The 57,671-nt window shown below is 46.3% G+C and carries 46 protein-coding genes and 4 pseudogenes (1 of these 50 only partly in view); 23 read left to right on the forward strand and 27 right to left on the reverse strand.

The genetic code is table 11. The annotated features are described in order from the left end of the window. Positions 1 to 331: 331 nt before the first annotated feature. Positions 332 to 742, reverse strand: a complete 411-nt coding sequence (locus D0A34_02955; GenBank protein UNU17958.1) for a hypothetical protein — start codon at positions 740 to 742, stop codon at positions 332 to 334. Between the two features lie 87 nt (positions 743 to 829). Between D0A34_02955 and D0A34_02960 the strand changes: the two genes are divergently transcribed. Both D0A34_02960 and D0A34_02965 read left to right on the forward strand, forming a co-directional pair. Then, positions 830 to 1,051, forward strand: coding sequence for a CHAT domain-containing protein (locus tag D0A34_02960; GenBank protein UNU17959.1), 222 nt, complete (start codon positions 830 to 832; stop codon positions 1,049 to 1,051). A gap of 164 nt (positions 1,052 to 1,215) precedes the next feature. Further along, positions 1,216 to 2,223, forward strand: coding sequence for a hypothetical protein (locus tag D0A34_02965; protein UNU17960.1), 1,008 nt, complete (start codon positions 1,216 to 1,218; stop codon positions 2,221 to 2,223). 340 nt (positions 2,224 to 2,563) lie between these two features. Here D0A34_02965 and D0A34_02970 read toward each other — a convergent pair whose 3' ends face one another. Both D0A34_02970 and D0A34_02975 read right to left on the reverse strand, forming a co-directional pair. Next, the gene (locus D0A34_02970; protein UNU17961.1) at positions 2,564 to 3,133 is read right to left on the reverse strand and encodes an RNA-binding protein; all 570 of its coding nucleotides are present in this window, start codon (positions 3,131 to 3,133) and stop codon (positions 2,564 to 2,566) included. A gap of 969 nt (positions 3,134 to 4,102) precedes the next feature. Then, positions 4,103 to 6,595 carry a hypothetical protein gene (locus D0A34_02975; protein UNU22143.1) on the reverse strand — a complete coding sequence of 831 codons (2,493 nt, stop codon included), beginning with the start codon at positions 6,593 to 6,595 and terminating at the stop codon, positions 4,103 to 4,105. Between the two features lie 364 nt (positions 6,596 to 6,959). On the opposite strand from D0A34_02975, the gene D0A34_02980 reads away from it, so the two are divergent. Continuing rightward, positions 6,960 to 9,896 carry a hypothetical protein gene (locus tag D0A34_02980; protein UNU17962.1) on the forward strand — a complete coding sequence of 979 codons (2,937 nt, stop codon included), beginning with the start codon at positions 6,960 to 6,962 and terminating at the stop codon, positions 9,894 to 9,896. Positions 9,897 to 10,139: 243 nt separating this feature from the next. Here the strand turns inward: D0A34_02980 and D0A34_02985 are convergent, their stop codons facing one another. Next, positions 10,140 to 10,409 carry a hypothetical protein gene (locus D0A34_02985; protein UNU17963.1) on the reverse strand — a complete coding sequence of 90 codons (270 nt, stop codon included), beginning with the start codon at positions 10,407 to 10,409 and terminating at the stop codon, positions 10,140 to 10,142. A gap of 536 nt (positions 10,410 to 10,945) precedes the next feature. After that, complete coding sequence (prfC, locus tag D0A34_02990) at positions 10,946 to 12,574, reverse strand: peptide chain release factor 3 (GenBank protein ID UNU17964.1); 1,629 nt, start codon at positions 12,572 to 12,574, stop codon at positions 10,946 to 10,948. 102 nt (positions 12,575 to 12,676) lie between these two features. Here prfC and D0A34_02995 point away from each other — a divergent pair, with 102 nt between their 5' ends. Next, positions 12,677 to 13,021, forward strand: a complete 345-nt coding sequence (locus D0A34_02995; protein UNU17965.1) for a DUF4870 domain-containing protein — start codon at positions 12,677 to 12,679, stop codon at positions 13,019 to 13,021. Between the two features lie 1,133 nt (positions 13,022 to 14,154). Here the strand turns inward: D0A34_02995 and D0A34_03000 are convergent. Together D0A34_03000 and D0A34_03005 are read right to left on the reverse strand one after the other, a co-directional pair. Beyond that, positions 14,155 to 14,310: pseudogene (locus D0A34_03000) on the reverse strand (DUF2127 domain-containing protein). Positions 14,311 to 14,808: 498 nt separating this feature from the next. After that, entirely contained in the window at positions 14,809 to 17,706 is a 2,898-nt protein-coding gene (locus tag D0A34_03005) for a CBS domain-containing protein (protein UNU17966.1), read from the reverse strand. A 316-nt stretch (positions 17,707 to 18,022) separates the two neighbouring features. Here D0A34_03005 and psbZ point away from each other — a divergent pair, with 316 nt between their 5' ends. From psbZ to D0A34_03030, 5 genes and pseudogenes are all read left to right on the forward strand, one after another. Next, positions 18,023 to 18,214 (forward strand): photosystem II reaction center protein PsbZ, encoded by a 192-nt coding sequence (gene psbZ, locus D0A34_03010; protein UNU22144.1) that lies wholly within the window; start codon positions 18,023 to 18,025, stop codon positions 18,212 to 18,214. A 220-nt stretch (positions 18,215 to 18,434) separates the two neighbouring features. Then, positions 18,435 to 19,028, forward strand: a complete 594-nt coding sequence (locus D0A34_03015) for a 6,7-dimethyl-8-ribityllumazine synthase (protein ID UNU17967.1) — start codon at positions 18,435 to 18,437, stop codon at positions 19,026 to 19,028. 214 nt (positions 19,029 to 19,242) lie between these two features. Beyond that, positions 19,243 to 20,553, forward strand: a complete 1,311-nt coding sequence (gene rimO, locus D0A34_03020; GenBank protein UNU17968.1) for a 30S ribosomal protein S12 methylthiotransferase RimO — start codon at positions 19,243 to 19,245, stop codon at positions 20,551 to 20,553. Between the two features lie 775 nt (positions 20,554 to 21,328). Continuing rightward, a complete protein-coding gene (locus D0A34_03025) occupies positions 21,329 to 22,816 on the forward strand; it encodes a DEAD/DEAH box helicase (protein ID UNU17969.1) in 1,488 nt (495 codons plus the stop codon). A gap of 169 nt (positions 22,817 to 22,985) precedes the next feature. Next, a pseudogene (locus D0A34_03030) lies at positions 22,986 to 23,243 on the forward strand (hypothetical protein). Positions 23,244 to 23,381: 138 nt separating this feature from the next. On the opposite strand, the gene D0A34_03035 reads toward D0A34_03030, so the two are convergent. After that, entirely contained in the window at positions 23,382 to 23,900 is a 519-nt protein-coding gene (locus D0A34_03035; GenBank protein ID UNU17970.1) for a hypothetical protein, read from the reverse strand. 1 nt (position 23,901) lies between these two features. Between D0A34_03035 and D0A34_03040 the strand changes: the two genes are divergently transcribed. The 4 genes from D0A34_03040 (at position 23,902) to D0A34_03055 (ending at position 28,332) form a co-directional block, all read left to right on the forward strand. Next, a complete protein-coding gene (locus tag D0A34_03040; GenBank protein UNU17971.1) occupies positions 23,902 to 24,102 on the forward strand; it encodes a hypothetical protein in 201 nt (66 codons plus the stop codon). A 238-nt stretch (positions 24,103 to 24,340) separates the two neighbouring features. Continuing rightward, positions 24,341 to 25,543 carry a hypothetical protein gene (locus tag D0A34_03045; GenBank protein UNU17972.1) on the forward strand — a complete coding sequence of 401 codons (1,203 nt, stop codon included), beginning with the start codon at positions 24,341 to 24,343 and terminating at the stop codon, positions 25,541 to 25,543. Between the two features lie 98 nt (positions 25,544 to 25,641). Continuing rightward, complete coding sequence (locus D0A34_03050) at positions 25,642 to 26,676, forward strand: aminopeptidase (GenBank protein UNU17973.1); 1,035 nt, start codon at positions 25,642 to 25,644, stop codon at positions 26,674 to 26,676. Between the two features lie 213 nt (positions 26,677 to 26,889). Further along, entirely contained in the window at positions 26,890 to 28,332 is a 1,443-nt protein-coding gene (locus D0A34_03055) for a leucine-rich repeat domain-containing protein (protein ID UNU17974.1), read from the forward strand. Between the two features lie 153 nt (positions 28,333 to 28,485). Here D0A34_03055 and D0A34_03060 read toward each other — a convergent pair whose 3' ends face one another. From D0A34_03060 to D0A34_03075, 4 genes and pseudogenes are all read right to left on the reverse strand, one after another. After that, positions 28,486 to 30,678, reverse strand: a complete 2,193-nt coding sequence (locus D0A34_03060) for a phosphodiesterase (protein ID UNU17975.1) — start codon at positions 30,676 to 30,678, stop codon at positions 28,486 to 28,488. A 390-nt stretch (positions 30,679 to 31,068) separates the two neighbouring features. Continuing rightward, a pseudogene (locus D0A34_03065) lies at positions 31,069 to 31,317 on the reverse strand (ABC transporter ATP-binding protein). Between the two features lie 112 nt (positions 31,318 to 31,429). Next, positions 31,430 to 31,801 carry a DUF2237 domain-containing protein gene (locus tag D0A34_03070; GenBank protein UNU17976.1) on the reverse strand — a complete coding sequence of 124 codons (372 nt, stop codon included), beginning with the start codon at positions 31,799 to 31,801 and terminating at the stop codon, positions 31,430 to 31,432. Between the two features lie 49 nt (positions 31,802 to 31,850). After that, positions 31,851 to 32,312 carry a GNAT family N-acetyltransferase gene (locus D0A34_03075; GenBank protein UNU17977.1) on the reverse strand — a complete coding sequence of 154 codons (462 nt, stop codon included), beginning with the start codon at positions 32,310 to 32,312 and terminating at the stop codon, positions 31,851 to 31,853. Positions 32,313 to 32,548: 236 nt separating this feature from the next. Here D0A34_03075 and vat point away from each other — a divergent pair, with 236 nt between their 5' ends. Both vat and D0A34_03085 read left to right on the forward strand, forming a co-directional pair. Beyond that, the gene (gene vat, locus D0A34_03080) at positions 32,549 to 33,181 is read left to right on the forward strand and encodes a Vat family streptogramin A O-acetyltransferase (protein ID UNU17978.1); all 633 of its coding nucleotides are present in this window, start codon (positions 32,549 to 32,551) and stop codon (positions 33,179 to 33,181) included. A 46-nt stretch (positions 33,182 to 33,227) separates the two neighbouring features. Next, positions 33,228 to 33,548 (forward strand): annotated as a pseudogene (locus tag D0A34_03085) (DUF2834 domain-containing protein). A gap of 190 nt (positions 33,549 to 33,738) precedes the next feature. Here the strand turns inward: D0A34_03085 and D0A34_03090 are convergent. Continuing rightward, on the reverse strand, positions 33,739 to 34,971 hold the full coding sequence (locus D0A34_03090; GenBank protein ID UNU17979.1) for an aminotransferase class I/II-fold pyridoxal phosphate-dependent enzyme: 1,233 nt from the start codon (positions 34,969 to 34,971) through the stop codon (positions 33,739 to 33,741). Between the two features lie 80 nt (positions 34,972 to 35,051). On the opposite strand from D0A34_03090, the gene D0A34_03095 reads away from it, so the two are divergent. Further along, a complete protein-coding gene (locus D0A34_03095; protein ID UNU17980.1) occupies positions 35,052 to 35,864 on the forward strand; it encodes an acyl-CoA desaturase in 813 nt (270 codons plus the stop codon). 31 nt (positions 35,865 to 35,895) lie between these two features. Here D0A34_03095 and D0A34_03100 read toward each other — a convergent pair whose 3' ends face one another. Then, positions 35,896 to 36,120: a hypothetical protein gene (locus tag D0A34_03100; GenBank protein UNU17981.1), complete on the reverse strand. Its 225-nt coding sequence runs from the start codon at positions 36,118 to 36,120 to the stop codon at positions 35,896 to 35,898. A 103-nt stretch (positions 36,121 to 36,223) separates the two neighbouring features. Here D0A34_03100 and D0A34_03105 point away from each other — a divergent pair, with 103 nt between their 5' ends. Beyond that, on the forward strand, positions 36,224 to 37,042 hold the full coding sequence (locus D0A34_03105) for an acyl-CoA desaturase (protein ID UNU17982.1): 819 nt from the start codon (positions 36,224 to 36,226) through the stop codon (positions 37,040 to 37,042). A gap of 128 nt (positions 37,043 to 37,170) precedes the next feature. On the opposite strand, the gene D0A34_03110 is transcribed toward D0A34_03105, so the two are convergent. The 11 genes from D0A34_03110 to D0A34_03160 all read right to left on the reverse strand — a co-directional run bounded on the left by D0A34_03110 (position 37,171) and on the right by D0A34_03160 (position 52,527). Beyond that, positions 37,171 to 38,016 (reverse strand): ABC transporter permease, encoded by an 846-nt coding sequence (locus D0A34_03110; GenBank protein UNU17983.1) that lies wholly within the window; start codon positions 38,014 to 38,016, stop codon positions 37,171 to 37,173. A 97-nt stretch (positions 38,017 to 38,113) separates the two neighbouring features. Next, the gene (locus D0A34_03115) at positions 38,114 to 39,025 is read right to left on the reverse strand and encodes an ABC transporter permease (GenBank protein UNU17984.1); all 912 of its coding nucleotides are present in this window, start codon (positions 39,023 to 39,025) and stop codon (positions 38,114 to 38,116) included. A 144-nt stretch (positions 39,026 to 39,169) separates the two neighbouring features. Beyond that, positions 39,170 to 40,300: a spermidine/putrescine ABC transporter substrate-binding protein gene (locus tag D0A34_03120; protein ID UNU17985.1), complete on the reverse strand. Its 1,131-nt coding sequence runs from the start codon at positions 40,298 to 40,300 to the stop codon at positions 39,170 to 39,172. A 281-nt stretch (positions 40,301 to 40,581) separates the two neighbouring features. Further along, entirely contained in the window at positions 40,582 to 41,712 is a 1,131-nt protein-coding gene (locus D0A34_03125; GenBank protein UNU17986.1) for an ABC transporter ATP-binding protein, read from the reverse strand. A gap of 186 nt (positions 41,713 to 41,898) precedes the next feature. Next, positions 41,899 to 42,537: a DUF4340 domain-containing protein gene (locus D0A34_03130; protein ID UNU17987.1), complete on the reverse strand. Its 639-nt coding sequence runs from the start codon at positions 42,535 to 42,537 to the stop codon at positions 41,899 to 41,901. Between the two features lie 176 nt (positions 42,538 to 42,713). Beyond that, positions 42,714 to 44,858, reverse strand: a complete 2,145-nt coding sequence (locus D0A34_03135; protein UNU17988.1) for a hypothetical protein — start codon at positions 44,856 to 44,858, stop codon at positions 42,714 to 42,716. Positions 44,859 to 44,902: 44 nt separating this feature from the next. After that, positions 44,903 to 45,805 (reverse strand): Rpn family recombination-promoting nuclease/putative transposase, encoded by a 903-nt coding sequence (locus tag D0A34_03140; GenBank protein UNU17989.1) that lies wholly within the window; start codon positions 45,803 to 45,805, stop codon positions 44,903 to 44,905. Positions 45,806 to 45,961: 156 nt separating this feature from the next. Continuing rightward, the gene (locus tag D0A34_03145) at positions 45,962 to 46,753 is read right to left on the reverse strand and encodes an ABC transporter permease (GenBank protein UNU17990.1); all 792 of its coding nucleotides are present in this window, start codon (positions 46,751 to 46,753) and stop codon (positions 45,962 to 45,964) included. Between the two features lie 49 nt (positions 46,754 to 46,802). Further along, on the reverse strand, positions 46,803 to 50,099 hold the full coding sequence (locus D0A34_03150) for an ATP-binding cassette domain-containing protein (protein UNU17991.1): 3,297 nt from the start codon (positions 50,097 to 50,099) through the stop codon (positions 46,803 to 46,805). Positions 50,100 to 50,512: 413 nt separating this feature from the next. Beyond that, positions 50,513 to 52,156 (reverse strand): hypothetical protein, encoded by a 1,644-nt coding sequence (locus D0A34_03155; GenBank protein ID UNU17992.1) that lies wholly within the window; start codon positions 52,154 to 52,156, stop codon positions 50,513 to 50,515. A 164-nt stretch (positions 52,157 to 52,320) separates the two neighbouring features. Next, positions 52,321 to 52,527, reverse strand: coding sequence for a hypothetical protein (locus D0A34_03160; GenBank protein UNU17993.1), 207 nt, complete (start codon positions 52,525 to 52,527; stop codon positions 52,321 to 52,323). Positions 52,528 to 52,716: 189 nt separating this feature from the next. On the opposite strand from D0A34_03160, the gene D0A34_03165 reads away from it, so the two are divergent. After that, positions 52,717 to 53,064 (forward strand): DUF2442 domain-containing protein, encoded by a 348-nt coding sequence (locus D0A34_03165; protein ID UNU17994.1) that lies wholly within the window; start codon positions 52,717 to 52,719, stop codon positions 53,062 to 53,064. 107 nt (positions 53,065 to 53,171) lie between these two features. On the opposite strand, the gene D0A34_03170 is transcribed toward D0A34_03165, so the two are convergent. After that, positions 53,172 to 53,870, reverse strand: coding sequence for a pirin family protein (locus tag D0A34_03170; protein UNU17995.1), 699 nt, complete (start codon positions 53,868 to 53,870; stop codon positions 53,172 to 53,174). Positions 53,871 to 53,986: 116 nt separating this feature from the next. On the opposite strand from D0A34_03170, the gene D0A34_03175 reads away from it, so the two are divergent. After that, a complete protein-coding gene (locus D0A34_03175) occupies positions 53,987 to 54,325 on the forward strand; it encodes a transcriptional regulator (GenBank protein ID UNU17996.1) in 339 nt (112 codons plus the stop codon). 70 nt (positions 54,326 to 54,395) lie between these two features. After that, positions 54,396 to 54,794, forward strand: coding sequence for a DUF4112 domain-containing protein (locus tag D0A34_03180; GenBank protein ID UNU17997.1), 399 nt, complete (start codon positions 54,396 to 54,398; stop codon positions 54,792 to 54,794). 84 nt (positions 54,795 to 54,878) lie between these two features. Here D0A34_03180 and D0A34_03185 read toward each other — a convergent pair whose 3' ends face one another. Next, positions 54,879 to 55,904, reverse strand: coding sequence for a low specificity L-threonine aldolase (locus tag D0A34_03185; GenBank protein ID UNU17998.1), 1,026 nt, complete (start codon positions 55,902 to 55,904; stop codon positions 54,879 to 54,881). 82 nt (positions 55,905 to 55,986) lie between these two features. Here D0A34_03185 and D0A34_03190 point away from each other — a divergent pair, with 82 nt between their 5' ends. The 3 genes in view from D0A34_03190 to D0A34_03200 are tightly spaced (at most 20 nt apart) and all read left to right on the forward strand, a layout consistent with a single transcriptional unit that may run on beyond the window. Next, positions 55,987 to 56,199, forward strand: coding sequence for a DUF2997 domain-containing protein (locus tag D0A34_03190; protein ID UNU17999.1), 213 nt, complete (start codon positions 55,987 to 55,989; stop codon positions 56,197 to 56,199). A gap of 11 nt (positions 56,200 to 56,210) precedes the next feature. Further along, positions 56,211 to 56,993 carry an XRE family transcriptional regulator gene (locus tag D0A34_03195; GenBank protein ID UNU18000.1) on the forward strand — a complete coding sequence of 261 codons (783 nt, stop codon included), beginning with the start codon at positions 56,211 to 56,213 and terminating at the stop codon, positions 56,991 to 56,993. 20 nt (positions 56,994 to 57,013) lie between these two features. Next, on the forward strand, positions 57,014 to 57,671 hold the start of the coding sequence (locus D0A34_03200) for an Hsp70 family protein (GenBank protein UNU18001.1). Its footprint extends 974 nt past the window's final position; only the first 658 of its 1,632 coding nucleotides appear in the window; it begins with the start codon at positions 57,014 to 57,016; its stop codon lies beyond the right edge, outside the window.

The following is a 57,671-nucleotide window of genomic DNA, read 5'->3' on the forward strand; positions in this document are numbered from 1 at the left end:
GGGGTTTTGCAAGGGTTTAAGATTCTTCGCAACACTTGCGAATGACAGAATTACGTTTTCCCAATTATAGTCATTGAATAAGAGATTTGATTGCTGGTGTCAAGTTACTTGTAACAAGATTTTACATTTGGGATTAATTCAGTTACCTAAAGTCAGGACACCGCAGTGCCCTTTCCCTACAATATTTTTTTGGGTAGGGAGACCGCAATACCGTCTCCGACCTATTCAAGCAACCGGAATTGATATTAAATAAAAATATCCACAAACAAAAACCCGGTTGCTTGAATAAACCGGGTTTTTATGTATTCGATCGATTTCAACCCCTCGGCGATTAATTCAAGCTCGGAATGCCACTGGAAGCACTAATTGTTAGTGGGTTCCTGGGACTTGCAGCCGGATTAATTAAGAGGCTGTTGTCCTTAGCAGAAGTATTAGCAATTGGGGAAATCGCACTATTAACAGTCGTGCCACTCAAAGGAATGATTGGCTGAGTTTGAGTGCTGGTGAGAGAAATCAACAAGCTGCTTTTGTCGTAGATGAGGATGTCATCCTCGGTTTCGCTAAAGGTCATCATGGTAGGGATTGAACGTCCATTTAGCAAGATATCGTCGGGGATAGTATTGGCAGTAGTTACTGTCAAACTATCTGGATTAGTCGCTGCTGTTGATGGTTGTAATCTGAGATTTGCGGGCGCGGGAGTCGTGTTATTTGGCTGACTAACAGCAAAAATGGCAAAAAACACGGTTTTTTTGGTTGGGATGCGTCCAGAACGATAGGATTTAAGGGCGATCGACCTTACAGCCTTAAGGATGTCGCCACTTTAGCGCTGATGACGCAGTTATATGGCAATTTGCGATCGCAGCCAATTAAAGCTGAAGCGCTCAGAAAAGCTCAACTGGCAATGATCCACAAACAAATTGTAGTAAAAAACGGTCAATTGCGGGGAACTCAAGGCGCGATCGACCTTACTCAATCGGCACAAGTACCAAGTGCAGATTTCTCACGCCCGAAGTTTTGGGCCGGATTCACAATAATTGGCAGTCCTTGGTAAATTAATTGGAGATTTGATATTCACGAGTAGTAAGGTGTAAGGCGAGACGCACCCTACATTGACTGGCGGGATTTTGCAAAAAGTAAATGTATCCCTGATGACTATCTTTTTGTGTCATAAATTTGCTATGAATAGCAAAACTAAACACTAGCGGGGCAAAACCTGTGGCCAAGTTTGATAAAATATTCAATTCAGAAGACCAATCCGAAGCAAGCTTGACTTTAGAAGAATCAGTAGCCGCCGTAGCATTTGTGGCAGCAGAGGCAAATTCCCCTGACACGGATGCTGATATCTTAGAAAGCATACTTTGGGAATCAGAAATATTTGCTGAATACTCGGAAGATGATATGTCAGCAATGTTTCAAAGACTCGCCGGTATTGTCGCCCAAGACGGTTTAGGAGCATTATTTAATACTGCTTGGGAATCCATGCCAGATGAGTTAGTTTTGGATACTTTTGCAATAACCGCAGCAATGTTTGTCGCAGATGGAGAAATATCCCAGAAGCACGAAGCTTTTCTCCAAGAATTCCAGCAAGCATTAGGTGTGGAAGACGAGGAAGCTGCGGAAATTATTGAGGATGTAATTGCTGCTTACTCGGAAGTAGAAGGCGGAGAGTCTGATTTCGATGCGGCATGGTACGTATCTCCTGAAGGCAATTTTAGCGTTCCCGTTCCAGTTGATGAGCAACGAGGCGGTAAAATTGATGAGCAAGAAGGCTGTGTCGCATTTTCAGACGACTTTGGCGTTTTGCTGAAAATTGATTATTTCCCTGTTCTTGGTGAAGTAGAAGAAACAATCGAGTCGGTTGGCGAGGAAGGTTATCTCAAGTCTTTTCTCGACAATTTTGTTTCTCAGGCAATTCTTGCTAATGTTCCCAATTCTAAGTTACTCCACGCAGAATATTTAGAAGATGAAGAAGCTTATTTCGTGGTTTTAGATTTGCCTGCAGGTGCAACTCTCAGCGTGCAGAAAAACGAGGGCCCTCTGACTCGGTTGGATGCTTATCGGGGACTTATGGCTTTTATTGCTGACGATTTTTGCTACACGGTAAGCTGTCAGCGAATTTATCAGGAGGGGGATGAATTGGGTTCCCTGGAGTCTGAAGTTGAGGGAATTATGAACAAGATTTTTGAGTTTATTGAGACAATCGAATTCGGGCCGATCGAATAAAGAGGACTTGTTTAGACGGGCTAAAAACCTGGTTTCTTTCTAGATGTCTCGCTGCTCAACCCTATATTTTCAGAGAAACCGGGTTTTTTTGGCCACCATTCTCAGGATATTATATCGTGTCCGGCCAATCGACCAAAGTCCAACTGGTTGGTAGTGAAGACTTGAGTTTTCATTACTTGCCCGAGCCTGGTTATTTTACCGCACTGCTAGATATTAGAGGTTTTTTACCATAAAAGAGTGCGATCGAGAACAGGGTTTTTTGACCCCTTCTCGATCGCACTTGCAGATACATTCAGTCAACCACAGTCGAGAGACAGCAGCAATTAGCCGCCATTTTCGACTAATTAGTAGTCTGAGCTTCCACCAATCTTTGCTTGAGTTCTTCCAGAGCACTCGCCCAGCGCGGATCTGGCTGCACCGAGCCGGAATCAGCGCTCGACACCGTTGTTGCTGACTGATTGCGGCGAGACTTGTTGTTGTCACCCCGACGGCGATTGCTTTTGCTGGAACCGCCTCCACCTTGGGTAGGAGGAGCGGAAGCCGAGCGCTGCTGTTGCTGCGGCGCAGGCACAGGCATAGGCACAGACGCCGATGCCGACACCAATTGCGGTGACTGCGGCGACTGCTGCTGATCGTCTTCGCCCTTCTCAGATTTACCCTTAGAGCGGGGCAATGCCTTCTCTATTTTCAGCGGGTTTTCTTTGAACATCAAGCCGTTGTATTTCTCAATAACTTGGTCGGCTTGTTCGTCGGTTAGCACCGTCACAAAACCGAATCCTCTGCATTTTCCAGTTTTGCGATCGGTAATTACCTTGGTGGTAACAGATTCGCCCTCCGGTGCAAAAACTTCTTGCAATTCTTGGCGATCGAGTTCCTTCGGTAGATTACCAACATAAAGACGAATAGACATGAAAAATTCCTCCCGACTTGGATTTTAATTAATTTGCTCGAACACAATTACCTGAAGTCAACTGAATATTGACTTCAGGCAAACACCACATAACCCGAGAATTGGCGCATTCCTCCCACCAACCTTGACAGCTCCCCCCACCTTTTAGAACAAAAAGATGATTTACTCTGATAAGGCCGGAACTTAACCGCCGATGCAGAGAGCTTTTAAATCTCAGGTTGTTGTGTAAACTTTTAGTCATCACTCAAATGTTTAGGCTATTGGCTATTCTGTATTACTTGCTTCCGGTTTTGATTCAGAATGTTTATAGCCAGCGCCGTCTAGAAATTTATGTCCAAGGATGTCAATTGCAAGCGATCGGAATGCCAGTATTCAGTTTAATACAGTGATGGATAAAATGGCTAACATTTTTTCAGCCAGTAATCTTACCTCGTTCCTAATCTCGCTCCTAATGCTGAGAACTACTCACTTACCTGGTATCCCTTAAATCGGGCCCGGCAGAGTCCGAGCATTCTTTAAAGGTATCACAGCCTTGGTAACAGAGCTAGTTATTTAGGAAGATTTCAGTCTGAATTTAACGCAAACCACATCTGAATCACTTTTGAGAATTCATCCCGCACAGCAAAAATAGCGGTCGAAAAAAAACAGCCGACAAGCGGCTGGCTGTACTTGCTGTGTTGGGATGTTGACAATTTTTACGCAATGCCTTATCGATTTTAGCCACCTTAAGTTATTGCGCTATTTGGTTCAATCCAATTGATGTAAATAAATGTAACATATTGCTGGCAAAAAAGCAACTTTTCTTTACAAATGAACAGGGAACAAGAGTGTAGGGTGTCCACCGCGCACCGAGAACATCGGGTAGACTGCCCCACCAGCACCGAGAACATCGCCCCTCCGCTGTTTAACTCAAAACTGATCCTGGCTGTGCGTTGAGAGCGATTCACGCCACAATCGGACAACTATTCCTCACCTTGGGCCCTGGATAATGATGTATGCGCCCCAAAAAGCCGCAGCAAAAGCCAAAATCGCAGACCAAATCGGATGTCCGCTGTCACTAACCCTCCCTCCTTGACTGCGGAGGCTTTCAAGGTCGATCGCCACAGTAGCACCCCGGCGCAGCCAACCAGTCGCCACAACAGATGTTCCGATCAAATCGCTGGGGCGAGTAGTTTCTTTGAACAAAAATGGCCACAAAGAGCCAATGTAGCCAAACCTCGAAACATGGTGCAACCTCACCAAACCCGTGGCCGTTTGCAAAATCAAATCTTGTCCCAGCCAATTATTCATACCCGATCGACCCAAAAGTTGTCCTTCCAGCCGCACCGGTTCAGCATCCAGCGGCAAACTCTCAGGATTTGACAAAATTTCCGGCAAACTCGGCGAAGCGGTTTCTCGCGGTATAATATCCGGGAAGAAATAATTGATCCGCATCAAAGTACCGATGCTAAATCCGATCGGCAAACAGCCCCAAATAATCGATCGATCGCCCCAAAGCCAATCTAACTGCCAGATACTCGTCCTCGAAAAAATCCAGCCAATCAGCCAAAGCACCCCGACTATCGCCAAACTCATCGGAATTCCAAAAAACGGCGCACCCTGTAAAAATAGTTTTGAATCTTTAAATTCCAGTATTGACTTAAACAGAGACAATTTTCCTTTCCTGGGTTGTTCTGGCACTCCCGCGTTTGCCAAATCTAATTCTGTCTCCAGTTGCCAAAATTGAGCATAAAGAGCCAACAGCTTCAAACGCTCTCCCAGCAAAGGATGCGCGCTGTTAACCGTCAACCAGTTGCGTTCCCGATTGCTGACATCCCACAGCAAAATCTGTTCCAGCGGCGCGTGTAATGCAGCAGAACCTAGGCTTACAGCTTGTCCAACGCCTACAGGTAACAATAGATCGAAACTTTCGAGGAAAAAGCTAGTTTGTTTTTGCTGTTCGATATTATCAGCAATGCCGATCGCCATTTTAGCCAGTGCCCGCGTCAAACCGTTAGGATTGCCCGTAATTTCAGCAGCAGTGCGATCGCTAAAATACACTCTGTGGCGCGACAGCCACAACATCGGCCACCTGAACAACTTATAAATCCCATAACTCGTAGCAGAAATTGCAGCGGCCACAAATTTGACAGCAGAACGCAAAAACTCGATCGTCATTAAATCACACAACCGCTCTTGCCAGTGCGCCACCTGCCAATAAATCAAGTAAGGAATCTGAATCACCAGCAGCGCCAGCGACATCGGCGCAAAATCCCAGTGAGAAATGTGCCCCAACTCCCGCACGAAAATAGTAGCAATTTCATCATCCGTCAACTGTTCCAACAGCCCGCGACTCACAGCAATCCGAGCAAAACGGGGCAAACCGCCGTAACTGAAAGCTACAGGAACATTCAGCGGCAAGAGTTTCAGCACCGGCACCGGCATATTTTGCTTGGTACAATAACTTCGCAGTACCCGACTAGCTTCCTTGCTGTGCTTCGATAAAACTGACCCGCGCAGAGTTTCGATGCCACAAAACAGTTTCAGCAGCGCGTCTATCAGCCAGGGAGACGAGGCCAAAAGCAATCCAAAAACCATCTGAACCAACGGAGTTGGATCGCGGTAAAAAAGCTGAATCGGGGCGAAAATAGGCAGCCTAGTGAATATGTAAAGCTGAACCAAAAGAGAATTAGTGTTTGTCAGCAGGAATTGCAGGACAAACCGGGCTAGGAAAAATAGGGCGATCGCACTTGCAAGGGCTTGCACCCGAAAATCCAGCAACTTCAGCGGTTTGAGGGGGCGCGGGCTTTTCGCGACGCGCCCTGCTTGGCGCCAAGTGAGTTGGTAAGTATCTGGGCTGGCGACGACTCCGGGGATATCTGGTGGGGAAGGGGAACTATTTTCGCCACTAATTTCTGCGGTATCGGGTGCGGTTTCGGTCGAGTTTTCGGGTTCAGAAGTCGGGCGTTTGGGGGGTGGAGGCAGCGGGGAAATCGGTTGCGATTTAGCGTTTTCTGGCTCTACAGCCTGCTCTAAAGGTAAAAATCCTGTTTTTTTATCTGCGGTCGGTCGCTCGCCCCCAATCGATTTTTTCGCCGATTTAGTTGCAGCATCAAAGGCGACAAAGCCTGTTTCGGGGGGAGTTTCTGCGGATTTTGGTTTATTTTCCGGTGGTTTTGGGGGGCGAGGGGGGGTTAATTCTTTTAAAGCGCGATCGGTCCAAGTTTTGACTTGAGAGTTGGGACTTTTGGCGAGGGAAGAGCACAGGGCGATCGCCTCTTTCACGTTACCGGTTGCTTTGTACGCAGCCACCAACCCCATCTGCGCGCGGATTCCCGACGGCCCATTAGCTGCGGTTTGGGTAACGGATTCTAAAAGGGCGATCGCGGTGGGGTAATCCTGCTGTTTCAAAGCTGCCAGCCCAGCCTCTAGAGACTTTTTTGCAGATGAATCCGCCGGATTTGGATTAGTGGGAGGTGCCATGACTGTGCTTTCGCTAGCGTCCTTTCTAAGATAGCTTGGCTGGTCGATCGATAGCTCTTCTAACACAGCTCTATTTCTCTGTCACCAGTTTTTGCAGTTTCTTCGGCGGTTGAAACCGCTTAATAGTCAAACTTTCGGCCACTCCCAGCGGGCGATCGTTGCGATCGGGCAGGAGTTTAAACCCCTCCCTCAAAGCTAAAGTCCTCGCTATGAAGACTGAAGATTTATGCTAAATGCGGGTTAAATACTTCCTCGATCTCTTAGTCTCAAGCGAGAGAAACTAAAGTTTGTGGAGACGAGATTTCAATCAGCGAGCCCATCTAATTTTTGCTTATAATTAAATTAACACCTCACCCCTACATTTATGCCAATTGACGACGAAGATTTTGAAAGCGAATCTATTAGCGACGATCGCAAGCTCCAACTATTCACAGACAGACACGAATTTACCCGCCGATTTGCCTTTTATTTAAACGAAGACCCGCCTCCGGAACAAATTTTGTATTTTTTCGGCGATGGAGGCAACGGCAAGTCATTGCTCCTAAAACACTTGCAGTATAACTGCTGCAAAAGATTTTCGTCGCAGGTTTGGCAACAATTGCGCGCACTCCCCGAATCAAAAACGGCCGAAGTTGCTGATTTCGTCCGCAATGCAGAAGCCAAAACCTACACTCCCATACCCGCAGTCAGACACGATTTCGGATTGATACCGATTAAAGAAGATAAACCGCAAGATAGATTTTACGGCTTGCTGATGCTGCGGCGAAATGTTGCAGCAGCCACTAAGAAATATAAATTTAAATTTCCCAATTATGACTTTGCTTGCTTTTGGTATTTGCTGAACAAAGGCGAATCACAGGCAACTCTCAACCAACTTTTCCCCGATGATGTGGCGGAATTGGTGGCGCCTGTAGTTGAAACTTTTGCAGATTTTCCGGTGGTGGCGCAAGCGGTGGCGGTACTCAAAGGGATAGATAAATTCGGCGGGATTAAGCGGGCGATGAAATTAATTCAAAATCGCTTGGGTGTCAGCGATGAAAAGGCGGATCAAATTCGCCGTCAAGATATCGATACTGAGTTAACCGACTGTTTGCCGAAATTGTTTGTTGGGGATTTGAATGCTGCAATGGCTGGTAGAAATAAACCCGATCGCCTCGTGATGCTGTTCGATACTCACGAGAAAATGTGGGATGAAAAACGCAATTCTCAAGGCGCAACTTTTTGGTATCAAGATGAGTGGTTTAGGCGGTTGTTGAGGGCATTGGATTACAAATTGGGGATTGTGGTTGCTGTGGCGGGGCGAGATTGTCCGGTGACGCAATTGCGGTGGCCGAATGCCTCGAAGTTTCCGATTCCCGCAGATTATATAGATGCACAATTGGTTTGGCATTTGTCGCCGGATGATGCGAGGGATTACTTGCACAAAGTGGAGATTGACAAGGCAGATTTGGCAGATGCTGTAATTAAATATGCCAGCGTCAATCCCGATGATAATTGGGAGAATTTGCAGGTACATCCGTTTTATTTAGGTTTGTGCGCGGATGTGGTGCTGGCAGAAAGAAGGCGGGGAATTGAGTTGCTGGCGTCGGATTTTTCGCGGATTCCGAAGTTGGAAAATAAGACGGCGGAGTTAACGGATCGGCTGCTTTTGTATGTGGATCGGGAAGTGCGATTGGCTGTGCATTCGCTGAGTGCTTGCCGCGCTTTTGATGAGGATTTGTATGTGAAATTGGGAGTGGGTTGTCACTTCCAGGCAAGTAGTGCAAATTTTGAGGTTTTGACGAGTTTTTCCTTTGTGTGGAAATCGGAAAAGCGGGGGGATAATTGGTATCGGATTCACGATTTATTGCGGCGCTTGGATGCCGATCGGGATCATCCGAAAACTCGCAGGGCGCATGAGGTTTTAGAGGGGCATTATCGGGAAGTGGGGGATGCGGCTGAGGCAATTTATCATGCTAATCGCTTGGATTGGGAGCGGGGTGTGAAGGAATGGGAAGAGGTGTTTGATGAAGCATTGCGGCTGAGTCGTTACGGGGAATGCGAGTTGCTGCTGGGAGTTAGAGATGAGTTGTGGATTAAAAGTGATTATTGGCTTGGTAGAGTTTCGCGCTCGGAGGGAGATTACTATGCTCGGTTGGCTCGATATGTAGAGGCAAGACAGGAACATTTAGAGGCAGTTGCAGCCTATAATTCTGCTTTACTTATTGCACCGGATGATATTGCTGCTCTCACCAACAAAGGGAATGCGTTGCAAAGTCTGGGTGAATTGCAAGCACAGCTAAGTGAATTTGAGGCGGCAAAACAGTCTTATTTAGAGGCAGTTGCAGCCTGTAATTCTGCTTTACTTATTGCACCGGATTATCTTTGCGCTCTCAACAACAAAGGGATTGCGCTACTCCGTCTGGGTAATTTGCAAGCAATTCTGAGTGAATTTGAGGCGGCAAAACAGTCTTACTTTGAGGCTAGCGCTGCCTGTAATTCTGCTTTACTTATTGCACCGGATTATATCAATGCTCTCAACAGCAAAGGGATTGCGCTACTACGTCTGGGTGAATTACAAGCAAAGCTAAGTGAATTTGAGGGGGCAAAACAGTCTTACTTAGAAGCGATCGCAGCCTATAATTCTGCTTTACTTATTGCACCGGATTATATCAATGCTCTCAACAACAAAGGGAATGCGCTGCGAAGTCTGGGTGAATTGCAAGCACAGCTAAGTGAATTTGAGGCGGCAAAACAGTCTTACTTTGAAGCGATCGCAGCCTATAATTCTGCTTTACTTATTGCACCGGATTATATCAATGCTCTCAACAACAAAGGGAATGCGCTGCGAAGTCTGGGTGAATTGCAAGCACAGCTAAGTGAATTTGAGACGGCAAAACAGTCTTACTTTGAGGCGAGCGCTGCCTGTAATTCTGCTTTACTTATTGCACCGGATTATATCTGTGCTCTCAACAAGAAAGGGAATGGGCTGTTAAGTCTGGGTGAATTGCAAGCACAGCTAAGTGAATTTGAGGCGGCAAAACAGTCTTACTCAGATGCGCTCGCTGCTTACAATAGAGCTTTACTTATTGCACCGGATGACATCATTGTCCTCAACAACAAAGGTATTGCACTGAGAATACTGGGTGATTTACAAGCAAAATTATCTGAGCAACAGGAAGCACTCAAGAATTGGCAAGAGGCACTGGAAATGTGGAATCGATCTTTAGCCATTGCTCCTAACAACGATCTGGTTCGCAATAGCCGCGATGCGCTCCAACAACTTCTCGATAATTTGGGTAAGGATAGTCTCAGCAGTTAGCTAGATCGCAAGGAGTAAAGACGCGGCATTAAAAAGGAGGATCTGTCCAGTTAACTTAAACCGAAAGGCCGCCAGGGAATGAATTCCACGGGGCTTTTAGCAAAAGCCCTCGGTCGAGGACTGAAGAATTCATTAGTCCTCATAGCGAGGACTTTAGCATTGAGGCAGGGGTTTCAACCCCTGCCGGACTGAGGGCTGAGCGTTAAAAGCCCGCCCTCGAATTTAGCTATTTAACCTTGCAGCTTACCGCCCAGATTTTCTCGGCGATGTACCCTCAGCCCGCTTCCGACGGATCAGCACGCTCATCACCTGCTTCGGATTAGCCGCACGCTGTACGGGACTCCAATCGCCCACTTCTGCAAATCCCAGCCGGTACAAAGTGAGTATGGTTTCCCTGACGCCTTTGGGCGAACCGACAACCGTTAACAGCACAACTTCCTGTTCGCATACTGCTGCTGAGCCGTCATTTGGGCGATCGGATTTGTTGTCGTCAGGCACGAATTCCTGTGACATAATATGTTCTCCTGGTTTTGGGTTTTCTAGAAAAACCCAAAAACCCAGCCGCCCCGCATTTCAACACATAGCAGGGCGACTACAGAGGATGTTAAGATACTCCGTTAGCCTCCAGACTGCTAGTCCCAGTTTGGCGGTTAGCTGTCCATTGCTGTTAGCGCAGCTTTGGGCAGTGCAACTAGATTTTTGGGCGACGCGGGCTGCCTCCTCTACAAGCAAGCAACCTCTCACTTCAAAGCGTAGCCGCAGAGGGGGGCCGCCGTCAATCGATTTTGGATTTTAGATTTTGGATTTTGGATTGAAGATCGGGATTGAGAGGTTTTGGGCGATCGGGCTGAAGATTTAGATTTGACGCACCTTACTCGATTCACCACGCAGCAGTGTCGTTTCTCTACAAATCCTACAATAAATATCATTTCTAGGGACACAACAGTGTTGTGTCCTTTGGCTGTGTTAATCAGGGTTTTTTGTTAATAACAATCCCGATTTTTTGGAGGAAACGACAATGCCGTTTCCCTACAAACAAATTACCCCCCTCACTCCTCGCTAACAGCCAAACCAGAAACCACAGGGGCGATCGCATTTAACTTCAACACAGGATGTTCCCCTTCCACCTGCCGGCAATTCCACTCATTTCTAAACAGCAAAACCGGCCTTCCCCAAGTATCTTTCACCGTCACCGTATTAAACAGTCGCCCAACTTTTTCCAGCGCCTCCCAACCGCCGTCAACCCAACGAGCTACACTGTAAGGCAACATATCGATCGTCGTTTCCACATTATATTCCGACTGCATTCTGAACTGCACAACTTCAAATTGCAACTGTCCGACAGCCGCCAAAATTGGCTCGCGTTTCGACTCATCAACCGAGTACATAATTTGCACTGCGCCTTCTTCCTGCAACTCAGAAACGCCTTTGCGGAACTGCTTAAACTTAGAAGGATTGGGATTTCTCAAAAAAGCAAAAAGTTCGGGAGAAAAACAGGGAATCCCTTCATATTCCAGTTTTTGACCGGTGTAAATAGTATCGCCGATCGCAAATACTCCCGGATTGTTCAAACCGATCACGTCGCCCGGATACGCAACCTCGATCGACTCACGATCCTGAGCAAATAACTTTTGAGGCCTTGACAAACGCACCGTTTTACCACTGCGAGCGTGAGTCACGTTCATGTCCTTTTCAAATTTGCCCGTACAAACCCGAATAAACGCCACGCGATCGCGATGTCTCGGGTCCATATTCGCTTGCAATTTGAACACAAACCCGGTAAAGTCTTCATAAGTTGGTGGCAAATCTCCGGCGCTGCTCTTGCGGGCGATCGGCTTCATAGCGTAATCTAAAAACGCATCTAAAAACAGTTCGACCCCAAAATTGCTCATCGCGCTGCCAAAGAAAACAGGCGTCATTTTTCCAGCCCGAACCAAGTCTAAATCGAGTTCAGTTCCCAACTCATCCAGCAGTTCTAACTCTTCTTTGAGCTGATAGTAAAGGTCTTGTTCCAACAAATCTTCAATGCGCGGATCGCCCAATTCGATGACAGTATCAACAGCAGCGCGAGAACCGTGTTTAGTCCGCTCGAATAAGTGAATTTTGCGCCCTCTGCGATCGAAAACACCTTTAAAGCGATCGCCCGTACCTATCGGCCAATTTACCGGATAAGTCTGCAACCCCAATTCCTTCTCAATTTCGTCCAACAAATCCAAAGGTTCTCTGCTAGGGCGATCGAGCTTATTAAAGAAAGTAAAAATAGGCAAACTTCGCAGCTTACAAACTTCAAATAACTTCCGAGTTTGCGGTTCCAAACCCTTAGCAGCATCCTCCAGCATCACCGCATTGTCAGCCGCCGCCAGAGTTCGATAAGTATCTTCGCTAAAATCTTGGTGTCCCGGAGTATCGAGCAGATTAATGTGATAATTTTGATACTCAAACTGCAAAACAGTAGAAGTAATAGAAATTCCCCGCTGCTGTTCCATCGCCATCCAGTCAGATGTAGCGTGTCGCTGAGCCCGCCGCGCTTTCACAGAACCTGCTTCGTGAATTGCACCTCCGTACAGCAGCAGCTTTTCTGTCAAAGTAGTTTTACCCGCGTCAGGGTGCGAGATAATAGCAAAGTTGCGCCGGCGCTCAACAGCAGTTAGCAGTTCAGTTTCGAGTTCTGTTGTCATCACAAATTAGGTAGGGGAATCATCACCCGATCGCCATTATAGCCTGTGCTACAGTTGCTATTAAAGGTAAAATTATCACTAAAGTCAAGGAAGAAAACTAATATGTACGACTCCGACAAGCGGAAGCTGCTATCACTGGTGTGCCACGGGGCGATTTTTTTCAGTACGTTACTGTTCTCGATCGGAGCGCCGATCGCTGTATTGTTAGTATCAGATGACCCCGTTGTCAAAGAAAATGCCACAGAAGCCATCAATTTTCACCTTAATGTATGGTTTTACAGCCTCGTGATTGGGGTCTTAACTTTCCTCACTATCGGTCTTGCTGGCTTGATTTTAGTGCCAATAGGTTATCTGGTGCACTGGGGACTGACAATAATGGCTATCCTCCACGTTTTGCAAGATCCTAACCAACCTTACCGCTACCCTTTTATTTTCCGAATAGTTTAGACAGCAAATCGCGCTTCACCATCGATTTCAACAACCCGATTTCTGTAAGAAGAAACCGGGTTTTTAATTCTTTTCTAACCCACATTCGTTACCCCCAACTGGCCAATACACTGCTTAAGTGACAAAGAGGGTTGATTATCGGAGACAAGATTTAGTAAAAAAACTTAAAATTTTGTGAACTCCGCATGATCCTGTTGGGGCTTCCTGAAAATTGACTTAATATCATGAACTCAATCTTCTTAATCCATAAAACTTCAAAAATTAGAGCAAAATAAACTATTAATTCTAGCTGTTAAGCTAATCCGCCTTTAAATTGCATGGTCAAATAAACTTTCGCTATTGTGCGGTTAGTAGGAAAGCCCGCCCTCAACACAAAATTTCAATCCACAACAGCTTATCTTTGGCATTGAAAATGGTGCAACATCTCTGTTTAAACTTACATCTTGCACCATTGTCAAGAACAGGCAAGATGCCTGTTCCACAAGAGATGAATTTTATTGTGAAACAGGCCCGAAAGCCTGTTCCTAAACAAGTAATTGAAAATGCTGCAACATCTCTGTTTAAATAAATGTGGGTAGCTCGGTAAGTGATGCCGAACCCTCATCTGCCTAAAGTCGCAATGGTGTCTTCCCCCTATTGCAGGGCTGTTGCTGAGGCTAAGTTCATCTTCAGTTGATGCCACTTCCCAAACTATGCTAACGCCTTTGGGTTATTTCGCAGAGTTAGGGGTGAGGCTCGATCGCTCCGAACCATCGTTTTTGCTTTAGCTGTGCTATTTTTGCATCTGGCGATCGTTTTATTGGAATATTCCACCAATTCTCTCTCTACCAGGTGTATTAAAACTTAATACAATATTTTTCCAATAAAAATCCCGCTCTTGTGGAACGGGAAAGCCATCAGGGTGCATCTATATATATGTCACTATAACTCATAGGGGGTATAACCCCTCGTAGCTTTATCGAATCTTTACAATCCGAAATTTTTTGTAAAGATTGAGGTTTTTATTTGACTTATAAGCCGTTTTATGAGACTCAAAGGGAAAATTATGACATTTATAACATCAAGTGACTTTCCTGTGAATAATCAAAACTTTAAGCTTCCTTACCATACTGTGGCAAATGGTGGATAAAATCTTATAAGATGGCTAAATTTCCGATAAATATCCCTAACTTAAGTACCGTGACACCGTGAACTAATTCATATATTTCAGGGGGGATACTGATGCCTACCAGCACTAAAACTCAGATTGTTGCCCAGCCTTTTTCGTACCACAAACCAACGGCTTCAATATAGCAATCCTTGTAGGAGTCGTAAATTTTTGACCCCACTCCAACCCTCCCCGAACCTGCGGGGAGGGAGTAAGAAATTCACAAATGGTTTAGGATTGCTATAGCAGTTTAAACTGCATAAGTGGCTGCGGTAATTCCGCTAAACAGTCAGGTGTTATTATTTTTAATAATTTGAATTTTTGCTATTATAAATTCAATTACTTTGCTTTTGCTTTCTAACAAATAAGATTGCGAAAAACTTTCTCAAGTTTGATGATTTTTTCCGGAAAAAAGCCAATCAATCTAAGTTACTGTCAAGAGGGAAGCCACAAATATTTTGTAAAGGACTATTGCGATTAAAGCAGGAGCGTGATGTTTCTTCACCTTAATTCTCGAAATATCAATAATGTGCGATCGCCTGGTTAACCTGTTTGGGATTGAACACTAAAAATTCAGTAGAGTGCGTCAGCAATTAGCTAATCAAGTAGAGAAAAAATAACGCGCTGCTGACGCACCTTACTAAGCTTGAGGATAACGTTGTGCTAAGAAAGAGATAGCAGCAGCCCGATCGCCCAAATCGCCATCCAACTTCGCCGCCAACAAATCATCCAACATTCGTTTAAATCCAGGCCCCGGCTTATAACCCAAATCCTTCAAATCGTTGCCATTCAAAGGCGGCTCAACATTCGCCCATTTGGTGAGATATTCCCAGATTTGGCGGCGTGCACTGCGCGGACTTTGTAGGGAGATAGCAATTAACACCGGCAACTCATAATTTCTCAACAGCAGCACCAATTGACTCGGCAACTCGCACTTAGGCAAATTCTCTGCTAACTGGTTCTTTCCGGCTTCCAAAACTTCCAACCGCTTAATGCTATCAGCAGGTAACTGAAGATTTGCAGCCACCTTGCTGCGATATTCCGGCGCTAAATAAGCTATCAAAACTTCCAGCCGCATCTGCCAATCGGGAATATTGATAATGGGGAATGGGGAATGGGTAATGGGGAATAGGGAATTGTCTCTTCCTTCTTCCTTCTTCCTCCTTCCTTCTTCCTTCTTCCTTCTTCCTTCTTCCTTATTCCTCCTTCCTTCTTCCTTCTTCCTTCTTCCTTCTTCCTTCTTCCTTCTTCTTCCATTCAAACACCGATCGAGCAAACGCAGTTGGCGCCACAACTCCCGATCCAACTCCAAACTAGGATGAATGCAGCGCAAAGCCTGCAAATCTCCCAGCATCTGCAAAGCAACTTTCCAGTAAGGAGCTTGCAAAATGTATTTCAATTCGCTTTTGAGCCGAGTTTCCAAAGCCGGAGCTCGGCCGTTTTCCCCCTGAATTCGGTAATAAATCCCGCTGGCCAAAGCGTTGCGGATGTATCCTTCCGTCTGCGGCTCAATTTCAAATCCCAACCGCACCGCAAACCGCACAGCGCGATAAATTCGCGTCGGATCTTCGATAAAACTGTTGGCGTGCAAAACTCGAATTTGCTTCGATTCTAAGTCCAGCAAACCGCAAAAAAAATCTAACAATTCGCCACTGCGAGGAATACCCAGCCGCACAGCCAGCGCATTAATTGTAAAATCCCTGCGGTACAAATCTTGGCGAATTGAACTCGCCTCAACTTCAGGATTTGCAGCCGGATAAGGGTAAAATTCAGTGCGAGCCGTAGCGATATCCACCCACAGCGAGCCGAAAGCAGAGTCTTTGGGCCACAAAAGCGCGGCGGTTTGAAATTGACCGTGAACGTCCAAACGCGATTCGGGGTAAAGTTTTTGCAGCGAGGAAGCTAACTCGACACCAGCACCGGAATCGTCGGAACCGCACTTTCCATCCACAACCAAATCGATATCTGTTAGCGCCAGTGTATCATCCGTGGCTAAGAGTAAATCCCGGACTGCTCCACCCACAATATAAAGTTGCCAGCCGCGATTTTGGGCAATATTGGCGGCGATCGACAATAATTGCCATAATTCGGGACTAATGCGCGATCGCAACAACTGCTCAACCGATTCGGGCACGGCACAATAAGACAATTCTGCATTACTTCCCCTGTCTCGCGCTTTTTGCTGGTGCAATTCCCGCAACACGTCAGTCCGGGTAACAATTCCCACCAGTTGACCGTTTTCCAACACTGGCAAGCGCCCGATATCGTATGTCACCATTAAAGATTCTATTTCCGGCAGCAAGGTATCTGGGGCGATCGTTTTTAGCTGCGGAGTCATGTAACCCTTCACCGGGGCGTGACTGAAACCGTGGTGCAGGGCAATATCAATGTCGCGCCGCGAGATAATGCCGGCGAGTCGATCGCCCGCATCGACCACAGAAAGCCCCGAATGTCCGTAACGTAGGAGGATACGGTGAGCTTCCCCCACCGATGTTTCCGGGCGAATACTCCGCACTGGAGACGACATTAATTCCCGGGCTGTGGGAGGGTGGGGAATTTGAGTTTTGAGTTCGTCAGCTAACTGATTTAAAGTCAGCAGGGGGTCAACATCGCGGGTGGCGAGGGAAGCGGCGCGGGCGTGGCCTCCGCCGCCGAGGGGTTTGAACAATTCGCTGAGGTTTGTTCCTTCGATGCGCGATCGACCGATAATAGTTAATCGATTGGAAACGGACGATTCGGGAGCGATGTTGCGGTTGTTGTCGTTTTCGCTAAAGTTATAAACATTGCCTAACAGCAGAGCATCGGTTTCAGTTAAATCGAGCAAGCGAGAAGCCAGGGAAGAAAGCCCCGGAACGTAAGCTTCAGTAGATAGCAGCACCCAGGCTACGCTGTAACCGTGCAAAGTTTCCGATCGCAAATTATTCAGCGCTTCTCTCAGCAAATCTTGCAATTGAGGAGACAAACCGGGTTCTACATATTCAGCTATTACCCCCAAACTCGCTCCCTGTTCCATCAACCACGCCAAAGCTATAGCATCTCGCGCAGTTGCGCCCTCAAAGGTGAGAGAACCTGTATCGACGTGGATGCCGAGGGCCATTACTGTTGCTTCCGAAGGCAACAGGCGGAATGGTGTGTCGCTGTTTTCTGCTTGATTTTTGAGCTTTTCGACAATTAATGTCGTGCTGGCTCCGACTGCTTCGATCTGCGTAACAGTAGCGGGGATGTCTAAATCGGCCTGTAGGTGATGGTCAAAAACCGCTATTTCGTTGAGGTGTGGCAAATCCAGCCATTCGGCGGCTTTTCCCAAGCGATCGCGCTGGGAGGCATCAACTATAGTAATCGATCGAATTTGTTGCGGATTGACCGATCGGCGTTCAATCAGTGGGTACTCGTCGCGGTGTAGCGCCAAAAAATCCCGCACTGTCGGATGACACCCGCCAGTCAGTACGATCCTGCTACCGGGGCGCAGCACGCAAAGTCCCACCGCCGCCCCCAAGGCGTCAAAATCTGCTGTTGTGTGGCACAAAACTAAGTCCATAGCCGAAAATCCCGCATCTCTAACTCAAACAGTAGCAATTTCTCGCCCTCTGAAACCGGATGTGTCGATCGGGCTTTAACTTAACCTTTCCAGTTTTCTGTCGTGTAGCGAACAATGATAAAATTGATCAAAATCTCAAGAGCCGCTGACGCCTGTTCGCGCAACGCCCGAATTTGCACGGGTTCTTTCGTATCAATCAACCGACAATCTCTCGATCAACTCTCGGGAAACTGTCAAAAACTAGAATTTGGAAGATTTTTTTCGGTTCTGGGAAACTATTTCGGATCAACGCACGGTTATATCGAAAGGAGAAAAGATGTTATCAATTCTGTTTCAAGTGGTTTTACTGGGTCTGGTACTGCTGTCTTTTGTGATGGTCGTTGGCGTGCCAGTTGCTTATGCCTCTCCCCAAAACTGGAATCAGTCTAAATCCCTGATTTATGTCGGGTCGGCTCTCTGGTTTTTGCTGGTTATTGCAGTGGGTGTATTGAACTTTTTAGTCGTTTAATTTCCCCCAAGTCTATCAAATAAAGAAGGTAAAAGATAGAAGGATGAAGGCATTCACCAGCGATTGAAAGGCATTCGGCAGAAGCTAGGATTTTTCCAGACCGCGCGATCCTGTATGTTTTTGCACTTGAGATTCAGATGAGATGCTGCTGCTTTCTGACTTTTGCCTTCTCACAAACAAAAATCTAAAATCTAAAACCTAAAATCTAAACTAGAGCACTATGACTGTTTTCGAGGGAACTTTTACTCACACCGAATCTTTGCGGTTTGCTATTGTCATCGGTCGTTTTAACGATTTGGTGGTTAACAAACTTTTGGAGGGATGTCAAGATTGTTTGAAACGCCACGGGGTTGATGTTAATCCTCATGGCTCTCAGGTGGACTTTTTTTGGGTTCCGGGAAGTTTTGAGATTCCTTTGGTGGCGCGCCAAGCTGCTCTTTCTCACCGCTACGATGCGGTAATTTGTCTGGGTGCGGTAATTCGGGGCCAAACTCCTCATTTCGATTTTGTGGCGGGTGAGGTTGCTAAGGGAATTGCTGCTGCTGCTTTTCAGACAGGGGTGCCGGTGATTTTTGGGGTGGTGACGACTGACACGATGCAGCAAGCTTTGGAAAGGGCTGGAATTAAAAGCAATTTGGGCTGGAATTATGCGATGAGTGCTTTGGAAATGGGCACTTTGATGCGCCAAGTTAAGGGTTTGGGAACACACTCTTACGATCATCGATTAACTACTGGGTCTGCTGCTCAAGTGCTTTCGGGTGATGCAAATCTGGTGATCGCCCCGGATGTATCGTCGGATCAAATCCCCTCGTAAGTTTGGCTAGCAGTATTTTTAAGCTCAAAAAACATCAAGATTTGCATCGGGAAAAATCTTAAGACTCTTGTGGGGTGGTGATTAGGCCCGCCCCCAAGGTAAAAGTCCCACTGGTCGCAGCCGATCGACAAATTAGACCAATATCTTGCCAATTGGCAAGGAGTGTGATATCATAAAATGTTCTTAGAAATAGCGCAACACTAACTATTACTGCATGGCAACGAAGCCAACGATCGCATTTACTCACCTCGGCTGCGAAAAAAATCGCATCGATACCGAACACATGATTGGCTTGCTGGCTCAAGCGGGCTATCAAGTGGATTCTAATGAAGAATTAGCTGATTATGTTGTAGTCAATACTTGTAGTTTTATCCAAGCTGCGCGAGAAGAGTCAGTCCGCACCTTGGTAGAATTGGCAGAAGCTAATAAAAAAGTAGTCATCACCGGCTGCATGGCACAGCATTTTCAGCAGGAATTGCTGGATGAATTGCCAGAAGCAGTCGCAATTGTCGGCACAGGCGACTATCACAAAATAGTCAATGTTATGCAGCAGGTGGAAAAGGGCGATCGAGTTTCCCTCGTCTCCTCAGAACCTACTTACATCGCTGACGAAACTACTCCCCGCTACCGCACCACATCGGAAGGTGTCGCTTATCTGCGAATAGCAGAAGGCTGCGACTATCGCTGTGCATTTTGCATTATCCCGCACTTGCGCGGAAATCAACGATCGCGGACGATCGAATCTATCGTCGCCGAAGCTAAGCAATTAGCCTCCGAAGGGGTAAAGGAAATTATCTTAATTTCTCAAATTACCACCAACTACGGCAAAGATATTTATGGCGAACCGAAACTAGCCGAACTGCTTCGGGCTTTGGGTGAAGTAGATGTACCTTGGATTCGGATGCACTACGCCTATCCTACAGGTTTGACTCCGCAAGTTGTCGAGGCAATCCGCGAAACGCCCAACGTTTTGCCGTATTTGGATTTACCCCTGCAACACTCGCACCCGGAAATTCTGCGGGCGATGAATCGACCTTTTCAAGCCGGGATCAATGATGCTATAGTCGATCGGCTCAAAGCAGCACTTCCGGGCGCTGTGATGCGAACAACTTTTATTGTTGGCTTCCCCGGCGAAACCGACGAACACGCAGCACACTTGCTGGAATTTGTCAAGCGCCATGAATTTGATCACGTAGGAGTTTTTGTATTTTCGCCAGAAGAAGGAACCCCAGCCTTCAGCTTGCCTCAGCAAATACCTGCAGAAATAATGGAAATGCGGCGAAATTCGGTAATGGCGGCACAACAACCTATATCATTGAAGAAGAATCAAGAGTCTGTCGGTCAGGTAGTTGATGTCCTGATAGAACAAGAACAACCAGAGACAGGCGAGTTGATTGGTAGATCCGCTCGGTTTTCCCCAGAAGTAGATGGACTCGTCTATGTCACAGGAGAAGCGCGGCTGGGTTCAATCGTATCTGTGAAAATTACTGGTGCAGATGTCTACGACCTCTACGGTCAAGTGTAAGTAATTGCTGGAACTGTTGCCTGAGACGGTGCGGCGAACAAAAACCGGACACGAGCCAAAAATGATTAGCGGATTGTGCAACAAAAGTAACGGTTAGTACACAATTGTGCAAAGATATGTAGCAAAGGGGTTCTAAACTTTTTTAGCCCCTATCTGGCAATCGACCCTCCCCGTCGGGGTGCGGTAATCTCTACAGAACATCGGAAAATTTTAACGAATTTAATGTTTTGTTTCTGAATGTAAAGAGTTATGATGATAACAAGCCAGAAATAAGCGGGGATAATTTGAGATTGCTTCGCCGTCCGCCCTACACCACAACGGTATCCCGAAAGAGTGTTGAGATGGATAGGCGGTAACGGTCGCCCCATCCCCCGCTCAATCCCGCAGGCGACGGATTGCGGGATAGCGCCTGAACCAAACAACCTGTTACTACTATGTAGTGAAGTGGGGCTGGTCATGATCCTCACTATAAAATGCCTAAGAGGGAAAGCTTGCAAGTACCTCAAAGGAAGTCCAATGTCCTGTTTTAAGAATGTTGGAAGCCTATAACCCGACCCCTGGCGGTTGGTATCGGTGATGTCACAAAATCAAAGACGGCTGTCGAATTGGTAAATTTAGTCACCATCGACGGAGCTGCCCTATACTCGATTGCTATTTAAGAAGGTGCGCGCAGGCGCAGCACCATAAAGAACTCTTATGAGTTCCTGCCCTAGAGCAGAAATCCGCATCCGAGTTGGGCAACTTAGAAGGCTAAGACTCGTTATTAGGAGCATTAATGAATTTATTGTTTGAAGGCTTAGGTCTTTCGGAAGAACTCGTTCTCCATCTGGAAACACTAGGCTTTACAGAACCTACTCCCATCCAAGTACAAGCAATTCCGCACTTGCTAGCAGGTCGCGACGTTGTGGGTCAAGCCCAAACAGGGACAGGCAAAACGGCAGCATTCTCGTTGCCCATCTTGGAGCGGATTGATTTAGATGTAACTGCGGTGCAAGCACTGGTGCTGACGCCGACTCGCGAATTGGCGATGCAAGTAACTGAAGCCATCCGTGATTTGAGCGGCATCAGCAGCGAGGGCCCGGTAAAAGTGGGTCGCTCTCTGCAAGTTCTGACAGTGTACGGCGGTCAATCGATCGATCGTCAAATGCAGCGTTTGAAGCGCGGCGTGCACGTCGTCGTCGGTACACCCGGACGCATATTGGATATGCTCAGCCGTGGCAGCCTGAAACTAGACAAGGTAAAGTGGCTGGTTTTGGATGAAGCTGACGAAATGCTGAGCATGGGCTTTATCCAAGATGTGGAAAAAATCTTGGATGCTGCACCAAAAGAACGTCAAACGGCATTTTTCTCGGCGACGATGGAAGCTTCCATTCGGAAATTGGTGGCGCGGCATTTGCGTAACCCAGTCAACGTCACCGTAGAACAGCCAAAAGCAACGCCAAAGCGCATCAGCCAAGGCGTGTACATGATTCCCCGCGGCTGGTCGAAGGCAAGAGCCCTACAGCCAATTTTAGAAATGGAAGACCCGGAATCTGCACTGATTTTTGTGCGGACTCGGCAGTCGGCGGCAGAACTCACCAGCCAACTGCAAGCAGCCGGTCACAGCGTTGATGAGTATCACGGTAATTTGAATCAGGCACAGCGGGAACGCTTGCTGCATCGGTTCCGCCAATGTCAGGTGCGCTGGGTAGTGGCGACTGATATTGCGGCGCGGGGTTTGGACGTGGATCACTTGACTCACGTGATTAACTACGATTTGCCCGACAGTGTGGAAAGCTACGTTCACCGGATCGGACGCACGGGCCGGGCTGGTCGCGAAGGAACGGCAATTACGCTGATTCAACCGGTCGATCGCCGCAAACTGCGTTTGATTGAACGCCACGTTCGATCGAGCTTGACGGTGCGAAACATTCCGACACGGGCGCAAATTGAAGCTCGTCAGTTGGAAAAGATGCAGGGTAAAGTTCGCGAAGCTTTGGCTGGCGAACGGATGGCATCTTTCTTGCCTCTGGTATCTCAGTTATCCGAGGAGTACGACTCCCACGCGATCGCCGCTGCTGCTTTGCAAATGGCTTTCGATCAAAGCCGTCCTGCTTGGATGGGCGCGGATTACGCTCAACAAGAAGATCCCCCGATTGGTGGAGAAAACAGCGTCAAGCCAATCTTGATCAAAAAGCGGGCTAAGACTGGTGCACCGAGTAATTCTGTACCAGCGCCGACTTTTTCTGGAGCACCGAGTGCTCCTGTTCCCCAGAACAGCTAATTGGTAAGGTGCACATTGTGCACCTTATTTAGAACTTTTGTAGAGATGCGATCGATCGCACCTCTACTTTTTTTTATAGGTGTGATCCCAAATCCGAGATCGCTCGGCGGTTGAAACCGCGAACAAACTTTCGTCCACTCGTAGCGGACTGAGAATTGGATAAGTAAAGATGCAAGTTAGCGATCGGACAATTGCTGTAACTAATTCTACGCTGAGTACGTTAATTGAAGAATTGGGTACTGAGTGTCAAAATGTGATTACTTTAATCGCTCAGCTTCAGTTACCTGATTTGAGCGATCGACAAAAAGCTGAAATTCTAGCAGAGTTCCTGAGTGCTGCAATCCATCTCAACGTTCACTGCGGAGAGGATTTTCAGACACTAATTGCTGAGGAAATGACAAAATTGTCGGATGATGATGAAGAGGATGAAGGAGACGCGGGCGATCGCACATTAGGAAAAAGCCCTCCTGTCAACTCACCGAAGAGCTAAAAAACCTCATAAATAAGGACTAAAATCCTTACTACAAACTTGTGAACCGGGACTTTTGCACTGTTGTTTAATATTTCAGTTTAGCTGCGTGCTGACAAGAATTTTTTGCACGCGATCGCCCTTAATTTCCACAATCAAATTAGAAGCCTTTTGGTCATTGCTGTAAGTCAAGCGAGTCACTCCACCCTGCACTGATTGCGGCCCGTAACCGTAAGTTTTAACGACTTTTTGGCTGTTATCTCCTAGCTTCACACCATCAATTGTCACGAACTTGGGCTTGGTAGCAGAAATCAAATAAACTTTTCCCTCCCATGCAGCTACCGTCAATCCTGAGTATGTTAGCGTGCGAATCTTGCCGCCGATGCCAGGCCCAGCAGGTTTAGTTTCGTCGCGCTGCGGTTTTCCCAACTTGCGTTTGGCCTCTTCTACACGCATCCCCAACCGAACGCCGCCAATCCCCAGGCGCGAATAGTTCAGCGCCGTCGGCTTTTGTGTCGCGCTGAGCATTCTTTCTAGAGTCGCAACAGTTTGATTCATAGCAGGAACAGGACGAACTAAAGCAGCAAATCCTAAGCTCGAAATTGCGAGATTCATCATGATGCCAGCGACGGCTGTGGTCACAAACATTTTTACCATTTTTTTTATAGCTTTATTTGGCAATTTATTCGCGCGATCGCCCGCTTTATCCGGATTGATACTAATAGGACTTACACAAACACTCCTGGACGCACTGCGCTGCTCTGAAACCGGATTTTTTTTACCAAAACTACACAAAGAAACTCGGTTTTTATCCTAAATCTTAGGTTTAAGAGTGAGGTATTCAGCAACAAACCGGGTTTCTAGCGCAACCTAGGTAAGTCCTGACTAATATTTTTTAAGCTTTGAAAACCGCCAATTTCGGGCGAACCCAATTTGCTCCCGCACAAGCTTGCGTCCGCCTGCGACGACTGAAAGAAAGAATAAAGGAGGTAAATCAACGGAAATTGCTGTGATATCCTAACAAAAGCCATATCTGCATAAAATAAGTAATTTAGATGACCGCAACAGATTCTACTAAGCACCAAAAATCCAAGGCCCTCAAACCGGGTAGCCGCCGCCCCGCTAAAGAACTTTGCAGCGAGTGCGGTTTGTGCGATACATATTACATCCATTATGTCAAGGAATCTTGTGCTTTCTTAACACAGCACATCGCGGAATTAGAAGAAGAGATTCACGGGCGATCGCGCAATCTCGACAATCCCGACGATTGGTATTTCGGAGTCAGTCAAAATATGATGGCGGCTCGGAAAAAAGAACCGATCGAGGGCGCTCAGTGGACGGGAATCGTCAGCACAATTGCCATTGAAATGCTCGAAAAAGGAATTGTAGAAGGCGTTGTTTGCGTCCAAAATACTAAGGAAGACCGCTTTCAACCGATGCCGATTATTGCTAGAAATCGCGAAGAAATTCTGGCAGCAAAAGTCAACAAACCAACTCTTTCTCCCAATCTTTCAGTATTAGAACAAATCGAACAATCGGGGATGAAGCGGCTGTTAGTAATTGGCGTCGGCTGTCAAATTCAAGCCTTGCGAACAGTCGAGAAAAAACTCGGTTTAGAAAAGCTCTACGTTTTGGGAACTCCCTGTGTCGATAATGTCAGCCGTGCAGGCTTGCAGAAATTCCTAGACACGACTAGCCGTTCTCCTGAAACGGTGGTTTCTTACGAGTTTATGCAAGACTTTAACGTTCACTTCAAACACGAAGATGGTTCGGAAGAACAAGTGCCGTTTTTTGGCTTGAATACTAAGGAATTGAAAGATGTTTTTGCTCCTTCTTGTTTGAGCTGTTTTGATTATGTCAATTCTTTAGCAGATTTAGTTGTGGGCTACATGGGAGCACCCTTTGGGTGGCAGTGGATTGTAGTGCGAAATGACACCGGGCAAGAGATGTTAGACTTGGTAACGGATCAGTTAAATACTCAGCCCGTAATGTCTAAGGGAAACCGAAAAGAAGCCGTTCAGCAAAGCATTCCGGCTTATGAAAAAGGAGTGACTTTGCCGATGTGGGCGGCGAAGTTAATGGGAGTTTTTATTGAGAGAATTGGGCCGAAGGGTTTGGAATATGCTCGGTTTTCGATTGATTCTCATTTCACTCGCAATTATCTGTACGTGAAGCGCAATTATCCTGAGAAATTAGAGGCTCATGTGCCGGAATATGCTAAGCGGATTGTGGGGCAGTATAAGTTACCAGATGTGTAAACTGGTAGGGTGCGTCAGTCAGGATATATTGGATTATTGAAAAAATAACGCTAACGGACGCACCCTACTCTTCAAGGATAGCCAAAGAGAGAAAACAAATGCTATTGGGGAAAATTGAATTATCGAATCGCAGAACGTTAACTAGACTGGCTATCCTTAGTACGATCTTAATTAGTCTGATTAGTGGGATATGGTTGAGTATGATTGCAATGCCAGGGAAAAGCTACAGCGGGACAATTCCCCCTTTAACAGCACAGGAAATCTCGCTCCGAGATGCTTTACAGCGCGATGTGGAAAAGCTCTCTGGTGAAATCGGAGAGCGCAACTTTATACAATATCAAAAACTTGGAGAAGCCGCTGACTTTCTCGAAGCATCTTTTCAAGCGGCTGGCTATAAAGTTGAACGACAAGGATATAAAATTGATGATAAATTTTATTATAACATAGAAGTGGAGATTCCAGGGGGAAAAAAGGCAGATGAAATAGTTGTAATTGGGGCACATTATGATTCTGTGGTCGGGAGTCCAGGGGCCAATGATAATGCAACGGGGGCGGCGGGAGTGCTGGCTTTAGCGAGAATGTTTGCAGGTAAAAAGCCTGAAAAAACTGTGCGTTTTGTTGAGTTTGTGAATGAGGAACCGCCTTTTTTCTGGACTGCTGATATGGGGAGTTTGGTTTATGCGAAAAGATGCAGAGAGCGTAATGAAAAAATTGTTTCGATGCTCAGTTTAGAAACAATTGGTTATTACTCAGATGCCAAAAACAGCCAGAAATATCCAGCACCATTAAACCTCTTTTATCCTACATCGGGAAATTTTATCGGATTTATTGGCAATACATCCTCAAGTAAACTGGTTAGAGAGGCGATCGCATCTTTCCGCCGCCATGCTGAATTTCCGTCGGAAGGTGCAGCAATTCCCGGTGGCATTCCTGGTGTTGGTTGGTCAGATCAATGGTCTTTTTGGCAACATGGTTATCCAGGGCTGATGGTGACAGATACTGCTCCCTATCGCTATCCTTACTATCACACGGCGCAAGATACACCCGATAAGGTGGATTGGGAACGGACGACGAAGGTGATAGCTGGATTGGAGAAAGTTGTGGCAGATTTGGTGGGAGTTGATATTAATTAGTTGAGTGGGTGCCGAGCGTGGAAATATCCTCGCTCGGCACAGAATATTATGAAAAATGAGGCACCTAAAAATTAGTATAAGTTACTGAGTGAGGTGATTAAGAGAGTTTGTAATAGATGTTTTGCAGGGACACGGTATTGCCGTGTCTTTGTTGTATAAATTTGGGAAAACTAGAGGTAAAAGATTATGAAACTTATAGTTGCACAGAAACACATGAATTTACAAAAATTGATAGTAGTTACTTGTTGTGCGATCGGTCTGGCATCATGTGGAAATAGACCTTCCGCGTTAGTCTCGGAAACGCAAGCGGGAAAAAGTGGACGAACATTTGCTGATTGGTGTCGCGCTCAAGCTTCTTTGAGTCCTGAAGCTAAACATACTGTTGAGCTGCTGTTGAAGGTAGCAGAGACTACTGAGTGCGATGTAGCCTATCAAAAACTTTCGAGTATCGAGGAACTCTACCTCAACGACAAGAAAATCAACGACATCAAACCGCTAGAATCCTTGACTAACCTGACTGGGCTCGTCCTCAGCGACAATCAAATCAATGACATCAAACCGCTAGAATCCTTGACTAACCTGACAAAGCTCTACCTCGGCAACAATAAAATCAAGGACATCAAACCGTTGCAATCCTTGACTAACCTAACACAGCTCGGACTCCACAACACTCGAATCAGCGACATCAAACCGTTGCAATCCTTGACTAACCTGACAAAGCTCGACCTCAGCAACAATAAAACCCTGGACATCAAACCGTTGCAATCCTTGACTAACCTGACAAAGCTCTACCTCGACAACAATAAAATCAAGGACATCAAACCCCTAGAATCCTTGACTAACTTGACTCATCTCCAGCTCATGAGCAATCAAATCAAGGACATCAAACCGCTAGAATCCTTGACTAACCTGACTTCTCTCCACCTCTACAACAATCAAATTAGCGACATTAAACCGCTAGAATCCTTGACTAAACTGACTTGGCTCTGGCTCGACAACAATAAAATCAGCGACATCAAACCGCTAAAATCCTTGACTAACCTGACTGAGATCAAACTCGGCAGCAATAAAATCAGCGACATCAAACCGCTAGAATCCTTGACTAACTTGACATCGCTCTACCTCCACAACAATCAAATTAGCGACATCAAACCGCTAGAATCCTTGACTAAACTGACTTCGCTCTGGCTCATCAACAATCAAATTAGCGACATCAAACCGCTAGAATCCTTGACTAACCTGACAGGGATCGTCCTCAGCAACAATCGAATCAGCGACATCAAACCGCTAGAATCTTTGAATAAACTGACTTTGCTCGCCCTCACCAACAATCAAATCAGCGATATCAAACCGCTAGAATCCTTGACTAACCTGACAGGGATCGTCCTCATGAGCAATCAAATCCAGGACATCAAACCGTTGCAATCCTTGACTAACCTGACTTTGCTCGCCCTCACCAACAATAAAATCAGCGACATCAAACCGCTACAATCCTTGACTAACCTGACTTTGCTCTCCCTCGAAAAAAATCAAATCAGCGACATCAAACCGCTAGAATCCTTGACTAACCTGACTGAAATTAGGCTCAGCGGAAATCCGATCGCTCCTAAAACTTGCCCGATCAAGCCAGAGTCTATCTGTAATTGGGAACCATAAATTCAACTCTAAAACTTTACAGTTCCGAAAATTAGAGGTACAAAATTATGACACAAATCACCATAATTATCATTTGAAAGTCCGCGTAGGCGGACTTAGTTTGTGTCACCGCGATTTCAATCGCCTAGATCTTTTTGCACGAAGTCTATTTAATCACTTAGGATTAACAACAAACTCACTGACAATAAATGGCTTTCGATTAATAATCGCACTGGGATTAGCATCAAGTTGAGACTGCGTGTAAGGTTCAATACCATAAGTTATTACCCGCAACTGCTGACTCTCAGGAGCAACTTCAAACTCATTCCAGCCGTAGGTATGCACTCCTAAATACTCTCCCTGAATCAGTCTAGCGTCAATCCCAGAACCTTCCAAACCAACTGGATCATATCCTAGCGGCGCTGTCCGAGTATCCAGAATATTGCGGACAAAAGCATCTTTTTCTTCCCTTGTCGGCAATGAATTATAGCGATCTTTTTCCGATTGTGGCAGCAAAACGGTGGGCGTAAAAGCAACTGTTGCTGGACCAAAGGGGGCGGCAAACGGCCCTTGCCCGATGTTCAACTGAATAGCAACAGGACTGGTCATTACATCAATAACATCCGTAGGGATTTGCGGCTGACCTGCGGCTTCTTGATAGGTGACATTATTCACGACATATCCGTGAAAATCTCCGGTCGCAAAAACCACATTTTTGATGTTATTTTCTTTGATGAAACGCAGCAAATCTGTTCGTTCAGCAGCATAACCTTCCCAGCGATCGCCTGCAACCGGAATCCCAAAATTTTGAATCGGATCGCTTGACATAATAAACTTCCAAGTGATGCCATTTTGTTGAGATTTCAGTAAGTCATTTTTCAAATCCTGAAGTTGCGCCCCTCCTAACAGCGTGCGATTGGGCGTAAAGGCATCATTGAGAAACTTATTAACAGTAGCTTGGTCGGAAGTTTCTGGGATACTTTTCAAAGAATTATCTCGGAAAGAGCGCAAGTCTAACACAAATGTAGCTGCATCACTGCCGAAGGTATTGTAACGATAAAGTTTCTGCTCATTAGCAGTGCGAGAGTCGCCCGTATTGCCATAAAAATCATCTCGCACGGGATTGTAGGCTTGAAATGCTTGTAAACCTGTGTCAAATACAGGCGTATCATTGACAAAGCCTCCCCCCGTCCCAAAAATTCCTTCTTTTTGCGGTGACTCACTAGGTGTTGCACCCCCGGCAAAATCATTCGTGAGTTCGTGGTCATCCCAGCTAGCATAGATGCTAGTAGAAGCCTGCAAATCCGCCCAGGTATTGAGGCCATAACGTTGACCGTAGACTTCATTGTGCTTGGTGCTAAACTCTTCAAAAGTTTTAGGTTGTCTGACTCCCGGCAAATCCGGCGATAGATCGTCTACATAAGCGCTGTCGCCGAGGCGAACAAAAAAGTCGAGATTGCGTTCCGGCGCATTGGAAATAGCGGGGAAAGGAGTAAGTTGACCTTGCCAGTCGCCTGCTACCCCAAATCGTAAACCCTGGCGATTTCCCAACTCAGCAGCAGTGCGGAATTGCCCAACTGCTGAAGTGCCAGCGGCATCACGCACTCGATAAAAATATTGAGTACCAGGCTTTAAATTCGTCAGTTGAGCTTTCACGGGTACGGTAACATCGGTGACGGTATCTGTGAGAGTACCGAGATTGTTACTGAAGTTTGGATCTGTGGAGTATTCAAAGACAACATTACCCAGAACTGTGCTGCGAGTCCACAAAACCGTTGAAGTTTGGGTGGTATCTCCAGAAGCAACGCCATTTGGCAAGGTTGAGTCACCAGACTTAATAAATGGGGTGACATCTCGCCCTTCAGCAGCACCAAAATTGATAAAGTGTTCAATGCCAGTGAGTTCGTCGCGCTCAACAGCAGCAGTAATATCTGGGTTTTTTGCCAGATAATAGCTATCGTTATATAAAGGGCTAGGACTGCGGTTTTCCGATTCACCAAATTGGATGAAGTGACCAATACCAGTAATTTCATCGCGATCGACAGCCGCAGCAACATCGAGATTTTTCCCTAGATAATAGCTGTTGTTATAGAATGGGCTAGGATTGCGGCCTTCTGATTCTCCAAAATTAATGAAGTGTTGTATTGCTGTGGTAGCTTTGCTGTTGACAGCGGTGGCAACCTCAGGGTTATTTAGGAGATAATAATTAGTATCGAATAGGGCGCTAGGGTTGCGACCCTCAAATTGACCGAATTGGGTGAAGTGTTCAAATCCGTTTTGGAAGTTCCCTTTGGCTACAGCGGCTGCTACCTCTGGGTTTTTAGCCAGATAGTAGGTTTCTTGAAATAGAGTTTTAGCGTCTAACATAAGGAAAAATATGAAGTTTTCTTGTTTAATGACCCTGGTGGCTCAAAATAGCCTTCACAGGATTATACAGTGTCGCGATCGCGATCGTTAAATAGAAGGAAGAAGGAAGAAGACTTACACAGCAAGATTTTTAGTGAGACTTAAACATTTTCCAGCCCCTTTAGGAGTTGAAATCTCATCTAGACAATGCAAAGAGGTCTATAACCTAAAAATGTCTGAAACCGTTGGTATAACTAGATTCATGGCCATTTGAGCTAAAAGTATTTCTCTATCTGGGTTTGAATCCAAAATGGCTTCAGTTTTTGTCTAAGTCCCGTTAGTCATCCTTGTTTTACCTTTAATATCACGTCCGATGAAATGCGATCGCTAATTCTGGCCAAACTTCAGCCACTAAACTTCCTGAATTTGCATCAACCGCTGCTTTAACCTTGCTGGATCGCCCCGATCGACCACTTCACACTTCTCCAACAAAAAAGCCCCATTGCAATAATTCAACTTATCCAAACGGTGAGTCACCCACAAAGCCGTCAGCCCGCAATTTTTGACCAAACGCTGCACCGCGGGCACCAAATCTAACTGAGAATCAGGAGCGAGTAAAGCCGTAAGTTCATCTAATAGTAAAACCTCGCAATGACGAGCGCTCGCACTTAAATATTTGAGTGGCGATCGATCTCAAATCCATTGACTTGATGTTCATCAGAAAAAGACGATCGCCCTTATTGACTAAAAGCGATCGCACACCAACATCCTCCTACAAATCAGCAGCGTGCTGCTTCAATTCATCTAAAGAAACGTATTCCAAAGTCAAGGCGTGAGTCGCAGCCAAAACCACAGGCGGCGCAACTCCTGCATCCATTGCTTCCTTCCACCGAGCAGCGCACAAACACCAGCAATCCCCAGGCTTCAAACCGGGGAAATTAAATTCGGGAACCGGAGTGCTCAAATCATTTCCGTTCGATTTAGTGAATTGCAAAAACTCTTCTGTCAGTTGAGCACAAACAGTGTGAGCCCCAAAGTCGCCACCACCTGTATTGCATTTGCCGTCTCGATAATAGCCCGTCATCGGCGACGTGCAGCAAGTCTCTAACTTTCCGCCCACCACATTTGTAGCTTCTGTCACCATCGCAACTCCTCCGTAAAACTCTTCGATCTAATTTTACACAAATCGTTGTTTATATATTTTTTTGCATGGGAAAGTTGATGAGTTTTTGTCCTCGGCGTTCTACTTCTTGTTTTCTAATCACAATAAATCCCTGGCTTTCAAAAAAAGGTCGAGCTGTAATGCTGGCTTCGGTAAATAACTTGTTAATTCCTAAGTCTTTGGCTTTTGACTCAATTTGTTTTAAAATTAGCCGGCCGACTCCTTGCCTTTGAAAATCTTGATGACAGTAAAAGCGATCGATATGGCCGCTTGCTTCTAATTCCCCAAAACCTGCAATTTGATCGCCCTCTTCTGCTACGAAAGTAAATTTACTGCTTAAACTTTTAGCCCAACTTTCTATATCGATATCTGCTGGCGCCCAAGCATCTACTTGTGCTTTTGTGTAATCGCGGATGTTTACTTCGTGTACGGTGTGGTAAAACAGTTTTACAATTTGTTGGGTATCACCGATTTCGTAGGTTCGTACTCTCATAAATTATCTCACTGCGATCGCTTCTTTCATATTAATTTTGGATTTTTAACCGCTTCGGAACGGGGATGGATGTTGGCTTTTACCATTTTGTCTGATTTCTTGCAGGGCGATAAACCCAAAATTTCTCGCCCACCCCTTGACAAACTTTATTACTCTATGTTAAGGAAGCAGAAGCAAACCTCACTCAAACTAACACTACATCAATCCAGCAGCTTAACGAATAAGGATGGAAACTTATGACAGAAATTGGGCCCGATCCAAACCGACCTTATCCGATGACCGATCAGCGGCGCGTATGCTTCATCAAAAACTTTATTAAATCCCCCAACATTATCGTCGGCGATTACTCATATTACGACGATCCAATAGATCCAGAAAACTTTGAAAAAAATGTACTTTATAACTACGGAAACGACAAATTAATTATTGGTAAATTTTGTGCGATCGCTACCAACGTCAAATTCATCATGAACGGTGCCAATCACAAACTAGACGGGATTTCAACTTATCCTTTTCCTGTTTTTGGGAATGGTTGGGAAACAGCCATGAATTTATTAATGGAACTGCCAAGTAAAGGCGATACCGTCATTGGCAATGATGTTTGGATCGGCTATGAATCCTTCATTATGCCTGGAGTAAAAATCGGCGACGGTGCCGTCATTGCCGCCAAATCCGTTGTAGTAAAAGACATTCCCGCTTACACCGTTGTGGGTGGAAACCCCGCCCATCCAATCAAACAGCGTTTTAGCGATGCTGAAGTTGCACAACTATTAGAAATTAGGTGGTGGGATTGGGAAATCGACAAGATTTCGCGCAATGTCAGCATAATTATGCAAAGCGATATTCAAGCACTCCGCAATGCTGAGTAAACTCCCAAATACAGCGATTTTTAATTAATAAAGTGGAGGTGTCAAAATGTTGTAAATTGCGTACTTAATTCTCTGTATTCTAGGCACTGCTTTGCCCTACTCCCAGTTTGTCCCGTTTCTCTTAGAAGAAGGGTTGAATATTAACGCTTGCTTCAGGGAGTTGTTGGCTAATCAAATTTCCGGTTTTTTCGGCATGGCTCTAATAGTGTCCTGGCTGGTTTTTGGTACTTTTGTATTTAGCGAAGGTTCGCGTCTAAAAAGGAAAAATTTGTGGATTTATATTGCCACTAACTAACTGGTGGGTGTTTCCCTGGGTTTGCCTTTATTTCTTCTAATGCGCCAGCGCAAACTTGAAGCAACACCTTGAGAGTTTTGTAGTTGTTGGGCTTGGCTTCCGCTAAACCCAACCTACACAATCTAAAAACCCAACATCAGCGTCAATCTGCGTGCCTCTGCGGTTAAAAATCCTCAGATTCTTGCAAAAAATCTACTCTTTAATTCAAAACTCAGGGGAGAAGAAGGAACCCCCCTACCCCAAGAGGCACCGCCCCTACAACTTACTTAGCTGGGCCCACAGCCTCGATCGCATCCTCAAGAGCGATCGATACATGAGTCCAATGAGTCCCCCCCTGACAAAAAGCCACGTAAGGCTCCCGGAGTGGCCCGTCAGCCGAAAACTCCGACGTACTCCCATCAATAAAAGTACCCCCAGCCATCACCAACTGACTCTCGTACCCGTGCATCGGAGCCGGCACTGGATCTAAATAGGAACCGACGGGGGAATTTTGCTGAACCGCCCTACAAAAAGCAACTAATTTATCAGCAGAACCGAATTCGATCGCCTGAATCACATCTCGTCTTCTAGCCAAAGGCATAGGATTCACTCGATAACCCAACTTATAAAAAACATAAGCCGTCAAATGATTGCCCTTCATCGCCTCCCCCACACAACCGGGAGCCATAAACAAACCCTGAAACAGCAGCCGATTCAAATCAAAAGTAGCGCCGCCGCTGCTGCCAATTCCTGGCGCCGTCAAGCGACAAGTTGCCGCCTCCACTAAATCAGCCCTCCCGGCGACGTAACCCCCAGCAGGTACGATCGTACCCCCCGGATTTTTGATTAAAGAACCAGCCATCAGATCCGCACCCACAGCAGTAGGTTCGCAATCATCAACAAACTCCCCGTAACAATTATCAACAAAGCAAATTGTGCTAGGATTCTGATGTTTGACTATGGCGACGATTTTTTCAATCTCAGAAATAGACAAACTCGACCGCCAAGAATAGCCGCAAGAGCGCTGGATAAAAACCAGGCGAGTCTTTGCTGAAATAGTAGAGCTTAGTGCCTGCCAATCCAAACTTCCTTCGGGAGTTAGAGGCAACTCACGGTAACTAATGCCAAACTCAAGCAGTGAACCTTGACCTTGCCCCCGCAAGCCGATCACTTCTTCTAAAGTATCGTAGGGAGAACCAGCCACTGCCAACATTTCATCACCAGGACGCAGGATGCCAAAAAGAGCACAGGCGATCGCGTGAGTACCCGAAACAAACTGTACCCGGACAGCCGCGGCCTCTGCCCCTACCACTTCGGCAAATAACCCGTCCAAAGTCTCTCGACCCAAATCATCGTGGCCGTAACCCGTAACCCCTGCAAAATGGTGGACTCCAACCCGGTGGCTGCGAAAAGCTTTTAAGACTCGTTGAAGATTTTGCTTGACTGTAGTGTCAATACCAGAAAAAATCTGAAAGAGTGCCTGTTCTGCTTCCTGTAGCCGTGAAACGCTATTCATCTATACCTCGCTCACCCTTTGCGTGCGCGCTGTTCATTATGGCGTAGATGCGGCCCCTAGTTTGTAAACATAATATATTCATGACGATTGCAACTTCCAAAAAAACTTCTCCTGATTGGCCTGTCGTAGGCTTTATGGCATTTCTGCACATCGGTGCTTTATTTGCCTTGCTGCCGGGTAATTTTAGCTGGTCTGCTGTCGGGCTAGCAGTATTCCTGCATTGGGTAACAGGTGGTTTAGGAATTACTCTCGGATTTCACCGCCTTGTCACGCACCGCAGTTTTCAAACACCGAAATGGCTAGAGTATTTTCTAGTTATTTGCGGTACCCTTTCCTGTGAAGGTGGCCCGATCGACTGGGTAGGAATGCACCGGTTACACCACATACATTCCGACACGGAAACAGATCCCCACGATTCCAATCAAGGCTTCTGGTGGAGCCACATGGGCTGGATGCTCTCGGATCTCCCGATCAGAGTGGAAATCCCCCGCTTTACTAAAGACATCGGCGACGACCCAGTATACAAGTTTCTCCAAGCATATTTTATCCCCATCCAAGTTGTCTTCGGTGTGTTGCTTTATTTATTAGGCGGCTGGTCTTTCGTGGTTTGGGGGGTATTTATGCGGATCGTGGTGGTGTTCCACTGCACTTGGCTGGTTAACAGCGCTACCCACAAATTTGGCTACCGCACCTATGAGTCGGGCGATGGATCGACGAACTGCTGGTGGGTTGCCCTGCTCACCTACGGCGAAGGCTGGCACAATAACCACCACGCCTTTCAATACTCGGCTCGCCACGGTCTTCAATGGTGGGAAATCGACTTCACCTGGATGACAATTCAACTGCTGCAAGCACTGGGTTTGGCAACCAAAGTGAAATTAGCCGAAAAATAGCGATCGGCAATTAGTCATTGGTTGTCGGTCATCAGGTCTGGACTAATGGCTCGTGACCAATGCCTAATCCTGTTTTTGCGATGAGTATAGGTTGGGTTGAACACAGATCGAATCCCCTGGTGCGATCGACCCAACCACAACCAGAATCAGTTATAATAGATTTGGGAAGAAAAAATTTTGTTTGGCATCCAAATTTTTTATTTTCAAAATACCGCAGTAAATCTTTTTCAATCCTAATCCAACATCTATCCTTCATTATTTATTAGTTTGGGTAAGTCTTCAACAAAACAGTTCACTACCTCAATCCAAGCTTTTATAGGTGAATTCAGCTCGGCATCTAATCAGAAATCAAAAATAGAATGACAATTGCAACGCAAGAAAAACTCCAATACAATTGGAAGCACGTTATTAGTTTAGCAGGGCTTCATATCGGCGCTTTGTTCGCACTGCTACCCAGTAACTTCAATTGGACAGCAGTTGGTTTAACAGTATTCATGCACTGGATAACCGGCGGTTTGGGAATAACTCTGGGATGGCATCGTATGCTCACCCACCGCAGTTTTCAGACACCCAAATTCGTAGAATACTTTCTAGCATTTTGCGGAGCCCTTGCCTGTCAAGGAGGAATAATTGATTGGGTGGGGCTGCACCGATTGCACCACACCCACTCGGACGAAAGCGCGCTCGACCCTCACAATGCCCAAAAGGGTTTTTGGTGGAGTCACATCGGCTGGATGCTATATAAAGGTCCAGCTCACGCTGAAATTTCTCGCTGCACAAAAGACATTTCGAGCGACCCCTTTTACCAGTTTTTGCAAAACTACTTTCTCCCCGTTCAAATCGCATTTGGCGTGTTGCTTTACTTAGCAGCAGGCTGGCCTTTTGTAGTTTGGGTAATTTTTGTCCGCTTAGTTGCGGTATATCACTGCACTTGGTTTGTTAACAGCGCCACTCACAAGTTTGGCTACCGCACTTACGAAACCGAAGATAGTTCTACTAACTGTTGGTGGGTTGCGGTTTTGACTTACGGCGAAGGCTGGCACAACAACCACCACGCTTTTCAATACTCTGCGCGTCACGGTATGAAATGGTGGGAAATTGACTTCACTTGGATGACAATTCAAGTTTTGGAAGCACTAGGTTTGGCTACTAAAGTGAAATTACCAGCAGCAAAATAGCAGCAATTCAGTCGTAGACGCAGAAGCTCGGTAGGGTTCGTACTTCGCACCTTACCGCTTCAAAAACCCGGTTTCTTTAAGAAACCGGGTTTTTTGATGACTAATAACCAATAACCAATGACTCATGACTAATGAGCCCGTTTTTGCTCGCCCCGGCCGCGCAAATATTCGGCTAAAAATGCCAATCCTCCCGAACCTACTATCAACAGCACACTGAGAGCATTAATATCAGGTTTCACCCCAGTCCGAATCCGGCTAAAAATTTCCATCGGCAGAGTTGTAGTCCCGCTACCTGCGGTAAAACTCGCAATCAAAAAATCGTCCATGCTGAGGACAAAAGACAGCAGACAACCCGAAACAATTCCGGGTATTAATTGAGGGAGCAAAACCTGAATAAAAGCCTCAACAGGCGTTGCACCCAAATCCAAGGCAGCCTCTTCTAAATACGGGTTTAAATCTGCCAATCTAGTAGAAACAGCTAGAGCGATGTAAGCCAGACAAAACACAATGTGAGCGGCGACAATAGTCCACAAACTCAGAGGAATAGCCAGCGCCGCTAAAAATACCAGAGTAGCAACTGCGGTCGCAATATCTGGAATAATAATCGGCAAGTAGGAAACTCCCTGATATAAACTCTTGCCAGGAAAGCGGTAGCGCGCTAAACCAACGGCCATCAAAGTGCCGAGTACAGCCGAGATTGCAACTGCACAAACAGCCACTGTTAAACTGTTTCTCAGGGCAACTAAAATCCGCGTATCGCTAAATAATTTAACGTACCAATCTAAAGTAAATCCTTCCCAGCCGGCGCTAAAACGCGATTTGTTAAAGCTGTAAAATGTGAGTACCAGGATGGGCAGGTACATATAAAAAAACATCAAAACGGCAAATATTACCTGCCAAGAAATCTTAAATTTAGGTTTTAAGTACATATCGGCTTGTATTTCCTCCTGTGGATTTTCTGCTGTCTTTTCCATTTCTCGGTAATCGGTAATTGGTAATGGGTAATTGGTAATTGGTTAGGATTGTTTTCTTTCTTCTTCCTTCTTCCTTCTTCCTTCTTCCTTCAACATCCTAAATTGCATTACGATCGCCATATTTGAGCAAAAGGGCAATTCCGATACTCACTGCAAAGATTAATACCATACTCAAAGCCGAACCCAGCCCCCAATTTTGAGTCGCCCCCAAAAACTGATTGTAAATCAAACGAGCCGCCGTCATGCTCGAAGCTCCACCGAGCAACTCCGGATCGACAAAATCGCCCAAACTGCTAATAAATACTAGCAAAGAACCCGCAGCAATTCCTGGCATAGTCTGAGGTACTGTCACTTTCCAGAAAGTTTCCACTGGATTCGCACCCAAATCCTGAGATGCTTCTAGTAACCTGCGGTCTAACTTTTCCAAAGAAGCGTAAAGAATTGTCACGATATAAGGCAAATAACTGTAAGCCATGCCGATTAAAACTGCGGAACTTTGATTAAGCAATTCCAGAGGAGGAATGCCTACAAGTGCCAGCAGCGAGTTGAGAACCCCCGTAGGACGCAGAATTGTAATCCAAGCATACGATCGCAACAGCGAAGAAGTCCACAGCGGCAACACAAAGCCTAACAAAGTTAAATTTCGCCACTTTTTCGAGACATTGAGGGCGATCCAGTAAGCGACGGGAAATCCCAGTAGCAAACACAGAATAGTAGTCCCCGTTGCGAAAAAGAGCGATCGACCCATTACCTGCAAATTCAGCGGCTCAAACACTCGCAGGTAGTTGCCGATTCCCGAAGGATTAACCAAATCTCCCGGTTTAATATTCGGCACCAAACTAAGCTGAAAAATCACCAGAGTTGGTATGACTAATAATAAAAGCAGCAACAAGCCAGAAGGGCCGAGCAATGTCAGCGGGCCTGTCCACGCCGACCACGGGGAAACAGTTTCAGCCTTCAAGGGAGAATTGGGAGGAATAGGAGGGGGAGTTCTAGTTGAAACAGCCATAGATCAATTTTTTTGAGTTTTTAACCGCTGATTAACGCGCATATAATACGGATAGAGTGGGCGACCGGCTGTACGGGGGCGGGTTTATGTAAATATTGGGTGAAAATCAGAGATTGTGTGTAAAACCCGCCCTACTTTTGATGATTAGCCGCTGGTTAATTGAGTCCAATAGCGATCGTACACTTCCATAAATTTGCCTACCGGAGCCACACCTTCGCACTTTTTCAAAACCGCTTCCGAAGGGAAAAGAATGTCGTTTTCGCGCACTTCCGGCGGCAACAAACTAAAAGCATCTTCCGAAGGAGTTGAAAAACTGAGCCGCTCTACTAAAGAAGCCGCGACATCGGGTTGCAGCATAAAGTTAATCCATTTATAAGCTGCTTCGGGATTGGGAGAACCTTTAGGAATTACTAAAGTGTCAGTCCACAGAGAAGAACCGCTTTTGGGGACGACATACTTCAATTTATCGTTATCTGAAATTACTTCATTAGCATCAGAAGAATAACACATAGCTACCTTCAAATCCCCCGTCAGCATTTGCGGCCGCCAAGCATCAGTAGTAAAAGATGCGATCGCCGGTTTGAGTTCCACCAACTTTTCGTAAGCTTGTTTCACTTGCTCTTGGTTCGTAGAATTCAGAGAATAGCCCAGCATCCGCAACGCAGCGCCCATGACTTCTCGAACATCACTCGCCAGCGTCATTCGCTTTGCTAACTCCTGTTTGTGCTGCCACAAATACTCCCAATCTTCAGGCTCTTCTTTAAGTTGTTCGGTGTTGTAAATCAAGCCTGTGGTTCCCCAACTCAAAGGCACGCTGTAGCGGTTTCCTGGGTCATAAACAGGGTTTTGGAACTGTTTTCTGAGCCGATCGAGCCCGCCCAAAATCGAGTGGTCTAATGGGCTCAACAGCCCCAGTTCCGTCATTTGAACCACCATGTAATCAGATGGGTAAATGATGCTGTAGGCGCGGGCGCCACCGGCTTGAACTCTCGCCAGCATCTCTTCGTTGGAGCTAAACACGTCAGCCACTACGCGAATGCCGGTTTTTTCGGCAAAGCGATCGAGCAAAGCTTCATCGGTATAGCCTGCCCAAGTATAGATGAAAAGTTGGTCTGCCGAACCTTTGACGGGAGGAGCAGATTGTACGTCTGCAAGTCGCCAGCCGCAACTCGAAAGAGCTAACCCGGAAATTGTCGCCGCCGAATTTTTTAGGAACTGACGGCGTGTAGAATTAGCCGGAAAAATCCTGGAAATTGGTAAGTTAGTCGGAGGCACAGTTCGATTTTAGATTTTAGATTTTAGATTTTAGATTGGGGAATGGGGGATTGGGAAATTCGATTTTAGATTTTAGATTTTAGATTTTAGATTGGGGAATTAGGGATTGGGAAATTCGATTAAATCCGTTAAATCCCCTACACTGTTCGTTGCCGAACTTTCCTGCAACATCCATCCGTTAAATCGGTTAAATCCCGTACACTGTTCGTTGCCGAACTTCCCGACCTCCGTGACATCCGTTAAATCTCGATCGCGTGTTCGTTACCGAACTTCCTTCGTAATTATGCTCGATCGGTCAAAGCGAGACAATCAGTAGTTCCCCAGTAAGCGTAAATCGGCGTGTGCGGATCTGGGAAAGAGCCGCCGGTATTTGGCTGGCGTACAGTAATTTTATCGCCCGACGCCAACTCAACCACGTAATGAACGTGCGTGCCCATGTACATAGTATTTTTGAGCCGCCCTTCAAAACAGTTGACCGACACTTCCGGCTGGTAGAGATTCAAATATACTTTTTCCGGCCGAACGCTGACGACAACAGAGTCGCCTGTGACACCACTCCACATATCCGACTGCTGAACGACTATTTTCAGATTGGCTGATGTCCGAACTGTGATAGTTGATCGGTCGATCGACTCCACCGTACCAGAAAACAAATTCGTATCCCCAATAAAATCCGCCACAAAAGCCGTCTGCGGGCACTCATAAATTTCTTCAGGAGAGCCAATTTGCTCAATCCTGCCCTCGTGCATCACCGCAATCCGGTCAGACAGACTCATCGCCTCTTCTTGGTCGTGAGTCACCATCACAAAAGTCAAACCCAATTCTTGATGCAAATTCGACAGTTCCAACTGCATCTGCTTCCGCAACTTCAAATCCAGAGCACCCAGAGGTTCGTCCAGCAGCAAAACCGCCGGTCGATTTACCAGAGCTCTCGCCAAAGCCACCCGCTGCTGCTGGCCACCGGACATTTGACCGGGAAACCTGTTGGCGAAAGATTCCATTTTCACCAATTGCAAAACTTCCCGTACCCGTTCTTCAATTTCTGCTTTCCCCAGCTTTTTTATCCGCAATCCAAAAGCGATATTGTCCCAGACATTCATGTGTCCGAACAAAGCATAGCTTTGAAACACAGTATTTACCGGACGGCGGTAAGCTGGAGTGTTGGTCATCGACTGGCCGCGAATCATCAATTCGCCCGCCGAGGGAGTCTCGAACCCAGCGATTAACCGCAGGGTCGTAGTCTTGCCGCAGCCGCTAGGCCCGAGAATGCTAAAAAATTCTCCTTGGCGGATGTTGAGGTCTACTCCGCGGACTGCGGTTTCGCCGTTAAATACCTTAAAGACCTTGCGGAGTTCAACGTCTAGCGCTGTATCCGTTGCTGTCGTACCTTGGTTGAGTGCTGTCTGAAACATATTCGCCCTTTCCTGGGGGTAATGCACGCTACTTAAATACAGTTTAAGTTTAGACTTTTCTGTATTTTAGGTGAGGAATGTTGGATGTAACAGGTTTTGGGATTTGTTCTTTAAATTCTATCCCAGAGTGCTACTGGGTAATACCGAATCTCCTATGTCCCGCACCCAATTCGATCGACCCGCCATCTATTTATTCTCAGGACTTGGCGTGGGAGATGGTTTTTGCGGTTTGTCTGTTTTGGGCGCTTCTGCTTTTTTCCACTCTGACAAAGGTCGCTGGACGGCATTTTTAAAGTCAAAAGGCACTAGCAGCACGGGCAAATTTTGGGCTGAATTTTGAGGGGGCGCTTCCGGCGGATTGGCTTGAGCGTACAAGAAGCGGCCGCTAAAGTCTGTTTTGCCTAAAACTAGGCGGTGAGTTTCCTGGTTGTCCAGCTTTACTGTGACTGTAGCTTGGGGTTGGTCGAGACCGAATTCTGGCAGTTGAGCAGCAGTAATATTAATCGTGCGATCGCTCTTTCCTGTTGCGAGCCTGTCTAGCAAAAAATCCACAGATGCCTGACTTGCGTGTGCTTGCACTGGCAATTTCATTTCCCAGCTAGACTTGCCTCCTTTTGTAGCATAAACTCGCTCAAAGGTCAATATTTTTTCGGGAGTTTTGACTGTAAAGAATTGTATGCGCTCGGAGTTAAAAGCAAAAATTTTCTGTTTTTCTTCCTTAGCGGCTTCCTCTTTCGGAGATACTTGCATCTCGAATAAAGCAACCAGCCCAGTCATGCTCAACGCGACGGCTATCAATACTAATGTATTTTTCTGCAATTTCATAATAACTGAGAATTGGGCATTGGGCATTGGGCATTGGGCATTGGGCATTGTTGACTGTTGACTGTTGATTAATGTTATTGGTTATTTGTTATTAGCCACAGCAAAGGATTAACAAATGACAACTGACAATTGCCCACTGACAACTGACAACAGTCAACAGTCAACAGTCAACTAACTTATCTTCTCTTCCACCAGATAGCGCCGCCAATTCCCAGTCCGAGTAAAGGCCAAATTAGCCAAGCTAACACCAGCAATCCTACTTGGATGGTCGTCATGTTAATACGGCGGTTGGTAGCTTTTTTCGGACTGATAGAAAAGCTTTGCTGGTCTGGTTTACTCAACCAACTGACTGAATTGAGAAACACGTCGCTATTGAGTTGTTGGTCAAACCAACCGTTAGTCACAAATTGAGATGTGCCAATTACTACCATTCGCGATGTTTTTCTAGGAGTTGAAGGCGCAGAAGGAGTTGCGGTTGGACTGGGAGATGCTGTGGGAGATGCTGTGGGAGATGTTTCGGGTGTCGGTGTGGGAGATTCTGTGGGAGATTCTGTCGGTGTTGGCGAACTTTCTGGATATGCTGTCGGAGATGCTGCCGGTGTTGGCGAAGTCGTCGGTAATGCTGGAGGCGTAGCTTCTTGCGAGACAATCACCGAATAGCTGATTGGGGAAGCTGTTGGTGAAGTTGTCGGCGATGGTGAAGTTGTCGGCGACGGTGAAGTTGTCGGCGATGGTGAAGTTGTTGGCGACGGTGAAGTTGTTGGCGATGCTGAAGTTGTTGGCGATGGCGAAGTTGTTGGCGACGGTGAAGTTGTTGGCGATGGTGAAATTGTTGGCGATGGCGAAGTTGTCGGCGATGGCGAAGTTGTCGGCGATGGCGAAGTTGTCGGCGATGGTGAAGTTGTTGGCGATGGCGAAGTTGTCGGCGATGGTGAATCTGTCGGAGATGGCGAAGTTGTCGGCGATGGCGAAGTTGTCGGCAATGCTTGGGGTGAAGGCGAGGGCGAAGTTGGTGTTGGTGAAGGTGAGGGCTTTAAGGGAGTGCTGTCAGTCGCCGCTCGAACTAAAGCTACACCTAATAATAGCGGGCCTTGTCGATCGGCCTTTTGATCAAACTCCAATTTCTTAGTCGTCAAATCGCTTTCGGCCCAACTTTCCTGACTCGTCCAAATCAGCGGTTTTTCCTCTATCCCTTCTACTGGCGAGGTTTCCACAGCACGCGCAAACGGATAAAATGAAATACCGTTGCCAAAACTTTGAGTAATCGGATGTTCGCCGTAGCGCCTGACTGTGGGAACCGTGGGGCCGAGGCCAAATCTTTGACCAGTGCCCGAAGCATCGATGGCCAAACGGGTGTCTAGTTTTACGCCCCATTCTTGCAGCAATTTGTCTAATCCGGTATCGATTGCCGGGTCTACCATTACCAATAAACTGCCGCCGCGATCGAGATAAGCTTTTAGTGCTTTAATTTCTGTATCGGAAAACGGTTTTTCCAACCCGGGAATGATTAAAGCATCTGCATCTTCTGGCACTTCTTTGCGTTCGGTCAAATTCAGCGTTTGGGCGTTGTAGTATTTATCTTTCAGAGCTTTTTCAGCTTGCTGAATTCCGCCTTGACCTTCCTTTAGCGGGCGGGCTCCTTTGCCTTGCAAAAAGTAAACTGTAGCAACGCGAGTGCTCAGGATTTCTTCTAAGCCATTGGTAAGTTTTATCTCTGAAAGCCCTTGATTCGGGTCGCTACCAAAAGCAGTGCCGCCTTTTTGCAGTACCTGTTTTTTGTCACCGGATTGCAGGTAAACTTCTCCGATGCTAGTAATACTAAATTCCCGCGCTTTTCCCGGTTGGGTCTGCGGGTCAACAAACTCGAATTGGAATTTTTCGCCTCCCTCGCGTTTGTAGCTTTGCAGCAATTCTTTAATTTGGGGGTTTTGGATGGGGTCAAATACCCAAACTTTGACTGTTTGTTGCAGGTTTCGCAGTATTTGTTGAGTCTGCGGGGCGAGGCTAAATTGTTGGCTTTCGGTTAAGTCGATGCGGACGGGATAGCGAACGGCTATGAAGTTAATTACTCCGAGAATCACAAAGACGGCGAGGGTAGCAATCAGGGCGTTGGTGCTGGCTTGAGTGGAACGCTGCCCCCAAAAGCTTTGTTCGTAACTCAAATATAGCAGCCAAAGTGCTATCGTCACTGCTCCGGCAATAACTAAACCGACTGTCAGGGGGTCCCATACTCCAGATACAAGTGCTGCTGTTACCCCCGCTGCGATGAGGAGGGGGCCCAGCAAAAAAACGTATTTCCAATTTTTTTTGCTAATTTTCATAAGGTAAATATTGAGTGGGAAAATTCTGCTTCGAGGATGTTATTCTATATCGCATTAGCCTGCAACCATGCTGTTAAATCTGACTGATGGTTGAAATCCAGCACGGCATCTCCTAGTTCTTCTAATTGCTCTACGCCTAATTGACGGATGCAGTTTTCCGTTTCCGGTTGTATTGTGCCTAAACGCCGCACTAGCTGACGCAATATTAACGAGAGTTGAGCAGTTTTTGTAACCTGTTCTCTTGCTACATCTATGGCAATCTGCTGGTCTTGAATCCACAGTTCTTGCTTCTGCAATTCATGTAATTCTTCCTGAGTGAAGTTTTCCTCGTTGGCCATTATAAAAGCTTTCTGAATTTCTGGAACTGCACTGAGTGTTTCTGGTACTGTCTCCAGAGTGCTGGTATTTTCGAGAAAATAAATCCATTGCTCGGCTGTTGTTTCTAATTCTGCTAATTCCTTGCTAAATTTTGGCAGTTCGATAAATACTAATTCTATTTCAGTATCTGGACACTCAAACTGTTGCTCTTTTTCTTGGAAAACAAACCGTGACATAAATTCGGGCTGATTTTCAAACATTTCAAAGTCGGCAATTTTCAAGGAAATTACTGTTTTTAGTCTTTCGTAGCGTTCTTTTCCTGTTAATTGCTGGCTGTAGCTTTTGGCAGCGTTGTACAAAACTCTGTTCCCAAAGGAAGGCACGTTGATCAGTTGAATTTCAACTAGGGCGATTCTACCGCCGTTAATTGTGGCTTTGACATCTAGGTGTGTGTCTTGGGTTGCGAGAGTTTGAGGTTCTGGTTGGGAGTCAATTATTTCTAAGTCTTCGATGACCGGCTGTGCTTCATAAAGGATGGCGTTTAAAAAATTAATCAGGATGTCTTTGCTGTCGCTGGAACCGAAGATTTTTTTGAACGCAAAGTCGATTTTTGGATTGATAAATCTCATTCTTTGAAGTAATTAGTGGAATAACTAACATTAATTGGGAATTGGGAACTGGGAACTGGGAATTGGGAATTGGGAATTGGGAATTGGTGGCTTCTCCTTTAATCTCCGAATCTCCGACTCTCCCATCTTTATTCCCGGAACCCTTCCTTGATTTTTTTAAGAACGCTGATATCGCAAAGCATCGATGGATTGGGCTGTCAGAAATACTCCTAAAATGATGTAACTGGCAAACATAATTAAACTGCTGGTATCGAAAACTCCCTTGACAAGATTGGTGTAATTTGTTAGGAGCGACAAATGTCCTAATGCCGTTCCAAAGGTGCCACCGATACCGACGGCGGCGGCATCTATCACCCAAAGAAATAATACTAGAGCGAAGGTGAGGATGGCTGATAAAATTGTGCTGTCTGTGAGGGAGGAAATAAACATTCCGAGGGACAATACTCCTGCTGCTAGTAATATTAAGCCGGCGTGTCCTAGCAGAAGAACTCCGGGGGGTACGGGTGGGGTTGAGGAACTGAGGACGATCGCCTCGCAGAACAGCAGAGGCAGCAACATTGTGGTATAAAATGTTAAAACTCCCAGCAGTTTGCCGGTAGCAACTGCCCAGTTTGTTAAGGGCGATGTGGCTAATAGTTCTAAGGTGCCGCGTTTGCGTTCTTCTGCGTAAAGTCCCATTGAGAGTGCAGGTAGTACGAACAAGGAAAGGGAACCCATGATTCGCAGGAAGAGTTGCAGGAATTCGTAAGCAACGTCGATGGGAGGTTCGGTAATTCCCATTTGGTCTCGCTGGCCGATTTGGGGAATTAACCCGTCGGGGGCTAGGAGGATGGCTATTAAAAAGTAGCCGGTGATTAGCCAAAAGACTGCTGCGATGGCATAGGCTAATGGCGAGGCAAAATAGCTTTGTAGTTCTTTGCGGTAAATTGCGATAATATTACTAATCATTACTAACCTTTAGGAATTGGGAATGGGTAATTGGCCATTGGTAATTGGTTCATTCTGAGTCGCCTGCGGGTGGTTTTTCGCTGTCGTCGCTATCCTGTTGCTTTCTTTCTATTTGTCGCTTTCTGGTAATAGGTGGCTGTTCGGGTCGAGAATCGCTAGTCGGTTGTGGCTTTTTTTTAAGTGGCCGTTTTTTTACAACGGGTTGGGATTCTGGTTGAGAAGGTTGGCTCGACTTTGGTGTTTCTGAAACTTCGAGATTTTCGACAACCGGTTCTGGTTGAGAAGGTTGGCTCGACTTTGGTGTTTCTGAAACTTCGAGATTTTCGACAACCGGTTCTGGTTGAGAAGGTTGGCTCGACTTTGGTGTTTCTGAAACTTCGAGATTTTCGACAACCGGTTCTGGTTGAGAAGGTTGGCTCAACTCTGGTGTTTCTGAAACTTCGAGATTTTCGACAACCGGTTCTGGTTGAGAAGGTTGGCTCGACTTTGGTGTTTCTGAAACTTCGAGATTTTCGACAACCGGTTCTGGTTGAGAAGGTTGGCTCGACTTTGGTGTTTCTGAAACTTCGAGATTTTCGACAATCGGTTCTGGTTGAGAAGGTTGGCTCGACTTTGGTGTTTCTGAAACTTCGAGATTTTCGACAACCGGTTCTGGTTGAGAAGGTTGGCTCAACTCTGGTGTACCGAAAATCGGTTCGGGTTCTGGTTGAGAATGCTCGATCGACTTTGGTGAATCTAAAATCGGTTCGGGTTCTGGTTGAGAATGCTCGATCGACTTTGGTGAATCTAAAATCAGTTCGGATTCTGGTTGAGAATGCTCGCTCGACTCTACCGTTTCTGAAACTTCTAGATTTTCGACAATCGGTTCTGGCTGAGAATGCTCGATCAACTTTGGTGTATCTAAAATCGGCTCTGGTTCCGGTTGAGAATGCTCGATCGACTCTAGCGTTTCTGAAACTTCTAAATTTTCGACAATCGGTTCTGGTTGAGGATGCTCGAACGACTCTACCGTTTCTGAAACTTCTAGATTTTCGACAATCGGTTCTGGCTGATAATGCTCGCTCGACTTTGGTGTATCTAAAATCGGCTCTGGTTCCGGTTGAGAATGCTCGATCGACTCTACTGTTTCGACAACGAGCAGATTTTCGACAATCGGTTCTGGTTGAGGATACTCGATCGACTCTACTGTTTCTGAAACTTCTAGATTTTCGACAATCGGTTCTGGTTGAGGATGCTCGATCGACTCTACCGTTTCTGAAACTTCTAGATTTTCGACAATCGGTTCTGGTTGAGAATGCTCGATCGACTCTACTGTTTCGACAATGAGTTGATTTTCGACAATCGGTTCTGGTTGAGGATGTTCGATCAACTCTTGCCTTTCTACAGTTTCCAGAAAATCTGCCACTGGTTGCATTTCAGGTTCTAAATCGCTTATTTCCTCTGGTGTTTCTGTAATTGGTTCGGCTTCTGGTTGAGAAGAGTCGATCGACTCTTGCCTTTCGACAACTGGTTCGGATTCTGGTTGAGGATGCTCAACCGACTCTACTGTTTCTGAAACTTCTAGATTTTCGACAATCGGTTCTGGTTCATGATGCTCTATCGACTCTTGCCTTTCGACAACTGGTTCGGATTCTGGTTGAGAATAGTTGATCGACTCTACGGTTTCAGAAACTTGCAGATTTTCGACAATCGGTTCTGGTTCATGATGCTCTATCGACTCTTGCCTTTCGACAACTGGTTCGGATTCTGGTTGAGAATAGTTGATCGACTCTAAGGTTTCTGAAACTTCTAGATTTTGGACAATCGGTTCTGGTTGATGATGCTCTATCGACTCTACTGTTTCTGAAACTTCTAGATTTTCGACAATTGGTTCTGGTTGATGATGCTCTATCGACTCTACTGTTTCTGAAACAACGGGCAGATTTTCGACAATCGGTTCTGGTTGATGATGCTCTATCGACTCTACTGTTTCTGAAACAACGGGCAGATTTTCGACAATCGGTTCTGGTTGATGATGCTCTATCGACTCTACTGTTTCTGAAACAACGGGCAGATTTTCGACAATTGGTTCTGACTGACGATGCTCTATCGACTCTACTGTTTCTGAAACAACGGGCAGATTTTCGACAATCGGTTCTGACTGACGATGCTCGATCGACTCTACTGTTTCTGCAATTGGTTCGGATGGTGAAGGAGAATCATAGGTAGACTCTTCTCTATTTGACACTGGCAGATTTTCCACAATCGGTTGCGATTCCGATTGATGAGCATCCGCGATCATCGGTTGTGATTCCGATTGATGAGCATCCGTGATCGAGTCTTGAATTTCTGCCGCTTCTTGCAGATTTTGATCGACCTCCGGTTCGCTGTGAACCAGATTTTCTTCCGGTTTCTTTTCAGCCGCTGTCAGCCTTAAAAACACATCTTCCAGAGTAGCGCGAGAGCGGCGCATTTCGCAGAGTCCAAATCCAGAGGCGACGATAGCTGTAGCAATTTCTCGTCCGGGTTCTCTTTCCGGTTCGCACAAGGCCCGCAAGCGGTAGCGATTCACTAAAAATTGCTGGCTTGGAATCAATTCGATCGATCGAACTCCCGGCAATTTTTCCAAAGAAGGCAACAGCAGACTGTTTACCAAATCCGCCTCGCCTTCAACTTCGAGTTCGTAACCCTCTCCGACAGCCAACTCTCCCATCAAATTTTCGGGACTACCTGCAGCGACGATTTTTCCGCGATTGATGATGGTGACGCGGTTGCAAGTCATGCTGACTTCCGGCAGAATGTGCGTGGAAAGGATAATTGTGTGCTGGCCGCCAAGACTTTTGATTAAATTGCGGACTTCGATGATTTGTCGGGGGTCGAGGCCGACGGTTGGTTCGTCTAAGATAATGACCGGCGGATCGTGGACGATCGCCTGCGCGATACCGACGCGCTGCCGAAATCCTTTAGAAAGCTTGCGGATTAAAACTTTGCGTTTATCAACCAGGCCGCAGCGTTCGATCGCGGAGGTAACTCGTCGCGCGCGATCGCCCGCAGGTACTTGCTTAATCCTGGCCACAAAAAACAGAAACCCTTCCACACTCATTTCTGGGTACAGTGGCGGGTTTTCCGGCAGATAGCCGATGCGCTGTCTGACTCCCATCGAGTTTTCGTGAACGTCGAGGCCGGCGATGCGGGCCGTACCGCTGGATGCTGGCAAATATCCCGACAAAATCCGCATGGTTGTGGTTTTGCCAGCGCCGTTTGGCCCCAAAAACCCCAGAATTTCTCCTGATTCGACCGAAAAAGACACGTCCGCGATCGCTGCGGTCGAACCGTAAGTTTTGCTTAAGTGTTCTACTTCAATCATTTGTCAGAAGTCACGCAATTTTAGTTTTTAGATTTTAGATTTACTTTGCCAACCCCAGGCGGGACGCCTGTTCCACGAAGTGGAGAGTCTCGCCCGATCGGCGGGTCGATCAAATTTATGGCGAAATTTTTAATTTGATTTTGTCTTCCAGTGTAGTCTGGCAAGAACCAAATCTATCATAAGGGTCGATCGTACTTTGAAACAAAATGCTAGGTAGTAGGGTGCGGAGCCCGGAAATGATGAGCCCATGTGCATAGAATAGCTACCAACTGACGCACCCTACCAGTAGATTCTGTGCCTACCCGAACCCTCAAGTAGGTGGCTGCGCTACAGAGGCGGGGCTGTTTCTAGGTTGAGTAGCGCTTACGCGCCCCTCCGCCTAACGCGACGAAAGCGGTTCGTTCAAAAAAATCTCAACTCCTTTTCCAAATCTTGATTTCCCCCAACCAACCCGCACTAACAATAGTCTTACCGTCGCTGCTAATCGCCACAGCACTAACGTAGCCAGCATGACCGCTCAAATTACCTCTCAAATCCCCCGATCGCACATCCCAAAGTCTCACACTCTTATCCCAACTGCCAGTAACCAGCGTAGTGCCATCCCGACTGAATGCCACCGACCAAACTCCGTCAGTATGCCCGCTTAAACGACGAATTAACTGCCCATTTCCGGCATTCCACAAACCGATTGTACCGTTGCTATTTCCCGCAGCTAAACTCTTGCCGTCGGGAGTAAAAGCTAGCGACAAAACAGACAAGTTTTTGCCGCTAATCGTGCGAATTGCTTGACCGCTAGCTAAATTCCACAACCTAATTGAACCGTCTTTGCTGCCGCTAGCTAAAGTTTTGTTGTCGGCACTAATTGCAACAGCATTCACCAACCCAGAATGCCCGGTCAAAGTCCGCAGCAACTCCCCTGTTTTTGGGTTCCAAATCTTAATCGTTTTGTCCCAACTACCGCTGGCTACAAATTGACCGTCGGGACTAACGGCAACGCTCGAAACTGCATTGGAATGCCCGCTCAAAGTGCGTACAACCGTGCCAGTTTCTAAATTCCAAATTTTCACATTTTTGTCGTCGCTGCCGCTAGCTAACACCTTGCCATCCGCACTCGCGGCCAATGCGTTTACTGCTTCCGTGTGACCTTGCAGGGTAGTTTTTAATTGCCCGCTGGGAAAATTCCAAACTGAGATGGTGCCGTTGCTATTTCCAGTGGTAAAATAAGCTGAAGCTAGGGCAAGGGAACTGACAACTTCCGAAGGCCCTTTGAGGGTATTTGTGGCAGCAAATGCGATCGCACTTGCGGGCGTGCGGGGCGCATTATTCGCCGGAGTTTTTGGGTTCCCGGCAGTTGGAGATTGGGGAACGACTGGCAGCGAAACAGTCGATCGCCATTTCATGAAAGTATTAATTTCTATTCCCGCAGCCACGATTTTATCAGAGTTGTCCTCTAACCTGACAATGCCGTTAATTGCCACAACTCGGCCTGCATCATCGAGTACCGGCCCGCCGCTCATGCCGGCTCTCACTAAGTTGTTGTATACCAAAGTATAACCGTTCCAAGGAGTTTGGCGGCCGGTAAGCTGACCTTCCGTGGCGATGAAAATCGGCTGTCTCAGAGAACCGCCGGATATCGGCCAGCCGGCCACATAAGCCTTGTTTCCCTTAGTTGCTGAGGAATTGGCTAATTGAGCCAGGGGGTAGCTTTGAGGGCTGCTGAACGGCACGACGGCTAAATCCATCCCGGGCACTCGCCGCACGAGGCTATAGTATACAGAGTGAGCTTTGCCGTCAGGAGTTACGACCTCGTAATCGCCGGCTTTATCGACAACGTGCCAGTTTGTGAGAATATAGTATGTGCTGCCTTGTTTCTCTAAAATTACTCCTGAACCGCCTTTTGTCCCCTGGATGCGAACAGTAATTTGTTGGGCAACGGTTTTAACTTTGTCGGCGGTTAATGCGAGGGCGATTTGAGGTGATGTGAGTGGGATGAGGGCGATCGAACTCAGGGCGATCGTAGCACTCAAAATAGCCGGAATTGTTCTGCTGTAATTCATTATTGTGTCAATTTAACATACCCAGATATCAACTGACGCATAAGTTATCCGGTTTGTGGCAGATTGACGGTTGACAACGCCAAAATGCCTGCGCGACGATCAAACTTTCGACATTCGCACAAGCCTCACAATATTTGACACAGCCCTCTGGCTACCAGAAAAATTTAGAATCGGGAACCACAAATAGACTCAACCATAGCAACTGGCTTATCTCTATTTTTTTCTTGGCAAATGATGAATTCAGCCAAACGCTGGTCGGAATATTTCCCATTAGCCATCCAGCCGAGGGGTGCGCCTGCGATCGCGCCGACTGCTAAACCAGTGATGAGGCTCCAAACAAGATGCTTTCTGGCGATCGGCTGTTGTTCCATAAAAATTTATCCTAAAGACTTACCCTTAGCAAAAATAGCGCAAATAAAAGTTAATTTCTTCCTCCTATTTACTTATTTCCTAAGTAGTAACCCATTATTAAGTATCATGTCCTTCACAGTCCGCTTAACACAATCCCATGCGGCAATAATTAAGTATCCAAACTTAACAAAACCGATGGCAAGAAATACATGGTATTTAGAAACTGGGACAAAGAGTTAACTGAGGAAAATCTCCGAGAGCACATAACCAAAGCCAAAGAAGCATGGAAAAACGCTGAGGCTACAGAACCCCGCGCCGAATCCGTGTATTACAATCAGTCTGAAGATTTAATTACGATCGAACTGAAAAACGGCGCTATTTTTTGTTTTTCTCCAAAGCTGGCACAAGGCTTAGAAGGTGCTTCACCAGAACAGCTTGCTGATGTTTGGCTGCCTCCTTCTGGCAGCAGCGTACACTGGGAAAGCTTAGATGTTGATTTTGGCATTCCCGAACTTGTAGCAGGTATCTTTGGCACAAAATCTTGGAGGGCTGATTAATTTATTAGTCCGCGAAGGCGGACTTAGTTTTTGTAGTAGCGGTTTCAACCGCCGAGTAATTTCCAATCCCCGACTTTTCCAATAAATCGGGGATTTCGCATTCAATTCTATGCCAAATCAAACAGCAAAAATTCAGCATCTGCCGTAGCTTCAATCGCCAATTCAGACTCGCCGCTAACCGCCGCAGCGTCGCCATTCTTCAAAATCAAACCGTTGAGCAAAACCGAGCCGCGAGCAACTTGCACCCAAGCATGACGATTTGGCTGCAAAGCATGAGAAATCCGCGAGTCTTTATCCAAAACAGCCGCATATAAATCCACATCTTGATGCACTTTTACAGCACCATCTCTCGCATCTCGTGCCGCCACTAAGCGCAGTTTTCCGTGCCTTTCTGCTAGGGGAAACTCCCGCTGCTCGTAACTCGGCTGCAAGCCTTTTGTATCGGGTAACAGCCAGATTTGCAGCAAATGAACTGGGTCTGTTTGCGAGTTATTGAACTCGCTGTGCTGGATACCCGTACCTGCACTCATCCGCTGTATTTCACCGGGTTTAATCACTGCACCGGTACCCAAACTATCCTTGTGTTCTAATGCTCCTTCTAATACATAAGTAATGATTTCCATGTCGCTGTGTCCGTGAGTCCCAAAACCTCTGCCGGGGCTAACGAAATCCTCATTAATTACCCGTAAAGAGCGAAAATTCATATAATTTGGATCGTAATAGCCGGCAAAAGAAAATGTGTGGTAACTGTCCAGCCAACCGTGATTAGCGTGTCCTCTTGCTTCACTTTTTCTGACGGTAATCATTTTCTGAATCCTCAGTGAAATTTATCGGGTGTTTCTTTGATGTTTTTATTTTAAACCGAGTCAAGCTATTATGAATAGTACGCACTTTTAAGTGCGGTAGTTACCAAAAAGATACTATGCAAGTCCAAGAAGTAAAGGTCGATCGAGCAAATTGCCCTGTAGAACGCACTCTAGAGGTGATTGGCGGGCGCTGGAAAGTCTTGATTCTGCGGGAGTTGTTTCAAGGAGTGAAGCGTTTTAACGAGCTGCAACGAGCTGTCAACGGCATTACTCAGAAGATGCTGACGCAGCAACTGCGGGAAATGGAATCAGACGCGATCGTGCATCGGGAAATTTACCTGCAAGTGCCGCCAAAAGTTGAATATTCCCTAACGCCTTTGGGCGAAAGTCTCAAACCGATTATTAATGCCATGCACGAATGGGGAATTCAGCATATTAGCGAAGATGGAAAATGAGCCGCTTCTAGATGTTTTTTTCCGCCTTCCGACAGATTTAAAATTTTCAACCTAGTTCAACAATAATAATATGAACAACATAGAGCGTCTCGCCACCCTCAACCGCATCCGCAAACTCAGCCGCCTGATGGATACCGCCATTGGCATCCCCGGCACCAAATTTCGCATCGGCTTAGACCCTATTATCGGTTTAGTTCCGGGTGCTGGGGATATTGTAGATACCGCGTTTTCCGCCTACCTAATTTACTTAGCAACTCGATTCAACCTTCCCCAAAAAACTCTAGGGAAAATGATTTACAATATCGGTCTAGAAGCCGTCGTTGGTTCAGTACCTTTAGTCGGAGATATCTTCGATGCTTTTTATAAATCAAACATGAGAAATCTGGCGCTTTTAGAAGAGCACCTCGAAGCAGTTGAACCCGAACTAGCCGCAGTTGCAGAACCTGTTTCTCAATCGATTAAACTCTAGCTGGGTAGCGCCAGCCCGGGCGGGTTAACATAATATTTGCTATCACAAAAATGCTCAATACACCCGCCCTTACCAACCTACAATCTATACAGAATAGCGTTTAACAGCTTCCACCAAAGCAATAACATCCGCTTCCAGAGTATTAAAAGCCGTTACCAGTCTAACAGTACATTCATCCCACCGATAAAACAGAAAACCCTCAGCTAAAACCGATGTAATTATTGATTCGGGAAGTTGAATAAAAATCTCGTTGGCTTCAACCCGATGGCAAAACTTCGCTCCCTCAACTTCCGCCAAACCTTCAGCTAATTTGGCTGCCATATTATTTGCATGAGCCGCATTCTTCAGCCACAAATCATCGGTTATATACGCTTCCAATTGCGCCGACAAAAACCGCATTTTCGAGAAAAGATGCCCGCTGCGCTTGCGGTAAAAAGGGAAAGTCTTTGCTAATTCTGGATTAAAAAAAACCACAGCTTCCGCACCCATCGCACCGTTTTTTGTCGCTCCAAACGATAGAATATCCACACCAGCGCGCCAAGTGACATCCGCCGGAGAACAGCCCAAACTGACAACAGCATTTGCAAAGCGAGCTCCATCCATGTGCAGGTGCAAATTGTGAGCGCGAACTACTTCCGAAATGTGGGAAATTTCTGCTGGATTGTAGACTGTGCCGGCTTCCGTTGCTTGAGTGATGGTGACGGCTGCGGGCTGTACGTGGTGGACGACACCTGCACCAGCGCGATCGAGTATTTTTCCTAAAGTCTCTGCCTCTATTTTACCATGATTTCCTGTTAATGTAACTAACTTGGCACCGCCTGTAAAAAACTCCGGCGCGCCGCATTCATCCAGATTAATATGAGATGCTGCGTGACAGTAAACAGCGCCGTAAGGAGGAGTAACAACTGCAAGGGCCAGAGCATTAGCAGCAGAACCAGTTGCTACCGGAAAAACAGTCACCGATGTCTCGAATAAATCCGAAAATTTAACTTGCAAACGCTGTGTATATTCATCATCTCCGTAAGACATCACAGCACCGCAATTAGCCGCTGCAATCGCAGCCATAATCTCCGGCGAAACCCCGGTTGCATTGTCGCTACAAAAATTCATTAGAATAATTGGTAAATAGAATCTATAATATAACTCAACACTCAGCAGTCAACACTCAAGCATTAAACCAAGAGGAAGAATTATGGCAGAATACCGCCAAATAGAATACCGAATCGGCAAAGACGGCAAAATTACCGAAACCGTCCTCAACGCCACCGGTTCTAGTTGCACCGAAACCACCGCCGGAATTGAAAAAGCCCTCGGAAAAGTAGAATCTCAAGACTTGCTGCCAGAATACTACCAAGGCGAAGAAAATTTGGTCGTTGAACAAACGCAGACTTTAAAACAAGTTTAGAAAAATTAACAATGTTCTATCTCCTCGGTGCAACAGTTGATGTAACAACAGTGCCTGCCTTCAGCTTCGCGCTAGCTATCGGGGGCATTTTTCTAATTTTAGTCTACGTTTATGCTGCATCTGAGGCGGGAGATGCGATCGAGTTTAAGTACGATAAAATTCTGCGGGAACGCATGAATCAGCTAGACATTCTCGATTGGCAAGACTTAGGCGAAAAAGCAGGCTTAAGTCGCTTTGGGGTGCGCTTAGTGCGGCAGGGAGACGTGGGAAAACTCACGCTAGACCAACTGAGACGGCTGGCAACAGTGCTGAATTTGAATTTTCAAGAGTTCGATCGCACTTTGCTCGCACTGCCAATATCGGCTACAATCACCACTAATCCCAGCGAAATAGAAGAATTGAGGCAGCAGTGTTTCCGGCTGCGATCGGAATTGCAGCAGCAAAAAGCTCAACTAACTGCCGATTTTCGCCGCGCTACCTTTGAACAGTTGCAAACTTTGTTAACCAACTATCCCGCCGCCCGCAAAATGGCAGAAGCCAAGCCGGATATGCCCGCCAAAAATCTCTCAGCTTTGTTTACTCCCTTAGAAAATCTCTTGTCAAGTTGGGATTTTGAAATGATTGGTTCTGCGTGGGAACAAACTGCTTACAATCCGCAGTTCCACCAGCCGGATGTTGAGGATATAACCGAAGGAGAATTAGTTTATATTCGGTTTGTCGGTTATCGAGAGGGAGAGCGAATTCTTACTCCTGCTAAAGTTAGTCGCACCCTTCCAGCGGGAATGAAAAATTAAATTTTAAATTATAAATCAACATGACTACAGTTGCCATTGACTTCGGCACCAGCAATACGGTTGTGTGCATTCTTAACCCAGATACGCAAACACCAGAAACTTTGCGGTTGGGCGAGATGTCCCGCATTTTTAAAACGAAGAATTTGAGCGGAGATCTTCGAGAAATATCTGTAGTCCCGACTTTAGTCTTTGTGAAAAATGCCGAAGAGTTGGTGCTGGGAGAAAAAGTGCGAGCGCAGCGTTTGGGGCAATCCCAGCCAGACCGCTTTTTCAAAGCTTTTAAACGCAATTTAGCTGCCGACTTTCAGCCGCCGCCCCGCAATATCGACGGCGACACCTACACAGCCGAATCAGTAGCAGAACAGTTTATTAAGACTATTTGGAAACAATTATATTTACAAAATATACAGCCAGACAAAGTAATTTTTACAGTACCCGTCGGAGCATTTGAGCGATATCTAGATTGGTTTCGCGACTTAGGAGAAAGTTTGGGAGTTGCGGAAGTTCAGGTAATAGATGAATCCACAGCCGCCGCCCTGGGATATGCAGTAAAACGCCCCGGCTCTCTAGTTTTAGTAGTTGATTTTGGCGGCGGAACTTTAGATTTAAGTTTAGTCCGTACTGCTCTAACCCCCGCCTTACCCCCCCTTACCAAGGGGGGGAGCGAGATTTCTCCCC

The sequence above is a fragment of the Microcoleus vaginatus PCC 9802 genome, from assembly GCA_022701275.1.
GTDB classification, from domain to species: Bacteria; Cyanobacteriota; Cyanobacteriia; order Cyanobacteriales; family Microcoleaceae; genus Microcoleus; species Microcoleus vaginatus_A.

What these genes read in the sequence shown, in the direction of transcription:
- D0A34_02960 (UNU17959.1), top strand. Translation starts at nt 830, where the DNA reads ATGACGCAGTTATATGGCAATTTGCGATCGCAGCCAATTAAAGCTGAA.
- D0A34_02970 (UNU17961.1), bottom strand. Translation starts at nt 3,133, where the DNA reads ATGTCTATTCGTCTTTATGTTGGTAATCTACCGAAGGAACTCGATCGC.
- D0A34_02975 (UNU22143.1), bottom strand. Translation starts at nt 6,595, where the DNA reads ATGGCACCTCCCACTAATCCAAATCCGGCGGATTCATCTGCAAAAAAG.
- D0A34_02980 (UNU17962.1), top strand. Translation starts at nt 6,960, where the DNA reads ATGCCAATTGACGACGAAGATTTTGAAAGCGAATCTATTAGCGACGAT.
- D0A34_02985 (UNU17963.1), bottom strand. Translation starts at nt 10,409, where the DNA reads ATGTCACAGGAATTCGTGCCTGACGACAACAAATCCGATCGCCCAAAT.
- prfC (UNU17964.1), bottom strand. Translation starts at nt 12,574, where the DNA reads ATGACAACAGAACTCGAAACTGAACTGCTAACTGCTGTTGAGCGCCGG.
- D0A34_02995 (UNU17965.1), top strand. Translation starts at nt 12,677, where the DNA reads ATGTACGACTCCGACAAGCGGAAGCTGCTATCACTGGTGTGCCACGGG.
- D0A34_03005 (UNU17966.1), bottom strand. Translation starts at nt 17,706, where the DNA reads ATGGACTTAGTTTTGTGCCACACAACAGCAGATTTTGACGCCTTGGGG.
- psbZ (UNU22144.1), top strand. Translation starts at nt 18,023, where the DNA reads ATGTTATCAATTCTGTTTCAAGTGGTTTTACTGGGTCTGGTACTGCTG.
- D0A34_03015 (UNU17967.1), top strand. Translation starts at nt 18,435, where the DNA reads ATGACTGTTTTCGAGGGAACTTTTACTCACACCGAATCTTTGCGGTTT.
- rimO (UNU17968.1), top strand. Translation starts at nt 19,243, where the DNA reads ATGGCAACGAAGCCAACGATCGCATTTACTCACCTCGGCTGCGAAAAA.
- D0A34_03025 (UNU17969.1), top strand. Translation starts at nt 21,329, where the DNA reads ATGAATTTATTGTTTGAAGGCTTAGGTCTTTCGGAAGAACTCGTTCTC.
- D0A34_03035 (UNU17970.1), bottom strand. Translation starts at nt 23,900, where the DNA reads ATGAATCTCGCAATTTCGAGCTTAGGATTTGCTGCTTTAGTTCGTCCT.
- D0A34_03040 (UNU17971.1), top strand. Translation starts at nt 23,902, where the DNA reads ATGATGCCAGCGACGGCTGTGGTCACAAACATTTTTACCATTTTTTTT.
- D0A34_03045 (UNU17972.1), top strand. Translation starts at nt 24,341, where the DNA reads ATGACCGCAACAGATTCTACTAAGCACCAAAAATCCAAGGCCCTCAAA.
- D0A34_03050 (UNU17973.1), top strand. Translation starts at nt 25,642, where the DNA reads ATGCTATTGGGGAAAATTGAATTATCGAATCGCAGAACGTTAACTAGA.
- D0A34_03055 (UNU17974.1), top strand. Translation starts at nt 26,890, where the DNA reads ATGAATTTACAAAAATTGATAGTAGTTACTTGTTGTGCGATCGGTCTG.
- D0A34_03060 (UNU17975.1), bottom strand. Translation starts at nt 30,678, where the DNA reads ATGTTAGACGCTAAAACTCTATTTCAAGAAACCTACTATCTGGCTAAA.
- D0A34_03070 (UNU17976.1), bottom strand. Translation starts at nt 31,801, where the DNA reads ATGGTGACAGAAGCTACAAATGTGGTGGGCGGAAAGTTAGAGACTTGC.
- D0A34_03075 (UNU17977.1), bottom strand. Translation starts at nt 32,312, where the DNA reads ATGAGAGTACGAACCTACGAAATCGGTGATACCCAACAAATTGTAAAA.
- vat (UNU17978.1), top strand. Translation starts at nt 32,549, where the DNA reads ATGACAGAAATTGGGCCCGATCCAAACCGACCTTATCCGATGACCGAT.
- D0A34_03090 (UNU17979.1), bottom strand. Translation starts at nt 34,971, where the DNA reads ATGAATAGCGTTTCACGGCTACAGGAAGCAGAACAGGCACTCTTTCAG.
- D0A34_03095 (UNU17980.1), top strand. Translation starts at nt 35,052, where the DNA reads ATGACGATTGCAACTTCCAAAAAAACTTCTCCTGATTGGCCTGTCGTA.
- D0A34_03100 (UNU17981.1), bottom strand. Translation starts at nt 36,120, where the DNA reads ATGAAGGATAGATGTTGGATTAGGATTGAAAAAGATTTACTGCGGTAT.
- D0A34_03105 (UNU17982.1), top strand. Translation starts at nt 36,224, where the DNA reads ATGACAATTGCAACGCAAGAAAAACTCCAATACAATTGGAAGCACGTT.
- D0A34_03110 (UNU17983.1), bottom strand. Translation starts at nt 38,016, where the DNA reads ATGGAAAAGACAGCAGAAAATCCACAGGAGGAAATACAAGCCGATATG.
- D0A34_03115 (UNU17984.1), bottom strand. Translation starts at nt 39,025, where the DNA reads ATGGCTGTTTCAACTAGAACTCCCCCTCCTATTCCTCCCAATTCTCCC.
- D0A34_03125 (UNU17986.1), bottom strand. Translation starts at nt 41,712, where the DNA reads ATGTTTCAGACAGCACTCAACCAAGGTACGACAGCAACGGATACAGCG.
- D0A34_03130 (UNU17987.1), bottom strand. Translation starts at nt 42,537, where the DNA reads ATGAAATTGCAGAAAAATACATTAGTATTGATAGCCGTCGCGTTGAGC.
- D0A34_03135 (UNU17988.1), bottom strand. Translation starts at nt 44,858, where the DNA reads ATGAAAATTAGCAAAAAAAATTGGAAATACGTTTTTTTGCTGGGCCCC.
- D0A34_03140 (UNU17989.1), bottom strand. Translation starts at nt 45,805, where the DNA reads ATGAGATTTATCAATCCAAAAATCGACTTTGCGTTCAAAAAAATCTTC.
- D0A34_03145 (UNU17990.1), bottom strand. Translation starts at nt 46,753, where the DNA reads ATGATTAGTAATATTATCGCAATTTACCGCAAAGAACTACAAAGCTAT.
- D0A34_03150 (UNU17991.1), bottom strand. Translation starts at nt 50,099, where the DNA reads ATGATTGAAGTAGAACACTTAAGCAAAACTTACGGTTCGACCGCAGCG.
- D0A34_03155 (UNU17992.1), bottom strand. Translation starts at nt 52,156, where the DNA reads ATGAATTACAGCAGAACAATTCCGGCTATTTTGAGTGCTACGATCGCC.
- D0A34_03160 (UNU17993.1), bottom strand. Translation starts at nt 52,527, where the DNA reads ATGGAACAACAGCCGATCGCCAGAAAGCATCTTGTTTGGAGCCTCATC.
- D0A34_03165 (UNU17994.1), top strand. Translation starts at nt 52,717, where the DNA reads ATGGTATTTAGAAACTGGGACAAAGAGTTAACTGAGGAAAATCTCCGA.
- D0A34_03170 (UNU17995.1), bottom strand. Translation starts at nt 53,870, where the DNA reads ATGATTACCGTCAGAAAAAGTGAAGCAAGAGGACACGCTAATCACGGT.
- D0A34_03175 (UNU17996.1), top strand. Translation starts at nt 53,987, where the DNA reads ATGCAAGTCCAAGAAGTAAAGGTCGATCGAGCAAATTGCCCTGTAGAA.
- D0A34_03180 (UNU17997.1), top strand. Translation starts at nt 54,396, where the DNA reads ATGAACAACATAGAGCGTCTCGCCACCCTCAACCGCATCCGCAAACTC.
- D0A34_03185 (UNU17998.1), bottom strand. Translation starts at nt 55,904, where the DNA reads ATGAATTTTTGTAGCGACAATGCAACCGGGGTTTCGCCGGAGATTATG.
- D0A34_03190 (UNU17999.1), top strand. Translation starts at nt 55,987, where the DNA reads ATGGCAGAATACCGCCAAATAGAATACCGAATCGGCAAAGACGGCAAA.
- D0A34_03195 (UNU18000.1), top strand. Translation starts at nt 56,211, where the DNA reads ATGTTCTATCTCCTCGGTGCAACAGTTGATGTAACAACAGTGCCTGCC.